This window comes from Microcoleus sp. Pol7_A1 (assembly GCF_036701085.1).
Taxonomy (GTDB): domain Bacteria; phylum Cyanobacteriota; class Cyanobacteriia; order Cyanobacteriales; family Microcoleaceae; genus Microcoleus; species Microcoleus asticus.
The window spans coordinates 14,118-71,788 of sequence record NZ_JAUBQD010000008.1; the positions used below are offsets into that span (position 1 = coordinate 14,118).

The 57,671-nt window shown below is 46.3% G+C and carries 45 protein-coding genes (1 of these 45 only partly in view); 23 read left to right on the forward strand and 22 right to left on the reverse strand.

The window, feature by feature from the left end:
- Positions 1–108 precede the first annotated feature (108 nt).
- The 4 genes from QUA20_RS07170 to hppD all read left to right on the forward strand — a co-directional run bounded on the left by QUA20_RS07170 (position 109) and on the right by hppD (position 5,050).
- On the forward strand, positions 109–1,380 hold the full coding sequence (locus QUA20_RS07170; protein ID WP_333187015.1) for an APC family permease: 1,272 nt from the start codon (positions 109–111) through the stop codon (positions 1,378–1,380).
- A gap of 42 nt (positions 1,381–1,422) precedes the next feature.
- Positions 1,423–2,832 (forward strand): NYN domain-containing protein, encoded by a 1,410-nt coding sequence (locus tag QUA20_RS07175; RefSeq protein ID WP_333187018.1) that lies wholly within the window; start codon positions 1,423–1,425, stop codon positions 2,830–2,832.
- Between the two features lie 83 nt (positions 2,833–2,915).
- Complete coding sequence (locus QUA20_RS07180; RefSeq protein WP_333187019.1) at positions 2,916–3,623, forward strand: SDR family oxidoreductase; 708 nt, start codon at positions 2,916–2,918, stop codon at positions 3,621–3,623.
- A gap of 365 nt (positions 3,624–3,988) precedes the next feature.
- A complete protein-coding gene (hppD, locus tag QUA20_RS07185) occupies positions 3,989–5,050 on the forward strand; it encodes a 4-hydroxyphenylpyruvate dioxygenase (RefSeq protein ID WP_333187021.1) in 1,062 nt (353 codons plus the stop codon).
- A 20-nt stretch (positions 5,051–5,070) separates the two neighbouring features.
- On the opposite strand, the gene QUA20_RS07190 is transcribed toward hppD, so the two are convergent.
- Both QUA20_RS07190 and QUA20_RS07195 read right to left on the reverse strand, forming a co-directional pair.
- Entirely contained in the window at positions 5,071–5,604 is a 534-nt protein-coding gene (locus QUA20_RS07190) for a GNAT family N-acetyltransferase (RefSeq protein WP_333187024.1), read from the reverse strand.
- A complete protein-coding gene (locus tag QUA20_RS07195; protein WP_333187026.1) occupies positions 5,585–7,636 on the reverse strand; it encodes a diguanylate cyclase domain-containing protein in 2,052 nt (683 codons plus the stop codon). The genes QUA20_RS07190 and QUA20_RS07195 overlap by 20 nt, the downstream gene beginning before the upstream one ends.
- Positions 7,637–8,214: 578 nt before the next feature.
- On the opposite strand from QUA20_RS07195, the gene QUA20_RS07200 reads away from it, so the two are divergent.
- A complete protein-coding gene (locus QUA20_RS07200; RefSeq protein ID WP_333187029.1) occupies positions 8,215–8,901 on the forward strand; it encodes an HAD family hydrolase in 687 nt (228 codons plus the stop codon).
- 154 nt (positions 8,902–9,055) lie between these two features.
- Here the strand turns inward: QUA20_RS07200 and QUA20_RS07205 are convergent, their stop codons facing one another.
- Complete coding sequence (locus QUA20_RS07205) at positions 9,056–9,667, reverse strand: CPP1-like family protein (RefSeq protein WP_172185851.1); 612 nt, start codon at positions 9,665–9,667, stop codon at positions 9,056–9,058.
- A gap of 243 nt (positions 9,668–9,910) precedes the next feature.
- A complete protein-coding gene (gene pgeF, locus QUA20_RS07210; protein WP_333187033.1) occupies positions 9,911–10,789 on the reverse strand; it encodes a peptidoglycan editing factor PgeF in 879 nt (292 codons plus the stop codon).
- A gap of 428 nt (positions 10,790–11,217) precedes the next feature.
- On the opposite strand from pgeF, the gene QUA20_RS07215 reads away from it, so the two are divergent.
- Together QUA20_RS07215 and QUA20_RS07220 are read left to right on the forward strand one after the other, a co-directional pair.
- Positions 11,218–13,005, forward strand: a complete 1,788-nt coding sequence (locus tag QUA20_RS07215; RefSeq protein WP_333187035.1) for a peptidoglycan DD-metalloendopeptidase family protein — start codon at positions 11,218–11,220, stop codon at positions 13,003–13,005.
- Positions 13,006–13,209: 204 nt separating this feature from the next.
- The gene (locus QUA20_RS07220; protein ID WP_333187038.1) at positions 13,210–15,510 is read left to right on the forward strand and encodes a hypothetical protein; all 2,301 of its coding nucleotides are present in this window, start codon (positions 13,210–13,212) and stop codon (positions 15,508–15,510) included.
- 567 nt (positions 15,511–16,077) lie between these two features.
- Here QUA20_RS07220 and QUA20_RS07225 read toward each other — a convergent pair.
- From QUA20_RS07225 to ribE, 8 genes are all read right to left on the reverse strand, one after another.
- The gene (locus QUA20_RS07225) at positions 16,078–17,409 is read right to left on the reverse strand and encodes a glycosyltransferase family 4 protein (protein ID WP_333187039.1); all 1,332 of its coding nucleotides are present in this window, start codon (positions 17,407–17,409) and stop codon (positions 16,078–16,080) included.
- 5 nt (positions 17,410–17,414) lie between these two features.
- Positions 17,415–18,185, reverse strand: a complete 771-nt coding sequence (locus QUA20_RS07230) for a class I SAM-dependent methyltransferase (protein WP_333187041.1) — start codon at positions 18,183–18,185, stop codon at positions 17,415–17,417.
- 22 nt (positions 18,186–18,207) lie between these two features.
- Positions 18,208–19,491: a glycosyltransferase gene (locus QUA20_RS07235; protein WP_333187043.1), complete on the reverse strand. Its 1,284-nt coding sequence runs from the start codon at positions 19,489–19,491 to the stop codon at positions 18,208–18,210.
- A 40-nt stretch (positions 19,492–19,531) separates the two neighbouring features.
- Positions 19,532–20,518: a glycosyltransferase gene (locus QUA20_RS07240; protein ID WP_333187045.1), complete on the reverse strand. Its 987-nt coding sequence runs from the start codon at positions 20,516–20,518 to the stop codon at positions 19,532–19,534.
- Positions 20,519–20,577: 59 nt separating this feature from the next.
- A complete protein-coding gene (locus QUA20_RS07245) occupies positions 20,578–21,801 on the reverse strand; it encodes a glycosyltransferase (RefSeq protein WP_333187048.1) in 1,224 nt (407 codons plus the stop codon).
- A gap of 21 nt (positions 21,802–21,822) precedes the next feature.
- Positions 21,823–23,619 (reverse strand): ABC transporter ATP-binding protein, encoded by a 1,797-nt coding sequence (locus tag QUA20_RS07250; RefSeq protein ID WP_333187050.1) that lies wholly within the window; start codon positions 23,617–23,619, stop codon positions 21,823–21,825.
- Complete coding sequence (locus QUA20_RS07255; protein ID WP_333187052.1) at positions 23,619–24,809, reverse strand: glycosyltransferase family A protein; 1,191 nt, start codon at positions 24,807–24,809, stop codon at positions 23,619–23,621. Before QUA20_RS07255 ends, QUA20_RS07250 begins: the two co-directional genes overlap by 1 nt.
- 1,465 nt (positions 24,810–26,274) lie before the next feature.
- Positions 26,275–26,988, reverse strand: a complete 714-nt coding sequence (gene ribE, locus QUA20_RS07260) for a riboflavin synthase (RefSeq protein WP_333187054.1) — start codon at positions 26,986–26,988, stop codon at positions 26,275–26,277.
- A 229-nt stretch (positions 26,989–27,217) separates the two neighbouring features.
- On the opposite strand from ribE, the gene QUA20_RS07265 reads away from it, so the two are divergent.
- The 5 genes from QUA20_RS07265 (at position 27,218) to QUA20_RS07285 (ending at position 34,495) form a co-directional block, all read left to right on the forward strand.
- Positions 27,218–27,724, forward strand: a complete 507-nt coding sequence (locus QUA20_RS07265; RefSeq protein ID WP_172185863.1) for a bifunctional nuclease family protein — start codon at positions 27,218–27,220, stop codon at positions 27,722–27,724.
- Positions 27,725–27,729: 5 nt separating this feature from the next.
- Positions 27,730–28,860, forward strand: a complete 1,131-nt coding sequence (locus QUA20_RS07270; RefSeq protein ID WP_333187057.1) for an aldo/keto reductase — start codon at positions 27,730–27,732, stop codon at positions 28,858–28,860.
- 636 nt (positions 28,861–29,496) lie between these two features.
- Positions 29,497–32,709 carry a PAS domain-containing protein gene (locus QUA20_RS07275; protein ID WP_333187060.1) on the forward strand — a complete coding sequence of 1,071 codons (3,213 nt, stop codon included), beginning with the start codon at positions 29,497–29,499 and terminating at the stop codon, positions 32,707–32,709.
- 233 nt (positions 32,710–32,942) lie between these two features.
- Positions 32,943–33,449: a hypothetical protein gene (locus QUA20_RS07280; protein WP_333187063.1), complete on the forward strand. Its 507-nt coding sequence runs from the start codon at positions 32,943–32,945 to the stop codon at positions 33,447–33,449.
- A 104-nt stretch (positions 33,450–33,553) separates the two neighbouring features.
- The gene (locus QUA20_RS07285; RefSeq protein WP_333187066.1) at positions 33,554–34,495 is read left to right on the forward strand and encodes a DUF1963 domain-containing protein; all 942 of its coding nucleotides are present in this window, start codon (positions 33,554–33,556) and stop codon (positions 34,493–34,495) included.
- Between the two features lie 252 nt (positions 34,496–34,747).
- On the opposite strand, the gene QUA20_RS07290 is transcribed toward QUA20_RS07285, so the two are convergent.
- Both QUA20_RS07290 and QUA20_RS07295 read right to left on the reverse strand, forming a co-directional pair.
- Positions 34,748–35,857, reverse strand: a complete 1,110-nt coding sequence (locus QUA20_RS07290) for an extracellular solute-binding protein (RefSeq protein WP_333187069.1) — start codon at positions 35,855–35,857, stop codon at positions 34,748–34,750.
- Positions 35,858–35,954: 97 nt separating this feature from the next.
- Entirely contained in the window at positions 35,955–36,134 is a 180-nt protein-coding gene (locus tag QUA20_RS07295; RefSeq protein ID WP_333187071.1) for a hypothetical protein, read from the reverse strand.
- A 656-nt stretch (positions 36,135–36,790) separates the two neighbouring features.
- Here QUA20_RS07295 and QUA20_RS07300 point away from each other — a divergent pair.
- Positions 36,791–37,189, forward strand: a complete 399-nt coding sequence (locus QUA20_RS07300) for a hypothetical protein (protein ID WP_333187074.1) — start codon at positions 36,791–36,793, stop codon at positions 37,187–37,189.
- 388 nt (positions 37,190–37,577) lie between these two features.
- Here QUA20_RS07300 and cobT read toward each other — a convergent pair whose 3' ends face one another.
- The 4 genes from cobT to QUA20_RS07320 all read right to left on the reverse strand — a co-directional run bounded on the left by cobT (position 37,578) and on the right by QUA20_RS07320 (position 41,174).
- Positions 37,578–38,684, reverse strand: a complete 1,107-nt coding sequence (gene cobT / locus QUA20_RS07305) for a nicotinate mononucleotide-dependent phosphoribosyltransferase CobT (RefSeq protein ID WP_333187077.1) — start codon at positions 38,682–38,684, stop codon at positions 37,578–37,580.
- 187 nt (positions 38,685–38,871) lie between these two features.
- Positions 38,872–39,627 carry a DUF2232 domain-containing protein gene (locus QUA20_RS07310; protein ID WP_333187081.1) on the reverse strand — a complete coding sequence of 252 codons (756 nt, stop codon included), beginning with the start codon at positions 39,625–39,627 and terminating at the stop codon, positions 38,872–38,874.
- A gap of 249 nt (positions 39,628–39,876) precedes the next feature.
- A complete protein-coding gene (locus QUA20_RS07315) occupies positions 39,877–40,374 on the reverse strand; it encodes a universal stress protein (RefSeq protein WP_333187092.1) in 498 nt (165 codons plus the stop codon).
- Positions 40,375–40,463: 89 nt separating this feature from the next.
- Positions 40,464–41,174 carry a Crp/Fnr family transcriptional regulator gene (locus QUA20_RS07320; RefSeq protein WP_333187095.1) on the reverse strand — a complete coding sequence of 237 codons (711 nt, stop codon included), beginning with the start codon at positions 41,172–41,174 and terminating at the stop codon, positions 40,464–40,466.
- Positions 41,175–41,469: 295 nt separating this feature from the next.
- Between QUA20_RS07320 and QUA20_RS07325 the strand changes: the two genes are divergently transcribed.
- The 8 genes from QUA20_RS07325 (at position 41,470) to QUA20_RS07360 (ending at position 50,718) form a co-directional block, all read left to right on the forward strand.
- Positions 41,470–41,679 carry a hypothetical protein gene (locus tag QUA20_RS07325; protein ID WP_333187098.1) on the forward strand — a complete coding sequence of 70 codons (210 nt, stop codon included), beginning with the start codon at positions 41,470–41,472 and terminating at the stop codon, positions 41,677–41,679.
- A gap of 190 nt (positions 41,680–41,869) precedes the next feature.
- The gene (locus QUA20_RS07330; RefSeq protein WP_333187100.1) at positions 41,870–42,049 is read left to right on the forward strand and encodes a hypothetical protein; all 180 of its coding nucleotides are present in this window, start codon (positions 41,870–41,872) and stop codon (positions 42,047–42,049) included.
- Positions 42,050–42,265: 216 nt separating this feature from the next.
- Entirely contained in the window at positions 42,266–44,575 is a 2,310-nt protein-coding gene (locus QUA20_RS07335; protein ID WP_333187102.1) for a hypothetical protein, read from the forward strand.
- A gap of 143 nt (positions 44,576–44,718) precedes the next feature.
- Positions 44,719–46,623: a hypothetical protein gene (locus tag QUA20_RS07340; protein ID WP_333187104.1), complete on the forward strand. Its 1,905-nt coding sequence runs from the start codon at positions 44,719–44,721 to the stop codon at positions 46,621–46,623.
- Positions 46,624–46,897: 274 nt separating this feature from the next.
- Positions 46,898–47,608, forward strand: coding sequence for a sugar transferase (locus tag QUA20_RS07345; protein WP_333187106.1), 711 nt, complete (start codon positions 46,898–46,900; stop codon positions 47,606–47,608).
- Between the two features lie 85 nt (positions 47,609–47,693).
- Positions 47,694–48,536: an ADP-ribosylglycohydrolase family protein gene (locus tag QUA20_RS07350; protein ID WP_333187107.1), complete on the forward strand. Its 843-nt coding sequence runs from the start codon at positions 47,694–47,696 to the stop codon at positions 48,534–48,536.
- Positions 48,537–48,696: 160 nt separating this feature from the next.
- Positions 48,697–49,221: a CDP-diacylglycerol--glycerol-3-phosphate 3-phosphatidyltransferase gene (gene pgsA, locus QUA20_RS07355; RefSeq protein ID WP_172185881.1), complete on the forward strand. Its 525-nt coding sequence runs from the start codon at positions 48,697–48,699 to the stop codon at positions 49,219–49,221.
- A gap of 45 nt (positions 49,222–49,266) precedes the next feature.
- Positions 49,267–50,718 (forward strand): methyl-accepting chemotaxis protein, encoded by a 1,452-nt coding sequence (locus QUA20_RS07360; RefSeq protein ID WP_333187111.1) that lies wholly within the window; start codon positions 49,267–49,269, stop codon positions 50,716–50,718.
- A 118-nt stretch (positions 50,719–50,836) separates the two neighbouring features.
- Here the strand turns inward: QUA20_RS07360 and QUA20_RS07365 are convergent, their stop codons facing one another.
- The 3 genes from QUA20_RS07365 to QUA20_RS07375 form a co-directional block, all read right to left on the reverse strand.
- Positions 50,837–52,582 (reverse strand): diflavin flavoprotein, encoded by a 1,746-nt coding sequence (locus QUA20_RS07365; RefSeq protein WP_333187113.1) that lies wholly within the window; start codon positions 52,580–52,582, stop codon positions 50,837–50,839.
- The gene (locus QUA20_RS07370; protein WP_333187114.1) at positions 52,575–53,204 is read right to left on the reverse strand and encodes a hypothetical protein; all 630 of its coding nucleotides are present in this window, start codon (positions 53,202–53,204) and stop codon (positions 52,575–52,577) included. The genes QUA20_RS07365 and QUA20_RS07370 overlap by 8 nt, the downstream gene beginning before the upstream one ends.
- A gap of 154 nt (positions 53,205–53,358) precedes the next feature.
- Positions 53,359–55,086, reverse strand: coding sequence for a diflavin flavoprotein (locus QUA20_RS07375; protein WP_333187116.1), 1,728 nt, complete (start codon positions 55,084–55,086; stop codon positions 53,359–53,361).
- 226 nt (positions 55,087–55,312) lie between these two features.
- Between QUA20_RS07375 and QUA20_RS07380 the strand changes: the two genes are divergently transcribed.
- Positions 55,313–55,438 carry a hypothetical protein gene (locus tag QUA20_RS07380; protein WP_333187119.1) on the forward strand — a complete coding sequence of 42 codons (126 nt, stop codon included), beginning with the start codon at positions 55,313–55,315 and terminating at the stop codon, positions 55,436–55,438.
- Between the two features lie 126 nt (positions 55,439–55,564).
- Complete coding sequence (locus QUA20_RS07385) at positions 55,565–56,158, forward strand: DUF4129 domain-containing protein (RefSeq protein ID WP_333187122.1); 594 nt, start codon at positions 55,565–55,567, stop codon at positions 56,156–56,158.
- 460 nt (positions 56,159–56,618) lie between these two features.
- Here the strand turns inward: QUA20_RS07385 and QUA20_RS07390 are convergent.
- On the reverse strand, positions 56,619–57,671 hold part of the coding region annotated (locus tag QUA20_RS07390) for a Calx-beta domain-containing protein (RefSeq protein ID WP_333187124.1) (this coding region is incomplete at its 5' end). The annotated region continues 143 nt past the right edge of the window; 1,053 of 1,196 annotated nt are visible.

Consider the following 57,671-nt stretch of genomic DNA (forward strand, 5'->3'; position numbering starts at 1 on the left):
CTTCAGCGCCGGCCGGCGCTGAAGCGCAACTACAAACCTGTTTCAACGTGACAAAAGCTTTAGTCCTGCTAATATCAGTATGGCACTGAACAGAAAACCGCTATATTTATGTCTTCACCACTTCTTAAGCGAGAGTTAGGTGTTTTCGGCGCAACTCTCATGGGCCTGGGATCAATCCTCGGTACCGGAGTATTTGTGAGTATCGGCATTGCTGCGGAAGTTGCTGGGCCGGGAGTGATTTTGGCTGTGGGTATTGCTGCTTTAGTTGCTGTTTGCAATGGCCTTAACAGCGCTCAATTAGCGGCAAATCATCCTGTTAGCGGCGGTACTTATGAATATGGCTACAAATATCTCAATCCTTGGCTGGGTTTCACTGCCGGCTGGATGTTTTTGTTGGCGAAAACGGCTTCTGCGGCTACTGCTGCTTTGGGTTTTGCGGGGTATTTTTTAAATGCAATTGGTGTAGCCGATCGCACTTACCTGATCGTAACAGCTTTAGTCGCCGTCGCCACCATCACTTTAATTGTATTGACGGGAATTAGGCGATCGAATATCGCCAATACTGCCATAATCTCAGTTACACTTTTATCCTTAGCGGTGTTTGTTGCTGTCGGTTTGCCAGAGGTAAGGTGGGAGATGGTCACCGTACAGAATGATAGCTCGATCGGCTCCATCTTCCAGGCTACCGCCCTGATGTTTGTCGCTTATAGCGGTTACGCCCGCATCACCACAATGAGCGAGGAAGTGCGGGAACCGAAGGAAACCATTCCCAAAGCCATAATTTTCACTTTGGTGCTGACAATGCTGCTTTACGTGGGGGTAGCAGTAGTTGTCGCGGGCGCGGGGGGAGCCGATAAATTGTCTTTACAAATAGGCGGTACGGCTGCACCTTTGGAAGTCATCGCCCGCAGTTTCCGAATTCCAGGAGTTTCTCAACTGCTAGCCGTCGGCGCAATTACCGCTATGTTGGGAGTCTTGCTGAACTTAATTTTAGGGCTGTCGCGCATCTGGCTGGCGATGGGGCGGCGCTTGGATATGCCGAGAGTCTTGGCGCGGCTGAATCCTTCGGGGACAACTCCCTACGTGGCTGTGGTGGTTGTCGAAGTTACGATCGCACTTTTAATCCTCGTCGGCGATGTCAAAACCACTTGGTCGTTCAGTGCTTTTAGCGTTTTGATATATTACGCTATCACCAACCTCGCCGCGCTGCAACTTTCCCCCGCCGAAAGGCTTTATCCGCAGTGGTTGGCTTGGGTGGGTTTGGGGAATTGTCTGTTTCTGGCTTTCTGGGTCCAGAGGGAAATTTGGCTGACAGGATTAGCATTAATTGCCGCCGGTTTAATTTGGCGGGCGATCGTCCGACTCCCAGCGAGAAAGTAGAATTGTGATAAATTGAAACAGCATCCCGCATTGTAGAGGGCCATGCCCGATCGAACTCCCGAGCTTGCGACTCAAGAATCTCCCGCATTCAGCGCCATCAGTCGCTATATCGCTCAAACACTAATTACCATTCAGGAACAGCATCCCGAATGGATAGCTGAAAAATACAGGAAAACCCCTTGGGCTAAACCTGATTTTCAGTCGGTTTTGATTGGAAAATTGACAAAAAGTTTCAGAGTAGCCAGCGATACAGATTCCCTGCTGCTGACTGCGAAAAAATACCTACAAATTCTGCTGGTTCCAGAATTCGTTAATTCACCTCAATTCAGCAAATTATCTGCCAAAATTCAGCAGCTAGCCCAATCTCAAACAGCACCAGCTAAATCACAAAACTCAGTTTTGTTAGAACATCCAACTCCAACAGCCAATCAACCAGCCTCCCCTCCTGTGGGCATTGCTATCTTGCTGTTAGATGTCGAAAACTTGCAACTCACCATCGAAACCGAAAAATTTCTAGAGGGAATTTGCCACTATCCCATCCAAATCAAAGTTGCCTTTGCCAACTGGCGCAGCATGGGCAAGAAAGATGCCGAATTTCACCAGCGCGGGTATCAACTAATTCACGTCCCCCCCGGCAAAGACAGCGCCGACTTAAAAATGGCTACAGTCGGCGCATCGATTTTTGTACATTATCCCACAGCCAAAGAGATTTTTGTCTGTTCGTCCGATCGCGCTCTCACTCACCTCAGCAATACACTGCAAGCCCACGGATTAATAGTATTTCAAGTCCGCAAACAAATAGATAAAATTATAGTTTTAAACAGCAAAACCGGACAAGTGGAAACCCATTCCCTCGTAACTACACCGGAAATTACACCCCTAGAACAATTAGTTATCCAGCTAAAAGAATTAATCAAAAAAGAGCAAAAACGCACCGCAACTCAGTGGATAAAACTTTCTACTGTTTCAGCTTTATTTAGGGAAAATTACGGCTTAGTCCTAAATCAAGTTGTTGCCCATCATTTGCTCGGTACTAAAACCCGGGATATCTTTCTTAAATATCCCACCGATTTTGTCCTCCACAAACCCTCAGAAACTTCTCAAACTTATGTGACTCTTTTTGAAGTAAGATTATCGCCCCCACCGCCAATACTTAGCCAAGAAATTCAGAATAATTACCAGGCAGCACCTGCAAGTTTGACAGATATTAATTCTCTGGAAGACTTGGAAAGAGCTCTTGTCAAAATCGTTGGCGACTTAACCGACAACTCTCCTGAAAATTATGTATTTCTCTCTAATGTAGGCAGCGAATTTCACAGACAATACGGCAAACAAATTACCCAAATAATTAAAGATTTTAATCTCGGTAGAAAGTTTACTAAATTTTTGCAATCCTGCGCTTCTCTCCAGCTAAAAAAAGCCGAAAAAGGCTGGCAAGTTTCCCTCAATTAATTAAAACTTAAAATATATAAGCATCCCCATTACTAGCAACTTGAGCTATCATACAAGCTGGAAGTAAAGAAATGTAAAGGGATATGCAGGACAAAGTTGTGGTTGTGGTGGGGGCGACTGGCGGCATCGGTTCAGCAGTGGCCCGCAAACTCGCTGATGCGGGTGCGAGGCTAGTGCTAGCCGCCAGAGACAGCAGCAAATTAGACGCTTTAGCTAGCGAAATTTCAGCAACAGAGGTACTGTGCGTACCCACAGATATCACCGATTTGCCGCAAGTCGAGACGCTGATGCAAAAAGCTGCGGGGCATTTCGGACAAATTGATGCCCTCGTAAACGCCGCCGGTGCCGGAATTCTCAAGCAGTGGAACAAGTTAGAACCCGCTGATTTAGATGCAATGCTTGACTTGAACTTAAAAGGCAGTTTTTACACGTCTCAAGCAGCGGCGAATGTGATGAAAGAGCGCAAATCCGGCCACATTTGCAATGTCATCGGGATTTTGGGCAAGCATTCAATGGCGATGGGAACGGCTTATTGCGCTTCAAAGTTTGGGGTAGTTGGTTTCAGCAAGTGCATGGCAGATGAGCTGCGACGCTACGGCATTAAGTTTACGCTATTCTATTTTGGCGGGGTGGATTCTCCGTTTTGGGATAATGTGAGTTTGAAGGTAGACAGGTCAAAAATGCTGAGTACCGAAACTGCTGCAAATGCGATTATGTTTGCTCTTTCGGCTCACCCGCAAGCTGTGCCGATGGAGATTAATATTCAGCCGGAAAGTCATTTGTTCTTTTAGCGATTGAGGAGTGATTTGAAGGCATTCGGGATTCGGCAGCCAAAGCTCAAAGGCAAAAAAATTATGACATCTTTAAGTTTGAGAACTTGCCCGTAACCTCTATATCTAGGGTGCTTATGGGTACACCTGACCGCTTGAGGCAGACCTCGCGACCGAATCCAAGTTATCGCAGACACCGGGTTTCTTTTAATTGCCGACCTATTTCTGCCTTCAGGGGGATTTAGGATATTCAATTTTTACGTTATTATTAAGCGCGCGCACTAAAAATACATGAAAAATATCCTTTTCTCAGTTCCTCCCTTGCAGTTTCCCACTGAAAATCAGCCGATTCTCGATTTTTCGCTTTCCATTTTCAATTATTGATTATGGAGTTCGATCGCATTCACTTTTACGTTGAAAATGCTAAAATATCCCGCGACTGGTTTGTCAGCCGCTTAGGCTTTCAATCAACAGCAGGTTATGCCAACAGCCACACTCAAACTGAAGTTGTCACCAGCGGCAATGTATGTTTTGTTTTATCTTCGCCCCTAACTTCCGCTAGTCCGGCTGCTAGTTGGTTGAAGTTTCATCCTCCCGGGATTGGCGATGTGGGTTTTCGGGTAAAAAATATCGAATTAGCGGTAGCTAGAGCGGCTGCCGAAGGCGCTAAAATCCTCGAACCGATTCAAGAAGACCTAAACGAAGGAGGCTATTTTAAGCGGGCAAAAATTGCTGGCTGGGGGGATTTAAGCCACACGCTCGTTGAGCGAATTGGTGGCCATTCACTGCTATCGGGTTTGGGTAAGCTGCCGCTGTTTACCTTGATTGACCACGTAGTGTTAAATGTTGAATCTGGCGATTTGTCAAGTGCTGTTAGTTGGTATCAAAAAATATTAGGTTTTCAACCGCAGCAAAATTTTGACATTCAGACTCAGAAATCGGCTTTGCGGAGCCAAGTTATGGTGCACGCTGAAGGTGGGGTGCAATTCCCGATTAATGAACCGGCATCAACTAATTCTCAAATTCAAGAGTTTTTGAGTGCAAATCGGGGGCCGGGAATTCAGCACATGGCTTTGCAAACTGATAATATTGTGGGGGTTGTTGCCGATTTGCGATCGCGCGGTTTGCCTTTTCTGCCTGTTCCTCCAACATACTACTCCGAATTGCAGCAGCGGCAAAACTATTTGCCCGCAGATTGGCAATCAATTGCAGCTTCTGAAGTTTTGGCAGATTGGCAAGAAGATACTCCCGCAGCGATGCTGCTGCAAATCTTTACCCAGCCAATTTTTGCAGAACCGACTTTCTTTTTCGAGGTGATTGAGCGCCGAGTTACTTTAGTTAACGGCAAACAGGTGCAAGCGGGAGGTTTTGGCGCAGGGAATTTTCGAGCTTTGTTTGAGGCAATTGAACGGGAACAAATGAAGAGGGGGAGTTTGATAAATGATTGATAAAATTTCCACTTTTTACGTCAGGCGGGCGTGTTAATCAGCACTGCGATATCCCTCCAACCGTAGGCAATTTCTTTTAGTGCAATTCCTGCTCTGCTTGTCTGTTGTTCCTCCACTTTTTCACCTCCTAAAAATTCATAAAACCTGCAAGCTGAATTGTCTGCCAGTACCCAAACCAGCATCGAATTCAAAGTGAATTCTGCCAATTTTGTTGCAACTGTTCTCACAAGTTGCTGTCCGATTCCTTGACGCTGATATTCCTCCAAAATATAGATGGCAAATAATTCTCCTTGATAAACATATTTGCCCGTTCGCTCGTAACCACCCGCAGCAAAACCCACAATTTTTCCCTCGTCATTCTCAGCTACACACACAAAATCTTCACTTTTTTCTGCCTTGACGAGGATTTCTTGCCAACGGCTTTCTCCTTTGTCATAGGATAACTGTGCGAGGTAATCTGCTGGTACAATTTCCCGGTAAGCTGTCCGCCAAGTATCTAGATTAACCCGTGCGATTGCAGGTGCGTCAGCGATTTTAGCTTCTCTCACAATCATCAGAAAATACTCCTTTCCCGCCCTGAAATTCTCTTTTCAAGTCTAGGCAAACTATACGATCGCGCCCTTCTAGTTTAGCTCGATAAAGCGCTCGATCGGCCTGTCCAATTAACCCCTCAATCGATAAACCAGCAGAAGGCACAGCACTAGCGATCCCGATACTGAGAGTTATAAACTTACTTACCTTGGAAGCAGCGTGAAAAATTGCCGCAGCTTTCAAATCGCTGCGAATTGATTCAGCTACCCGCATTGCTCCTTTCATATCAGTTCGCGACAAAATTACCGCAAATTCTTCGCCGCCGTAGCGGGCGGCTAAATCTCCCGGCCGCTGAGCGTTGCTAGCTAAAATCTGCGCCACTTGTTTTAAACATTCGTCGCCTCCTTGATGTCCGTAACGATCGTTGTAAAGTTTGAAAAAATCGATATCGCACAAAATCAAAGACAGCGACTCTTTTTCTCGCTCCATGCACTGCCATTCTAACTCCAATTTTTGGTCAAAACAGCGACGGTTGGGAATTTGAGTCAATCCGTCCATCGAAGCGAGGCGCTGCAATTCCATGTTAGCTGCTTCTAATTTTAATTTGGCTTGTTCTAAAGCTAAATTTTGCCGAGCTAATTCTTCACTTTGCCGTTTTTCTTGTTCGTACAAAAATCGGATTGAAGCTTCAGCTTTTTGCAATTCTTGCTCCGCAAATTTGCGCTTAACAAACTCGCCTAATTGAGAACCTAAACCACCTATTATCTGAAGTAACTCTTGATCCGGTGGCAGTTCTTCCCGACAAAAAAAAGTCATTACTCCTACAACTTGGCCCCTAGCGTGAATGGGAAAACCGAATCCCGATCGCAGTCCCGCTTCCTCGGCCAAGCGCGATCGCACGAAATAGCGATCGCCCGCAATATCAGTAATCCACTGCGGAGAACCGCTCCTGGAAACCGCTCCCGGCAAACCCTCACCCGCAGCCAAAGTAATCTGCGGGTCGTTTTCGGCAAACTTGCTAACTTCTTCCGCTGCCTGCCAAACTGCCACCCGCCGCCAACAAGGAGTTTCCTCGATCGGACTGCAAAGTGGCAGACACCAAAGCGACTGTTTTTCGGATTTTATTGTCGCACCCAATCTAGTTTCTTTCTCCCCCTCTGCGGGCGTCCACAGTTCGCCAAGATCCCACCCAAAACTTTGGCAAATACCTTGCAAAATTCTCGGAGTTGCGCTATCTAGAGAACTTGATTCTGACAGGATATGAGTAACAGCATACTGTGCTTCTTGACAATTTTTTATGCGCTCTTGCTTGGTAATGTCTTTGCCGATATAAACAAAATCTTGTAGAACCTCGCTATCTGGATACTTGCTTCCTATGCTTGTATTGAAAGTAGAGCATGAAAACGCGACAATCAGCTTTAAACCTATTTTCGTTTTGCAAGCTACTTTTACTTGAGGCCAATATTCGCTTTTAAGTGCAGGAGGTAGCTGGCTGATTTTGCGCAACAATTCTTCGTCCGTCGTAATCATGGATATGGATTTGCCGATAAATTCCGCTTCTGTATATCCAAATAATTGCTGTGCAGCTTGATTCACTTTTTTGATTTTTCCCGATGGTGCTGTTACTAACAAAACATCGCCTAGGGAATTAATAATTTTGTCAATATAATCGCCCGTCGCAGCTAAGTAATCGACTTTAATACTGTTTTCGTTGGCAGCCTGAACCATGCTTTGCTGAGCTACAATGCTATCTGTCACATCTTCGCATAAAATAATCAATCTATCAGCATTGGCTTGTTCCTTATAGCCAAAAATGTACAAATTTAAATACAAATAAGATCCATCTTTGAGAACTCGGGTAATTGATTTTAACTGAAAGTCTTGCTCTCGTTCTTCAATAATGCCTTCAAGGATTCCTTCAATTCCAATCAGTTCAGGAAAACAATCGCGCACGTCTTTTCCTTCGGCTACTTCCTCATGAATGTAGCCAAAATCTTGCACTTTCAAAGATATTTCTTTAATCTTAAGTTCCCGATCCACTGCGAGGTATTCCATCCTGCGTAAGGATAACAGCTTATAAAGAAGAATATTAATATTTCTCAGGCTGCTCTCTAGAGTTAATGTTGGAAGTATTTCGTTATTGTAGAGCATCACTATCCAAGGTTAGCAGGTAAAGTTAGTTGTTTTTTGGCTGCTATTTCTCATAGGAATTATTATACTGGCGGATGCCACTACCTGTTACCGCTGGCTAATTTATGGAAACAGTGCACTTTGGATTCTCCCAACAGTTTTTTGCTTATTTTTAAAATGGGCAAAATATTAATTTTACCAACTTTATTTTTGAGAAAGCGCAGTCAAAATCAGTCTCACTTGAGGTTGAGATTTATGAACAATACGTAGCGGTTTGCACTATTTGTGCAGCACATCTTAATTTTAAATTGCCCGATATGGGTTACAACCGCTAAAGTTGAGGAGCGGCACAGTTTAATTCAAATGTTTCCTTTAATTAACACCATTCCTATAGACCTCACCTCCCCTGAGTATTTGTGTCAATTTTTGTAAAGAAACTGTTACCTTTAAGTGATATTATAATATCGAACAATTTGTATAAAAACTTAAAAATATTCTGCTAAATGCTGAGACTTATTACCGACTTTGATGGCCCGATCATGGACGTGTCCGATCGCTACTACCGAGTTTACCAGCAGTGTCTCGCCGAGACCAAGCGTTCGGGCCAACCAGTGCGCGAACTCCTCAAAGCCGAGTTTTGGGACATGAAGCGCGCGCGGGTTCCGGAAACCGAAATTGGCATCCTCTCAGGATTAGACGCAGCCCAGGCCCGCGAATTTGCCCAGAAACGCCGTCAAACCGTCCACACCCTACCCTACATGATTTACGATCGACCAGTTCCCAGCGCTCTGGAAACCCTCGAAAAGGTGCAGCGCGCTGGAGTAGACTTAGCGGTGATGACCATGCGGCGCGTCAGGGAACTAGATGAAGCCTTCAACCGCTGTAATTTAGGGCAATTTTTCCCAGAAAACCGCCGCTATTGCCTCCCCAACGATTACGTCAAAACCGGGGATGTCAAAGATAAGCCCCTGCTGATGGCAAGAGCTCTCGCCGAACTGCCGCCGGCTTCTGACATTTGGATGGTTGGCGATACGGAGGCAGACATTATAGCAGCAAAAACGCACGGTGTTAAAGTAATTGGTGTTTTGTGCGGAATTCGCGATCGCACCCAACTAGAAATGCACCAACCGGATTTAATTGCTAACAATTTGAGTGAAGCATTTGAGATTATTTTAAGTCGCCAAAATTAGTCATTAGTCATTAGTCATTAGTTATGAGTTATTAATTGTTAGCTGATATTATTTGTCCGAGGTCTGGCATTTCACAGTTATTAGTTGTTGGCTGCTGACTGCTGACTAATGACTAATGACTGCTGACTAATAACTGCTGACTAATGACTCTTGACTATCGCAGAAAACCGCTGACCAGCCACAGAATTAAAAACGTAAACAAAGCGATAAATTTCTCTGTTGTTATAAATGCCGGACTGACAAAAGATCCCACAACGCCTCCCAGCAGCAAGCCTATAACCAAGCCAGCCACAGTCAGCAGCACGGCCCGACCAAATTTTTGTTCCTTGCGATTAACAAAATAAAGACAAGAGCCGACCCCAAGAGCCAGAGTCAACTGTAGTAAAGCATCATTAGCCGCCGGATAAATACTCAGTCCGCCTAACCCCACATACACCCCAGCCGGCCACAAAATGTCCGATCGACTAGGAGTATCGATTAGCCGCTGCAACCAAGCTGGGCTGCCACTGGGAGGAGAGGGAGTAAAGCTTGCGGGTGGGGGAGTCAGCCGCTCGGGAAAGCGGATGCGTTCGGGCACTTTAATTTTACCTTCCTGTCGCTGCCGCAGGCGATCCATGAGGATCGCGTCGTAGGCTGCTTCGATCGATTCCAAACGTTTCTTGTCACCACTGTACTGCTCAGCTAGGCGCGTGCGGGCCTCTTGCACTTCATCAAAGGAAGCATCTTCATCGACTTCAAGCAGTTGATAGGGAGTTGGCTCACTCATTGTAATAACCCGCTGAAGACTCTCGTTATAGAGCAATCTTAACAAGAGAGGAAAGCGGGGCGGGGGCTCTGCCGCTTTCCCAAAAGTTTTGCTGCTAGTTTTTAGTGCTTTAAAACAGGAACCAGCAAACCTTAGGAAGGTAGAAGATAGAAGGCATTTGGCATTGGGAAATACAAAATAATGAATCCAAAGATTTTTATTTTTATCTTTGCCGTCTAAAATTTTACCTTCTGCCAAATGCCCTCAGAAGGAACTTGTCCCGCCGGCGCTCACAATTCCCGACCACTGGACTTTTTTAAGTCGATCGCGGCGGTAGGAAAAAAAGCGAGCCGAGTCAGAATAAGTACAGAAAGGAGCGATCGCCACTTGAGAAAGCTCGATTCCCAACTGCTGCAATTGCAGAGCATTGCAGAGGCGAACATCCAAGCGTACTTTTCCCGGTTCTGGATCGGCTAAGACAGGCGTTTCCGGCAGTTGGTGCAAAAACTCTAGAATGCCGTCGGCTGTCGCACTAACGGCACTCTTAGGAGCAATGGTGGCTCCCAGTTCCGCTGCTACTTCCACAGATACCTGGTAAACCTCTCCAGCGATCGCCGGCCCCATAGCAATCTTCAGACTTTCTAGTTGACTGCCTTGTGCCACAAGTTGAGCGATCGCCTCTGGTAATATCTTAGCAGCAGTCCCGCGCCAACCCGCGTGAACTGCCGCAACCAGTCCCGTGCGTTCGTCAGCAATCAGCACCGGCACGCAGTCGGCCGAGCAAACCCACAGCGCCTCCAATTCTCCCTCAGCAACCAAGCCATCAGCCTCAGCATAGCTTGGGGCAGCGGTGGACGGGCCCGGAGCCACAACAGGGAGCAACTGACTGGTTTTGAGTACCGCATTGCCGTGTACCTGTTGGAGTCGGTAAACCTTAGCTCCAGGTTGCAGAACTTCCGTCAGATCGATCGGCCCCTGCGACGAGAAATCGCGCGTAAAAAAGCCGTGAGACCAGCGGGAAAGCAAGCTGCAAGTCAGATAGGGCAAGCCTTCAGAGTTCTGCCACTCCCAACTGATACCGTCTGGTTGTCCGGCGCACTCAGAGTCAGAAACATTTGTCAAGAGATCGCCAGCTACAGTCATGAAACCTATCCTTACCCAAGCGAATCATTTGCCTTGTATTCTAAACAATCAACAATTTTGCCGACTAAGTTTAAATAGACGATCGGCTTTAACCACAAAATCGCGATTCCTCAGCGGTTAACTCCGGCGGACGCCACCAAAATTTTGCATGACCCGAGAGCAAAATTTCGGTAACTAATTAACATATACGAACGCCAAAGCGCTATCATCAGTGTGACCGTCAGAGACGAGTTGTCAGTGCAATCAGGCTCGAAAAAACCAGGGTATCCATCGCGACTCTACCCAGCGGCATTCGACTTATTCGATGCGCCAAAAAAATTGCCTCAAGCCCGGTAAAATCATTTAGGGCTGTATAAAGACAAGGATTGCAATACATTCGATCCTGACTTCGATCTCCTTTTACCCCCTGTTGAGTTGGGAAAAAAATCGTGAAACCAGTTCCAGACAAGCAAATAACAGCCCATTTGAACACCAAACAGCAAAAAAAGAACCCTACAGGCGCCCGGACTCGATCGCGCCTTTTGTCCGAGCGCTCACTGCTGGTGGGACTGGGTTGCCTTGCCAGTCTGGGACTGCTCAGCAAAGGCATAGTGTGGGCCCAAGCCGAAACTCCGCCAGCAGAACAAGCCGTCCCAGGCGCAGCAGACCTCCAGCCATTATTTGAAGCTCCTGTCCCGCCCCCGGAACCCGAATACAGCCAAGGGTCGCCAGAACCATACCCTGAACCGCAGGCAGAAGTTCCGCCGTCCGAGCCTTTCGATGCCCAACCGCCGTCAGAGCCTGAGTACGCCAGCGAACCACCTCCGACCCAATATTATCTGCCGGAGCCCGCGCTGATTCCCCTGCCAGAAGCGACGGCCCAAGAGCCACCTTTTGAAGCGCCAGTTAACCCAGCCCACGCTGAAATCGACCAAACAGACTACAGCGTTGGCGCTACCAGCGAGTACCAAGAGTACGAAGCGCCAACAAGAATAGAGTTTGCAGAACGATCGAACGGCTGCGAAGGAGTTGGCGGTTTGTGTGCGCCTCCTCCTGTTTCCGAGCCGGTGACGGCAGATGCCGGAGAACCCAACTACAGCCCGGAAACTCCGATCGCAGACGACGGTTATATTGCAGCCCCTCCTCCTCGAAATCTGCCAGAAAGCATTCCAGACAATGTTCGGGAAACTGTGGCCGGAAATAGTAGCGGGAATCCTGTCAGTAAAATCGGTCAAGCCGTTCAACAAATAGGCAGCCAGGTTTGGGGGGGTTCAAACCCGCCGGAATCTGCTTACGCACCCCCCCGCTACTCAGCAGGCGCTGGCTACTCGGCAGACGCTGGATACTCAGCAGACGCTGGATACTCGGCAAACATCGGCTACTCCGCAGACGCTGGATACTCGGCAGACGCTGGATATTATGCCGGATCTGCATCTTACGGCGGCGGCCCTCCAGCGCCCAGCATGGGACTCGGGCCTGTTCAAGTCGGTGCGGTTAGTGTCAGCAGCGGCAGCAATACCGGTTTTGCTTACTACAATCTCACGCCTCGTCCCGCAGGCCTGCCCGGAAATGGCAACAAAAGCTTGCTGTTTCCGCTATCTATTGCTTCGGCAATTACTTCGCCGTTTGGGTGGCGGACTCATCCGGTTATGGGCTACGGCAGGTTTCACACTGGAACTGACTTGGGGGCCCCGCTGGGAACGCCGGTACTGGCCGCCTATGCGGGTCAAGTGGCGATCGCCGATTGGTTGGGCGGCTACGGTTTGACGGTGGTTCTCAACCACAACAAAAAGTCTCAGGAAACTCTCTACGGCCACCTTTCGGAACTGTTTGTGAAACCGGGAGAGTGGGTCAAACAGGGAGAGACGATCGGCCGCGTCGGCAGTACAGGAATGTCTACAGGGCCTCACCTGCACTTCGAGGTTCGGCAAATGACTGACCAGGGTTGGGTGGCGATCGACCCGGGTTCTCAGCTAGAATTCGCTCTGGCAAAAATGATGGGCACTTTGGAAACCGCCAAAGTACCGCAAATGCCGAAAATGGTGGAAATACAAACCGCTAACTCACTCAAGGATTTGGAAAACGATCTGCCGCAGCTTCCACCTCTGCCGCTGGGAATGGACATCGAAGTTCACAACCTCCAGCCGCCATTCCCGGAACTGTTAAAAGCTGACACTTCTAAGCCCAAAGATGCCGAAGCAGTCAAACCCAAAACTCAGAAGCAAGCTAGCAGGTAAAAATGGCGGCTTGGCTGGATTAATTTTTTTAGGGGCGGGCTATTCGCCCGCCCCCAAAAAAATTGATATTTTGTAGAACGGGCACTCCTAACCTGTTGTTGAGCAGGGTGCAAGATTTGTTGATATCAGATCTGATGGATTTCTCGTTACCAGAAAAAGCCTGGTAACGAGGAAAAACCGATAAAAATTGGTAACTTGCAGCTTATGCTAATTGCGCAGCATTTGTGGGAATTAATTTTATTTCTGATTATTGTAGTCGGGCCGGTTCCCTTAAGCTTGTCTCTTGCCTTCGAGAATCAGAAGGAAAACAGTAACTATTCATTTCCCCATTTTCTTCTCGTACTCCTGACGGGATGGAGTATTGCACAAGTTTGTATCGGCTTGATTTTAGGAAGTGCCGAGCGACTAAATATTTCTGCGGTCATTATAGTAGAAATTCTGATTTGTGCGATCGGCTTAATCCCGATTTATGCCAAAAACCACAGAAATTTTACCTTCTCGCAGCGGCTGATTCCTAAACTCAAGCAACCTCTGGGTTCATCCGAATACCTAATTATTGTTGCCGCCGCTGTTGCAGGATTTGTGCTGTGGGACACTCTAGCAACCAAACCCACAACCAATTATGACTCATTGTGGTTTCACCTGCCTGCGATCGCCCGATGGTATCAAACCCATTCATTTACATTATTAGATGCCGCCGGAAATTGGATTTTTGAACAAGAGCAAGCTAAAGTATACCCGTACAATTGGCACGTTTTATCTGTTTTATGCTTAATCCCATTCAAAGAAGATTTTCTCACAGCTTTTCCCCTGCTAATTGCATGGGTACTTGAGGGAATTGCCGTCTATCTATTGAGCGTAAAATTTGGAGCCACCCGAATTCACGGTATGGCAGCATCATCTTTAGTATTGACAGTACCGATGGTGCTCAACCAAGTTAACACCATTCACCCAGACTTACCCCTAGCTGCAATATTTACAGTGGGTTTGTATCTGGGTTTCTCCTATCATAGCAGCCGATCGCAATCCGAACTATCCCTATTTTTTGCAGCCGCAGGAATGCTAGCCGGCATAAAAATCACGGGAATAGTTTATGCTGCCTCACTTTTAGGAGGATTAGCAATATTAGAACTTAAAAGATTCGCGGTTAAGAAAAAAGCCACACCAGCTCATTTGAGAATTCGCCACTCTCTCAAACCAGTCTTGCTGTGCGGTATAGCTTGTTGCTTGTTTTTAGGAGGTTTTTGGTATGCGAGAAACTTGCTGCACGTCAATTATCCTGTCGGCGAGGCTGGCGATATTAAAGTTCCCTTACAGCCTTATTCCTTACCATCTCCCGTACCGCAGACAACACCGCCGGTACAGCAGCTACCACCTACCCTACCTGCGCCGCCCGCTTCGCCACTTCTAAAGATTTGGCAAAGCACTTTAGCAGCTCAATTTAATCCCAGCAATATTTCCCACTGGCAAACTCTCGGCTTGCAAATCCTCATTAGATTGCAACTGCCATTTCTGGCGATCGCCTTTCAGGTATTGGCAGCACCTCTGGCTTTGATCAAAGGTAAAACCAGAATAATCAATCAAAATAATGTTATTTTAATAATACTGCTTGCCAGCACAGGAATTCTGTATTTAATTACACCTTATACGTCCGGTACTGCGGGAGATTCAATTGGTAAAATAAGTCCTCTACTCGGTTTTAACCTCAGATACGGATTTCCATTTTTAAGCGTACTCGGCATCGCCGCAGCAGCTACAGCAACTCTCTTGAAAACTCCAAATAAAGTTGTTCTGGCAGTTGTTTTGATTAGTAGTTTTTGCGGAATTACTAGCAACACAATTTTTGATTATATTAAAAATGAGTCTTTTACCGGAGATAGTATTGTTTGGGGGAGTTTGTTAATTGACAATTTTAAGTCTAATCCAGTAGAAGCTCTCAATATTATCTGGAAAATTTTAGCCCCAAGTTGGCAATATATATTAAAATATCCCATATTTTACCTTGTGTCAATGACGCTGGCTTTGATATTGTTGAAAATAAATCCGGGCTTAGGATGGCTGGAGCGTCTACTTCCTACCCGTAAAAAATCGATTTACATAGTAATAATTGGTGTGTGTATAGGATTGATAGTAATTGGTAATTGGAGGGAAAAGCGAGATTTTGCACGTACAGAACTGTATCGCGGTATTTACGAATATATAGACAAAAATACAGTACCCGATGAAAGAATAGGATTCTTTTTAAGTTCGCGCAGCTACCTTTTTTACGGGAAAAACTTAGACAGACAAGTTTTATATGTGCCTTTTAGAGCCGATCGACTTTCTGCATGGAGCGAAAAACTCCGAAAAAATAAAATTAGGACTGTGGGATTCGGGCCCCTGACTGAGAAAGACGCAGCTACCAAAAAAGCTCTATCTTGGCTGACAAGTGCCGAGGGCCCGCTGCAACGAGTTTTCGGAAAAGATTTTAATACTGAGTCGGTGTTATATCGCTTAAAGAATTAAAATATATCAGTTATAATTAGGACTTACGAACGGGTGTTCAGAAACCGCGTTTTTCAACCCAAATACTTGCTTAGAACCCTCTATTTCGGTTAAAAAACCCGGTTTCTTTGTTCGGAGTGCGTCAGCCCTAATTATCAACAAAGCTAAAACTATATTTTAAATTATTCTTCCGACTTACAATCGCCCCGATAAGTTAGCTGGGTGTCTCCAGTCTTTTGTGTAACTGGAATATCCGCGCGATAAATTTCAAGTCAGTGGCAGTGGGTAAATTATCTGGAACAATATTTTGAATGTGTGCAATAGTTGATGAAGTTAGCTTGTAATAAACTTCGCTTTTGTCAACCCTGTTGACGGGTAGGAAACCAGATTTTGTCTAGTTCCTAGATATTCTTTCACCATCCGAGAATAAGTTGCTTAATAGAAAGAATGAATCGATTAAAAAAATCCGTAAAGTTAACTTTCTTATGTTTCCGATAATTGGCACAAAAAGTGAGAATAAAGCCAGAAAAATCAGGCATAGATACAATTTTATGGCTGGGATTTTTCAAACATTCCCAGTGCTGCGAGTCAGATCTGCGGAATGTGCGCTAAAGAGCGATCGCCCAAAAACTGTCGCAGTTGCACACCGATCGCCTCCAGAGAAAAATGAGTTTCCACCCGAATGCGAGCGCGCTTGCCCAACTCCCGCCCCCACGCCCGATCGTCTAAAACCCGACCGATCCCCCCTGCCAAAGCGGTTGCATCCTCACGGGACACAACGATCCCGCCGTCAGCTTCGCCCCCCTCGAAAATATCAGGCACTCCAGGCGCGTCAGCAGCCACAACGGGCAACCCGCAAGCCATCGCCTCCAGCGGTGCAACTGGAAACCCCTCATGCCGAGAAGGCAAAGTATAAACGTCAGCCGCCGAGAGGTACTGCCGCATCAAAGCGCGATCGCGCACATATTCATTCACCCAAATAATGCCCGAAAGCTGCATCTGAGCGATTCGCCGGCTCAATTCCTCCGCGTCGCTACCAGTCCCCACCAGCAACAGCCGCAAATCTCGGCCTGGGCGATCGCGGCAGATCCGTTCCCAAGCTTCCAGCAAAATATCTAACCCCTTGCGGCGAATCTCAATCCGCCCGTGACAGGCGACAATTTCAGCGTCACTGGGAAAACCCAGCAGTTGCCGAGCTTCGGCGCGATCCATTGGTTGCCACAGTTCCAAATCCAGCGGGTTAAAAATGCGGGCAATCTTGGCAGGAGGCACGCCATAGCGACTTTGCACGCGCTGTACCTCGGTTTGCGAAGCAATAATTAAACCGGCGCTCGCTTTGAGGGCGATCGGGCGCGACAAGCCTTCCCAAGGACTAACCTGAAAATCGCCCCCCTGAAATGTCGCAAAAACAGGCAGCCCCATCCGCCACCCCAACCAAGTGCAAGCGTCGAAGCGCGGGTACTCATATTCTTGGCAGAGAATCGCTTGGCAGTTTTCGCGTCGCAGTTCTCCCGCCAGCAACCCCAGCGGTGTAGCCAGGTAAGGAGTAACGCTTTTCACCCCTGCCAACATCAGACGGCGGATGCCTCGAACCTCCCCAAACATATCCTGAACTGTCCATCCTTGAGGGTTAACCATCTGACGGCGGACAGCTTGGTAGAGTTGAGGTGCCGGCAGGGTGCAGATTGTTGCTCCTGTCTCTTTGTGGGTGTAGTACACGGGTTCAGTTACGCTACCAGAGATGCAGAATAAAACTGTCCGCACCCCTGCCCGTCGCAGCGCCTCAATGTAGCCAAACATCCAGCCCCCCGTCATTTCGTTGCAAAAAGCTTCAAAGGAAACCCCGATGGTATCTAAAAAATCTTCGATTAAATCGCCCCAGTGCAGGAGGGCGATCGTTGGTTCTGGTTGGACATTCATAAATTTTATGGCTTCTGCCAAGCTGATGCTGTTTCCGTTCCCAGGGAATCAGGTTTGTGCCGCCAATAGCTCGTCCACGTTACAGGACTCAGGGCCGTACAGAATAATAGGCGCATGAGGCGGGGCAAGCGAGAGAAGGCAAAATCATGGCAGACTACTGTCAGGGGATTGATAAAAGTAGCAGAACTCTGGTAAGGGAAACCGATTAAATCCGTCAGTCGATCGATCGTATAGCCGCGCCGAACGTGGCCCCATTCTGCCATCACCTCTGCTTCAGGCGGGCAGATCGGTTTCATCACGCCGTAATAAGGAAACTGCCAATTCTCATTGGGGCTGCTCACTAATAAAAATCCCTTTGGTTTAAGCACGCGCAGCGCTTCTGATACCGCTTTTTGGTGGTCGGGAATGTGTTCGAGAACGTCGAACATCGTCACTGCATCAAAGGACTCATTTTCAAACGGTAAATTGGTCGCGTCGCCACAGATGAAGCGTACTTTTTCCTGCTGGTTGCAAGGAACATTTGCATATTTAGGATCGAGGTCAATGTTAGTAATTTGCGCTTGCGGATAAAGTAAAGACGTTAAGCCTCCTTGACCTCCTCCTACTTCTAAAATTTCTTTAAATGGCAGGTCTGGGGAAATGCGGTGAATTGCCCGCATCTTTTCTCTGTAAAAAAATCCCAGGGTCAAGGGCTGACCGAAAGGGTTGCGGGCTAAGAAATTGCCCAGCTTCTCTTTATGCGTTTCTGATTTCTTGGTTTCAACAACTGTTGCCATAATCTTCCTCTAATTGGAAAAACTATTGATCCTTATTTACACGATTTTTGAGGTAAAATCTGACTCCTGCAAAGCAACCTAATACCTCTGCCAATAGCGTTCTATTAATCCCTTTAAATCCGGTCAAAAGACCGATTAAAAATCGTTTTACATAGTAGAGAGGTAAAATGATGAATAAGCGAAGCAAGTTCCCCCAGTGCTTGTAACGCTCAAACTGAATCAAAAGGGCGACGATGTGGCCCCGCATATATTGGTACATCTGATGTTTCAAGCTATCGAGATCGTCCCGGTGATAGTGATAAACAACAGGGGTGGGATCGTAGTAGCAAATCCACCCTTCCGCCAGCACTCTGTACCATAGCTCTGAATCTTCACTGCACCCAGATGCCCCTGCACCTAAGCGTTCGTCAAAGTCTCCTAGTAACTCAAAAGCTTCACGCCGAAAAGCCATATTTGCTCCTGCGCCAATGCGCCAAACGGGAACGCCTAAGTGTTTAGTATCCTTAAAAAATTCAGGGTCAAAAGTCAGAGATCGGTATCCCCAACCAAAGCCACTCTCACCTTTTTGGAAAATTAATTGGGCTTCTGTTTCGAGTTCTGCTGGCAGGATCAGGCCGGTTACAGCGATGACTTTGGGTTCGCTGAAACTTTGTGCAATCCTGGCCACCCAGTCAGGGTGAACGATCACATCATCATCGGTAAAGGCAATAATGTCGCCTGTACAGTGGGGGATGCCAGTATTGCGGGCGACGCTTAAACCAGGGCGAGGTTCTAATACATATTTGACTCCAGGCATCTCGGCCACCAGTTGGCGGGTAGCATCTGAACTGGGAGCATTATCAATTACGATGAGCTCATGAGCAGGTTGGGATAAATTTTGCAGCGATCGCAAACACCGCGCCAATTGTTCTGGCCGATTTCGAGTGCAGATTATGACAGAAACAGATGCGCTGCTAGTCTGGGAAAAGCGATCCCGCAGCTTGGCAAGGGGTTGCTCTAAGGCTGTCAGGGCATGAAACTCAGGGGGCTGGTGCCACGCCTGATTTTTTTTGTAAACTTCTGGCAAAGGCGCTTTAAAACCTTGCTCTAGGAGGTGGCTGCCGACTGCAGGAGCGATCGCCAGCGCCGCTAGATTCGCTAGTTGTGAAGCCGAGATTGGCAACTGATCCTCTAAAATCTCCCGTTCCCCAAGGGGGATATTATGCCACCAAAACACTACATACACTCCGGCGTAGTTGGAAATCAAGGGCAATTCAGGAATCTTTTCGCTCAATTCGACATTGAGAACTTTCCAAGGCTTGCTCACAGAAATTACCTCAAGAAATATCGATCTATTTATGAGCTGGCTAAACGGCTAATTTTGCACGCCCCAATAGCAAGCTGCGTTCTTCTGGGCTCATGCCAACCACGCGCCTAATTCCGGCCCACTTACCGCGTACAAAACTCCTGTTTATCTCTACTTCCGCCGGATTCATCCGCCCCAAAGCCGCTCTTAAAGATTGAATCAGGACATTTTGGGAAGCTTTCACCGCATCGATAATAAATTTCAACAGCCAATCTCGATAAGAACCAGACCAGAGAAGAGAATCGCCCAAAACTTGAGAGGTTCCTAGACCATAGTTAATGTCGATCAAGTATTTTTGAGAAGTACGCCTAGCCGGAATAAAGTGCCTTAACTTACAGTCGGGAGTGTACCACAGGTCGTATCCTGCTCCGTAAATCCGCAAAGCGATTTCCACATCTCCCCCTGATATGAGCTTGGTTCCGATGCGATCCTGAAGTAACGGTTTATCGATCCAGCCAGTATGAGCGAGGGCTGCTCTATTCAGAACTAATCCTGCTCCCACTAAACAAGACTTTTTTTGAGGACTTGGGCCGTGTTCTTGTTGAGCAAAGGAGTACCCATAATTCAATACATATTTAGGCGGTAGAGTTTCCCAATCTAAAATCACTCTACCGCCAAAAGCGCCGCAGTCGGGATGAGCCGCTGCAAATTTAGCAGCTTGCTCCACCCAATTTTCTGCCAGGAAGCAATCGTCATCTACGAAAGCAATCCAATCAGCCCTTGTATTTTGAACGCCACAGTGGCGGGCATAGGTTAATCCTTGCTGTGTTTCTGATACTGTGGAAAGCTGGGGTATTTTTCCCACCAACACACGATAGTTTTCGACAACTTCCTGCGTGTTATCCGTGCAATTATTGTCAACTACTAAAACCCTCCAATCTAGCTCTGCTGGCACTTTTTGTTGGGAAAGAGCTGAGAGAGCTTTGTCTAAAAGGGCAGCATTATTATAAGTACAAATGACGATATCAATGGGCGGAAGCTTACTCATATTTAACTGTTGTTTCCTGCGCTCAAAGTGAAACAGATTTCTGAAGAGAATCTACTATTTTAGGCAAATTTCTGCCGCATTTTTTCAATGCGTTTTAAAGAGCGGGGGTATTCCCCAAACAGCCCCACTACACCACCCCACAACTCGGCTAGAATCATGGTGGGAGGTAATACATGGCATCCTCTGACACTTTTTTGCAACTGATTTAACTGATCGGCAAACCACCAGCCGACGAGCCAGCGCAATTTCGAGCGTTGGCTCGGATCGGTCTGATAAGATTTTACGACAAAAGCCATAAAACCTAAACCCCACGTCCAATACTGGTGGCGCAATTTTTCATATTCCCGGCGGTGTTGGTGAAACACCAGATAGCGAGGCTCATAGACGAGGAGATAGCCAGCGCGAACAACTCGATAAAAAATATCTAAATCGCCACCGCCGGGGAGGGGCGCACCTGTATCGAGTGCATCATCAAATCCCCCTAATTTCAGTAAAACATCTCGACGAAATGCCATATTGCAACCAGCTCCAAATATGCCAGCTCCACAGGGGTATAAAGGATTATACGGCAAGATTTGACCGTAGCGGATTTTCTCAAAGCCGCGTCGAAAGCCTCCCCTGCTTTCAAATAAAATTTGGGCTTCAGTCACTAACTCATAAGGCAGAACTAACCCTGTAAAACCTCCAGCATCAGGATTTTCTGCCCAAGCTTCCATCAAGCCGTTCAGCCATTGGCGATCGGGCGTGACATCATCGTCAAGAAAGGCTAATAGTTCGCCAGTTGCTTCCTGCAAGGCGCGATTGCGAGCGAAGTCTAAACCGGGTTTTGGTTCCCTGGCATAGCGAACTCCTGGTAGAGAGTCTACCAATTCCTTCGTTCTTTCATCAGAAGGTGCATTATCAATTACTAACACTTCAAAGCCAAGCTTTTCACCCGCAATAGGTGTTTGCAACTTGAGTAAATATTGCAGGCACCGCGCCAGGTTTTCCGGTCGATCTTTCGTACAAATTGCTACTGTCAGCGACGGAAAGCGATCGCCATTTTGGGCAGGAGTTAGCTCTTCTCTAATCGCTTCCTGAAGTAACTTAATGCCGACCTCCCGTTCAATCATTTTAGCTAAATCTTCAGGAGAAAGAAGGCTCTTGGGAGGAAGAGGCTGCATGATAAAACCAACAGCTTTATCTTTGCGCCGCACAACTAAAGCAATTCCTGTATCCTCCTCAGAAATTTTCAGATTTGGGAGGGGCTGTGTCACTTCAATGTCAAGGATGGGATAAGGCATAAGTAATTCACCAACTTACTCTTAGTTTTGTACGTTGCGGTGTTGCAAGTGATAAAGCTTGGCGAAGAGGCCGTCGAGTTTCAGCAAATACTGGAGGTTGCCTTGTTCGATCGCCCTGCCATTTTCCATCACAATAATTTGATCCGCATTTTCAATCGTCGATAAGCGGTGAGCGATGACAATAACGGTGCGGTTCTGGCTGAGCGTGTTGAGCGCTTCCTGAATCAAGTTTTCGGCAATACTATCCAGAGCATTCGTTGCTTCATCCAGAATTAGAATATCTGGGTTGCGGACAATGGCGCGAGCGAGGGCAATCCGCTGTCTTTGTCCGCCAGAAAGGCGAACGCCGCGATCGCCCACTTTCGTGTCATACCCTTCCGGCAGTTGGCTGATAAAATCGTGAGCATTGGCAAGTTTTGCCGCCTCAAAAATTTCTGCCTCGGTTGCTTCTAAACGCCCATAAGCGATATTATCCCTCACCGTCCCGCTAAAGATGTGGACATCTTGGCTGACAATCGCAATTCTTTTCCGCCAGTCCATTAAATTCAGTTCTTTTAAGGAGCAGTCGTCAACATAAATTGCGCCTGATGTTGGCTCGTAAAAGCGGCAGAGGAGGCTGATGAGCGTAGATTTTCCCGCACCCGACGGCCCCACTAAAGCAGTAGTTTGGCCGCGTTTGAACTCGACGGAGACATCCTCTATTGCCGGCCGATCTTCAGGATTGTAAGTTAAGGAAACTGACTCAAAATAGATCGCCTGCTTCAACTTGTCAAAGGGAACGGTACCAGAGCGGATGTAAGGTTTATCAGAAGTGTCTAAAAAAGACATCACCAGTTCTGCTGAACTGGCGGTAGAGACTAAACCTAGCCTCGCCACATCTAGCTGTTGCACCTGCGGTTGCAAGCGGTAGAGGATGAATAAAAAAGTCAGCAGCGTTGGCATAGCTGACTGGTTTTGCAGGAGGGCGATCGCCAAAATTGCTAACAGGAGGAGTGCGGAAAAAACTTCATAGAGCGGATTGATGAGCCCTCCCAGCATATCGAGTTGCAAAAAGGTGTTTCGCACCTGCAGGGAAGCGCGATCGAAGCGTTCTTGCTCGTAAGGTTCCCGTCCAAAAGAGCGGATGGTTCTCATACCCCCTAATCCCTCCCACATTCGGACAGCGAGCTGAGAATTGGCGTCTACGGCTTGCTGTGCCAGATGTTTGACTCGGCGCGTCACAAACTGGATGAACTGTGAGATGAGGAAGAGCGCTATACTGATAATTAAGGTGAGTCGCCAAGAGATGAGCAGTAACAGCGTCGCCAGGACAGTAATCGTACAAGCACACGTAATCAAGTTAACAAACAAACTCAAAGCTTTGCTAGTCTGCCAACTCTCTGTTGCCAAAATATTCATAATCTTTCCCGATTCGCTGCGCTCTAAGAAAGAGTAGCTAACGCTTAAAGTTTGGTTGAAAATTTTGCAGCGCAATCGGTTGCTAATTCGCGAGTTTAACCAAGCAAAAAGCAGAGAATTACTATAGACAATCAGGTTTTTGATCAGGATGCTGACTAAAATACAAAATGGGATGATTAAGACGCGGTAGCCAGCAGGAACACCAGCGAATATCTTGTTCAGAGAATCAATGAAAGAATTGCCAGTTACAGCCTGAGCTTGTTCTTGCTGTAAAGTTTGCAAAAAGGGAATGAATAAGCTAATGCCAAAGCCGTCGGAAAGGGAAGCAAGCATACCCAAGGAAATCATTGCCGGGATTGCCCAAGGGTAAAGCTTGAGGAGGGGTAGCAGAGTTCTAATAGCCTTAATCTCTTTTTTCATTAAGACAACTCTGCCTTTGTGGGGGGAGTGGCGCTAATGTTCGCTTGAGGGAGCGTGTCAATATTTGCTTGATTTCGCTTGACAAGGAAGGAAATAGAGCGGTGAAAAATGTTCCCTATCGTTACCATTAATTCGATCTTTTTGCGCCGGATCTCTACCAACACCTCCCGACCGATCGGTTGGTTCTCAGAGGATGGGGTATCTTCTACTCTCACAGGTGCATCTAGAGCATCCTGATGTTTCCCAGACTGGGATAATAGGTTTAAAAGGCTCTTTCCCAATACTATGTAAAAGCCAGAACGGAATAAGGGTGAGATGCACTCAGTTTTTAAAGCTTGGAATAACCAAAATAGCGCGGTGCGATCGCGGCCGTTGCGGCTGCTTTGGTTCGCTAAGTACAGCAAAAAATTACTCGTAGATAATCGGTGCAGGAAATCGGGAATTTCGGGATGCCGTTGCTTGGCAGCTTGCAGCATCAAAGATTGAGAATTCGCCATTGTCGTATAGTTGGTAGACATAGTGTTATACATCCTGCGATAGCCAATTGAAAATTCCGGCACGGCTCGAAATTGATAAAGCTCTGCTATCCGCAGGTACAAGTCCCAGTCTTCACAGCCTTGAGCATTCCTTTCCTTCAATGTCTTGTCATAAACCCCCACCTTTTCCAAACAACTGCGACGGATCATAGAAGCACTCGCGTTTCCTATAAAGTTGTGGCAAATTAGGGTCGCGTACACGTCACCTTCAATTCTAAAAGACCGGAATCCTCCTGTTAGCAATCCTTTTTCATCCAGATCCACTGTCCACGAATAGACCACCCCGACTTCTTCCCCTCCCTCCAACATACATTGAACTTGTTTTTCTATGTTTTCAGGATACCAAATATCATCGGCATCAATGGGGGCGATAAATTCTCCTTTCGACTTCTCAATTCCTAAGTTTCGAGCAACAGCGACTCCAGAATTTTGCTGTTTCAGAAGCTGAACGCGAGAATCTTTTTTGCCAATTTTTTCTACAATTTCAGGGGTTCGATCCTGGGAACCGTCATCGACGACTAAAACTTCAATTGCTGGATAAGTTTGAGCGAGAACAGATTTCAAAGTTTCTTCAATAAATGGCTCAGCGTTGTATGCAGGAATAATGACTGATACGAGAGGCAAAGAGAGGGATTTTTGAGAAGCTGGCTGCATTGGTTTTTAACAAAATTTTTCAAAATTTTTGTTGCTTTCTAGATTGGCAGCTCTCCCTTATACTCCTCGCAGTCAGGACTTACACAGTTGGTGGAAGAGACAGCCAATATCCGCTGAGAATAATTTTACCCCATTCTCTGTTCAATGTCAATGGTATATAGCACGTTTAAATGAGTTTTTACCATCAAAATAATGGTAATAGACTAAAACAAAAAGTCAGATTTTTATGGTTTAAAATATGTCAATTTATTAAATATATGAGAGTAAGAAAACTAGGTTAACAACAATTTGTTTGTAACCAAAAATCTGAAAATATGTCATATTTTTTTATGTTTTAGGGCAGAAGAATTAATCCTATAGCTGTGTTAAATATTAGCCTATTATTTACATTAATTAATGGTTGTATTGGCAAATGTCTCTGGTCTTAATAACTGTAATCATTTAATTTATTTCTAAATAAATTAAATGATTGACTAAATATTTCGATTATGGATACCTCCAAAAGATGTGAGTACAGTTCGCAAAAGAAACAGACGTGAGTAAAATTATTTAAGCTATCATCGCAGCAACAAGATTAGAACCAGAACTAAACCATCTGCCGCATTGTGCGACGTGGAAAAGTACACATATTTTATGTTATCCGAATCAAAATCTTCCGGTTGTTGTCGGTTAGGAATAAAAAATTAAGTTATTAATTTTTTATTCCTAATTCCACCCATCCCAATTTTTGAGCGTCAATGGCTTCATACCTTCTTTTGCCTTTTTACGATGGAGAGTTATAAAACCTCTTTATTTGTGACTTGATTGACCTAGAAGAAAACATGGATTTAAATGTAAAGTAGTGTAGTGGAGTAACAAAAATAGTGGGAACTTTCTATCAGTTTTGGTAAAAGGCGCAATCTAGTGCATTTCTTCATTATTAGATCTGACAATTCATCAAGTTATTGATTTTTCATTCCTAAGTCTACGCAAATTTGGGCAACAGCAATTTAATTATAGTAGAAGTGCTTTTTTGTTTCAGCAAATTATCTCCAAACTCGGGGCTAATGGGAAACTACAACATCGGTTATTTTATTGGAATTTGCTAACTTATCCATTTTTCGATGCAGCGGGAATTCAAAAGCTATTAATTGCTGCACTTTTTTCGTTCGCAGGTGATAATTGCTGCGGGATTGTTTGGGTATAAAAACATTTTTTTTGATTGAATAAGAGAGTTTTATTAATTAACCGCAGAGAGCGGAAAGAGAGAAGTAAGAGTTAGTAGGGTGCGTCTGCTTTGAGCCGTAAATTATTGAGAGAACAATTCGCTGCTGACGCATTCTACAACTCAAAAACAGGTAAGATGCCTGTGAAGCGAAGAGTGAGTTTTCTTTTGGGGTGAGCAGGAGAACCCGCCCGTAAAAGGCTTATTCAGAATGGTGCAATATCTCAGATATGAGCAAGGTGCGCGGTGCGCACCCGAAGATTAAATAAATCCGTGTTCAGCTAAAAATTCTGGGGTAATGCCTCCCAAATGGTTAATGGCCGGGGTTTCTTCCCAAGGTTCGGGATTAGATTTTGAGCCACTGCGGAGAAATTTGGCGACATATTTGCCGAGAATATCTGCTTCTAAATTAACTAAACTTCCTGGTTGCAAATAGCTGAGGTTTGTCTCACCAAAACTGTGGGGAATGACAGAAACTTCAAACCAATTACCGTCAGCATCGCAATCTGCCACGGTTAGGCTGATACCGTTGACGGCGATGCTGCCCTTGGAAACAATGTAAGGTGCGATTTGGCGTTGCCATCCCGAATTTGCTGCTGGTGGGGCAGTAAACCGCATCTCCCAAGCGTTGGCGGTTTGGGTTGATGTCGCTAAAGTGCCGATCGCATCTACGTGCCCCGTCACGAAATGTCCCCCCAATTTGCTACCGGCGCGCAGAGAGGTTTCTAAGTTGACCCAAGCATCGGGGAATGCTCCCAAAGTAGTACGGCGCAGGGTTTCCGGGGAAGCGACGGCGACAAAACCTTGCGGTAGAACTTCCACTACCGTCAAACAGACTCCATCCACGGCTACGCTGTCCCCAATGGCTAAATCTTGTAAAATCTGATAGGAGTTGCTGGAGGTGCAGGAAATTTGGAAATAATCGTTGCCTAGCGACTTCAGCTTTCCGAGAGATTGAATTAGTCCTGTAAACATAAGTATTTTTCCCTAGTCGATCGCTTATTTACATCAAACCACAGCCAAAAACCAGACGCAGGAGCTTTTGCCCTCCCCCTGTCCCCCCCGAGTCAATGTCCCATCTCTAATCGACAGTGCCCGATTCGTTGCAGATTCAGGCGAAGATCGAGTCATACTGGATTTAGGTAATCTTTATGTCCAAGTTCTCTACTGCCTTACAGTTTCTTAATTCTATGAGGCCGATCGAATGATTGAAATGAAAGTCGCTGGAATTGCCTTAGATGCAGCCACGCGCAGTCCTATAGTCCTATTGAGAGACGCTACTGAGCGACGCGCTTTGCCTATTTATATCGGTCAGGAGCAGGCAAAGGCTATTATTAGTTCTCTGGAAGGTCACAAGCCTCCTCGACCTTTAACTCACGATTTGATGGTCAATTTTCTAGAAGCCTGGAATCTTACCTTGGAGCGTATAGTTATTCACTCGCTGCAAGATAACACGTTCTATGCCGTGCTGATCGTCCGTCAGGGAGAAGTTAAAAAAGAGATCGATGCCCGACCTAGCGACGCGATCGCCCTAGCCCTGCGAACGAATAGCCCCATCTGGGTGATGGAAGAAGTCGTAGCCGATGCTTCCATACCGGTCGATCGAGATGCTGATGAAGCAGAACGCCGGGCCTTCCGGGAATTTATATCAAACCTCCGTCCAGAGGATTTGATCAAGAGAAGCGGCTTTAGCCCGGGCGAAACTTCCTAACATTTATGCGCTATCGACGGTTTGGCAAAACTAACTTGCACCTGTCCGTATTTTCCTTGGGAACCATGCGCTATTTGGCTTCTGAGGAAACTGCCTGTCAGACTGTACAAGAGGCTGTTTCTCAGGGAATCAATCACCTGGAAACAGCGGCTGGTTACGGTTGCAGCGAGGAATATCTCGGTGCGGCCATCTCGGCTGGTTTGTCTGTCGATCGATCGCGCTTCCACGTCACTACAAAAATTTCCCCGACGGAGGATGCTGCTGCAATGGAACGCTGCATCGACGCCTCCCTCAAACGCCTGAATTTAGACTATATCGACTGTCTGGCAATTCACGGTTTGAATACTTGGGAACATTTGGCTTGGGTGCGATCGCCCACAGGCTGCATGGAATCTGTACGCAAAGCCCTCGCCGATCGGCGCATTCGGCACGTCGGCTTTTCGACTCACGGGCCTCTGGATCTGATTTTGGCTGCAATCAATACAGATTTATTTGAGTTTGTCAATCTGCATTACTACTATTTTTTTCAGCGCAACGCCCCGGCAATTGAACTCGCCAAGCACAAAGATATGGGCGTTTTCATCATTTCCCCGGCTGATAAAGGAGGGCAACTCTACACGCCCCCGGAAACTCTCGCACAATTGTGCTCGCCTTTCTTGCCTTTAGAGTTGAACTATCGGTTTTTACTGAGCGATACTAGGATTGGGACTCTGAGTGTGGGGGCTGCAAATGCGACAGAATTAGAGAAACCCCTGAAATATTGCGATCGCGACTTTCCCCTCACCAACGCCGAAATCGCTGCGTTCGATCGGCTAGAATCGGCTATTGCAGCCAGTTTGAAAACCGACAAATGCAGCCAGTGCTATGCCTGTTTGCCTTGCCCGGAAAACATCAACATTCCCGAAGTATTGCGACTCCGCAATCTCGCCGTCGGGTGCGACATGACTGACTTTGGCAAATACCGCTACGCCATGTTTGAAAATGCCGGACACTGGTTTCCGGGCAGCAAAGGCAACCGCTGCACCGATTGCGGCGAATGTTTGCCCAGGTGTCCCGAAGAGTTAGACATCCCAACTTTGCTCAAAGATACTCACCAGCGACTGGGCGGTAAAGCAGGCAGGCGGTTGTGGGATTGAAAAAAAGGTGAAGCAGGGAAAAGGTCGATCGAGCGTATCTAAGTTTTGCAATAATTACGCTAAACTTTGGTTTAAGTAAATTTACTGTATAGTCGAGCAAAAAATTACTTAGTCTGGCGACTGTTTGCAAGAGCATCCCGATTTTGCAAAAAGCGTTTTCACAGGAGTGCCAGCATACTGCACAGCCAAGCCTACATCTAAGCCCGAGCACTCCTGTGAAAGCAATCATTGGGATGCTCCGAACAAACTTTTAATAGGAACCGACACTATATGTAAAAACAGCTAAATAAGATAATCTGATTAACACCTAGAAACTGATTTCTGTGAGCATACCCCAGTCATTTTCTTGCTTGGTTGGCGCCGGCGAGAGGCAACAATTTTATGATGATATCATGTGCGATCGATTAACAATAATATCCCGGTCGGGGCGGGTTTTTGAGATTGTCAATTATTGGCAGGTATTGTTGGTGAGGGGAACCCCTACAAAAATCGCTGTCGCTCGACCGGACATGATATGAGTAATTAACCGAATTCGATCTAAAATCTAAAATCCAAAATCTAAAATCTAAAATTGATTGATTGTTTTCCAGATTAATTTATCGCCTGTCATCTATAACCGATTCAGTATCTACTACTATGGCTCAAACTCAGTTAAACGACAGCAAGCCAAATTGTCTGCAGCCAACTGAAGTTGCGACTTCCGAAAGATTTAAAACAGCTTTCAAGCCGTCCGCTTACAACTTATCCGTTACCAGAAAACAGTTAATTGGACTGCTGGCGTTACAAACAATCTTGCCAGTCGGACTAACGGGAGCAGCACTTTGGCTAACATCGGCAGTTGGAAGCAACGAACTGCAAAATCAAGCTAAATCAGAACTGAGCCTTAGTGAAATTAACTACAATCTCAAACTCGATCGTTTTGCCGACCGTTTGCAAAACTCCTCTGACGGCAAAACGATCGCCCAAACAGCTTTAGCTTACAACAGCGACAAAAACATATCAAATTTGCGAAAATCTGTCAAGCAAATTCTGGAAAGTCATGTCAAAACAGGAGCAATACACAGTGCAGCTTTAGTGGGGAAAGATAGGAAGATAATTGTTAGCGTTAATCTCAACCAGGAAGGACAAAATTTTAATCCTCGCAACCTAGCCTATCAAGAATTAGCAAAAAAAGAGCCAATTACGGCTAGCAAAATTCTGGCTAAATCGGAAAATCAGAAACAATTGCCAGCTTTGCAACCGGGATTGAGCGAATATGTCCTTGTGAATTACGTAAAAATTCCGGTAAAAAATCCAAAAAATCAGACTATTATTGCTGCTTTATTTCTAGGAACAAATCTGAGCAAAATCCCGATGGTTGCCAGTAGCGAAACCGTCAATTCACTCCTCGGATTTTACGCTATTTATGCACCGCTTAATGAGGGCAAATATGTCTTGGTAAGCGGACAAAGTGTTACGAAAAATCAACTGTTGCCCAACTTACAGTGGATGGACAGATCGCTGCTGAGATCTGCACGCGCCGCCGATGGCAAACCAGTTGCCCAGCAAATACAAATAGGCAATCAAACTTATACAGTAGCAGCAAAATCCCTGAATAATCTAGCCGGAAAACCCGCTGTAATTTTAGTGCGGGGCATCCCCAAAACCTCGATCGAAACATGGTGGGGCAACAACTGGCTGCTGGCACTGTCTGCTGCTGCCGTTTTCCCCTTCGCCTTGGCAGTTGCCGTCACCCGCCGGATTGCCAAACCCGGTAACTCAGATTTATCAACAGCAGAGGGGAATTGGGCATTTAACTCCACCGCCGAACCGCAGCAGCGTTCCCGGAATTGGGATCTAATTTATGACAATTTAAATTTCGGCGAATTTCCCGATTTATTTCCCAATAAATCGAGTTTAAACAGTAAATTAGCGGTCGATTTTCGATATAAAAAAACTGCGGGTGATGGCCCGATCGCAAATCCCCAGATCCCGCTCGCTTTCCAACCCCTAGAATTGCCCGCAAACTCCGTTTCAAGTCAGTCGCGGCCGGCAAATACAGAACTAGAAAAAAGCGCGATCGCCTTAAATCAAGTCCAGGAAGCTTGGCAAGACTTAAATCGCCTCAACTTGGAATTGCAGCCAGAAATACTCGATCGCCAAAACACTCAAAAAGCCCTGCGAAAGAGCGAAGCACTGCTGCAAGCGATTTTAGACAACTCAACAGCAGTGATTTACATCAAAGATGTTGACGGAAAATACCTGCTCACCAACCGCCATTTTGACAATTTGTTCGACATCGCCAAAGAGCAAATAACAGGCAAAACCGACGGCGAGATTTTTCCCGAAGATAAAGCAGCAGCCTTGCGAGAAAATGACCTGAAAGTTATCGAATCCTCGTCGCCCCTAACCATCGAAGAAATCATCCCTCAAGACGACGGCCCGCACACTTATATTTCTCTGAAATTTCCCCTCTGCAACTCCGAAGGCAAAGCTTATGCAGTCGGTACAATTTCTACAGACGTGAGCGATCGCAAACTTGCCGAACTCACCCTAGAAAAAGCCAAAGCAGAACTAGAAAAAGAAGTCGAACAGCGCACCCTATACCTCCAACAAGCCAACGAACTTTTGCAGTTTGAACTCGCCGCCAAAGTCCGCGGCGCGATCGCCGTCAGACAAATGACTGCTCAGGTAGCCCGACACGCCAGAACAGTTGACGGGATTCTCGGCGCTTCTCTTGACCTAATTTTTCTAGTCGATCGATCGGGAAGATACACTTACGTCAGCCGCACCGCCGCTCAAGCTGCCGGCAAGAATCCCAGAGAAATGATTAGCAAAACCTGGCAGGAATTAGGCTGGTCGCCAACAATTATGCAGCGGGTTCACGAAGAATGCGACGCCATATTTGCCACAGCCGAGCCCAAGAAAGGCGAAGTAATTGTCCCCACGGCAAGCTGGGGAACCCGCGACTACGAGTACATTCTCAGCCCGCTTTGTGCGACTGACGGCAGCGTCGAAGCGGTAGTGGCCACGCTGCGAGATATCACCGAACGCAAAGACGCTGAGGAAGCGTGGCAGTTGGCCAAAGAAGCCGCAGAACTCGCCAACCGCGCCAAGAGTGCTTTTCTGGCAAACATGAGCCACGAGTTGCGGACTCCTCTGAACGCGATTATCGGCTACAGCGATATGCTGGTGGAAGATGCCGAAGAGTTAGGCAACTTAGAGATAGTCTCGGATTTAGACAAAATTCGCACTGCTGGCAAACACTTGCTGCGGCTCATTGAGGACATTCTCGACATTTCCAAAATTGAAGCTGACAAGATGGAGATTTACCTCGAAAGCTTCGATGTTGGAGGCTTAATCGAGGAGGTAGTAACAACTATCAAACCGCTAATGGATAAAAACGGCAATACTTTGCAAGTATTGAGTTCTGACAATATCGGCGCGATGCACGGCGATTTGATGAAAGTGCGGCAGGTAATGCTGAATTTGCTCAGCAATGCTGCTAAATTTTCTGCTAATGGGGCGATCGTGCTTACTGTCGAAAGAATTACCAGCGAAGAATTAAAAAATAAATATCAACCGAGAGTTGCTCAAATGTTAATTTTGGATTCAGACTTTTTAGTTTTCCGAGTGACGGACACGGGTATCGGCATGACACCAGAGCAGCAAGAGCGACTGTTCCAACCTTTTACTCAAGCCGACAATTCAACTACTCGCAAGTACGGCGGTACTGGTTTGGGACTGACTATCAGCCAGCGTTTTTGTCAGATGATGGGCGGCGATATTGAAGTTTATAGCGAGTTAAATTGCGGTTCTACTTTTACTGCTTGTCTGCCTGCTTCATTGTTTAGGCGATCGGAATTTTAACATGACTGTGGGGGCGGGTTTTACCAACAATAAAAGCCAAAAACAAACAATCTAATAAACCCGCCTCCACACCACACAAAATCGCAACGTACATCTTTTGCAGATAATAAAATGTAAGGTTGATGTAGGTTATCTGCTGTGCGGGGGCGGGTTTTATCGATAGCGAGTTTTCGAGATAAATTGTTGGTAAAACCCGCCCCTATGGGAAACATATAATCAAGAACACAATAATTATGAAATATGATGTTGATACCCGCAGGCATGGCATTTTGACAAAAAGTTTATTTTTGTTCCCGATCGCCTGTTCTGCGTGCCTCGGAGCCTTGCTGTGGGGACAATCTGCGACATTTTCCCAGCAGCCGGCTTGCCCGACTGGCAACGCTGCTAATTTACCGTCGCCCCCGCTTTCGCAAACCGAAAAAAGCGTGCCGAGTCTGTGGTTAGCTCAAAAACAGTTTGGCGGAAAATTGCTCGATCGCTGGTTTGTCGATCCCGGCAATACTTGGGTAATTATCATCGTCAACCGCCAACTTTGGAGTTTGCTCGATTATATGGAACGCTATCAGTTTGTCAACCGCTTCGGCACTGTCGCCAGCGAATACGGTTACAATGTGCGAGTTTGCAACCGTCAAGGCACCGCTTTGGCAGTTTATTCGTGCAAGGGCGATCGGCTTAGTTGTCGCATTGATTTAGAATCTCTCTCAAATCCGCGTCTTCGAGGAAGGCGGAAGGAATTTTAGTAGGGTGCGTCAGCAGCGAGCTATTTTCTGGATAATCGATAAATCAAGAGCTGACGCACCGTGCATTTGAGCTGATAGATGCGGTTTGTAATAAGTAGAAAAAAATGAAAACAAACCTTGAGCTTCCTGCTGAATTAGAACCTTTTCGCCAAGAAATTGAAAGTTCAGAAAAGCCTGTTATCAAAATCACTTACGAACGAAAGGCGACTGATTTCTGGTCAAGCAAATTTGGCGGAGTGCCTTACTTGCCGAAAGGTTACGATTTTCCCAAAGATAGTGATGGAAAATATATGCACCTTTTGGCACAACTCAATTTTGAGGAAATCTTTGCCCAAGTGCCATATTTAGCCCCTTTTCCCAAACAAGGAATTTTGCAATTTTATATTAGTAACAATCAAGGTTGGTATGGAATGGATATAGAGAAGTTGGACAATCAAAAAGATTTCAAAGTATTGTACTTTTTAGAAATTGACAGAAATAATTGTCAAACAGATTTTGCTTGTTTGTTGGATATCAATGAGAGCTATTCAACTTTAAACAATCAAAAACTTAGTGCCTTGCAATTTTTTGACGAAAATAATTGTCCGATTGATAATCCTTTTAGTGAGCATATTTGTGAACATGATTATTTTTTACCTTTAAATCACCAATATGTGAATAATTCTCAAGAATGTTTGGCTTTACAGTTTAGTCCTGACAATGAGTGGGTTTGCCCAGAAGACTATCAAATTAATAACATTTTTGAAAAACAAAAACTTGAACAATTCTTTGAGGTAATCAGTAGAGATAATTACAAAATATTTGATTGGTATTATGCTAATTTATACGAAATTCACCATAAAATAGGGGGATACGGCTACTTTACGCAAACTGATCCTCGTGAGTATAGTCCGCAATACAAAGACCATAAAGTTGTACTCTTACACATGATTAGTGATGATGAGATTTGTTGGGGTGATTGTGGAGTAGGGAACTTTTTGATTCGTGCTGAGGACTTAGAAAATTTAGATTTTTCTCAGGTGATTTATAATTACGATTGTTCTTAAAATTAAAATACCAACACTTCAACCCGTGCTATTTTTTTATTTTTCTAAGGTACGTTGTTGCGCTTCAGCGCTCTTTGGAAGCATCTCATTTTTGTAAAAAGTCTTTGTTCTTTGAATAATGTCCCGCTCGCCTATTGTACAATACGGGAGCGGGGACAGCACTATAAATGCAAAACTGCTCTTTGCTCCTTGCTCTTTCATAGATAAAAGAGCGCTGAAGCGCAACTACGTACCTCAAAACGTAGTAAAATTTTAGCCTTTCACTACTTGCCGAATTTCTTGCCAGAGCGATCGATACAGCGAGATCCCCGCATCCCCAAACGGCAGCAGAAACTCGCTAGCCGCAAGAATCTTAGCATCCGGCAACAACACAGAATTAGTGCGAACAGCTTCCGGCAAATCCTCGGGTTTCATGCCGACAATTATCGGGGAACTAGCCTTAGCCAGCAAAGATAATTGAGGAGCAATCCGAGGCTGCAAACAAAAATCAATCCATTTTTCCACTAACGAAACAGGATTCCCCGATGCTGGTTCTACCCACAAATCAGTCCAAAGTGCAGTTCCAGAAACCGGGATTACTAAAGCAATATCCTTTTCAGTTTGCAGCAGGGGCAGCAAGTCCCCTGAGGAACCTACTGCCAACCAAGTATCGCCTAAAGTTAATGGTTGCAGGTAAGCATCGGAACTATAAAGTTTAACTTGTTGGTGCAGATTTGCCAGTTCTTTTTTGAGATTTGGGACTTTATCTAATTGCTGCGTATTGTAAGATTTTCCGAGTTTTTTTAATGTTAAACCAATAACTTCTCTAGCACTGTCCGGCAAAGAAATTCGATCGCGCAATTCCGAGCGCCACAAGTCACTCCAATCTGTGGGAGTCCACCCCAAAGACTTGAATTTATCTGTTCGATAGGCAATTACTGTACTTCCCCAGCGGTAAGGTGCGCCCCAAATTTTACCTTTAGGATCTAATTGACCGTCATCGTTGCGCCTGACGAGTTTTTGCCATCTTTCGGGCAATTGTGCCCAATTAGCAAACTTAGCAGGATCGATCGGCTGAATCAATTTTTGCCGGATTGCCAAAGTCAGCCAGTAATCTCCCAACATCACCAAGTCAGCTTGATTTTTTGATTTGGGAACCTGTTTCCACTCCTGCAATAGGGCGAATAATTCTTTTAATTGTGGTTCTTGCGTTACCTGCAAAAGCGGAGACGGTTGTACATCGCGGCTAAATTTGCTTACCAGTTGGGCCGGAATACTGTTTTTGAGCGATCGAATTTTGAGAATGGGCTTGGAGTCGCACCCTGCCGCCAATTGACTTAAAGTTAGGGTGGCGGCCCCCAATAGCAAAGACCTTCGTTTCACCTGTGAATCCGCTTTTCTAAATATTGACCGATCGTTTTGTGTTCTGCAGCCCGGAAAATAATTGTTTGTCGAGTCCGGTAATTGGCGCCGATTTATCTTATTTCTTCCTCAAACACAGAGCCATTGTACTCGGTTCTGCTGCGCTGTGAGTCTGTTTGACTCTTGCCCTGATTTTACCTTCTACCTTGTCGATCGAGCTTTCCGATGCCGACAGCCCCGTCAACTTAACGCCTGATTTCTCCGCGAAAAGTTCTTTTGACCTCACATCTTGCACCATTCTCGATGGCCTTCTATGGGCGGGTTCTCCTGCCCACCCCACAAGAAAATGCACTTGTTCTGGAACAGGCCGGAAAGCCTGTTAAGCGAGAATGGTGCAGCATATGAGTTTGACCCAATTTTGCTCGCCCCCGTTGGCGATCGACTGCATCTGTGTTACATTTGTTAATATAACGAAACAAGGAGAGTGTTGCCCTCTGCCGCTGGATGACGCTTTTGACAAAACCGAGCGGTATTTCCCAAAGTCTGTCATGTCGAAAGTGAAAAATCCTTTTTAAATCCGCGACAGCTTAATAACTAAAAATCCACTATTGTCAATCCTGAAAGCACTGGCTAGAGCGAAGTCAATTTAATAGGACGCTGCCCGATCCGACTCTCAGAAACCTGATGTTTTAACTCTGATTGAAGGTTTGAACGAAGTATGGGGGTTAAAAAACTAGGTTCCTGCATCCAAGACTATCTAAAACCTAAAATCTCAAATCTCAAATCGACTCACGAATGGCGATCGATTATCTTCAGGCTGGCTTCCTAAATCTACCGTCTGGATTGGGAACACAACAATTACGTCAAAAATTAAATAATTTAGTGATAAATCGCAGTTATGTAAAGATTTACCTTATATGTAAAGATATAAGTTACGAGCCAAAGGATGATTGTATGGAACCGCTCCAGCAGCAAGTTACATTATTGACCCAACAAGTCGAGGCCCTTTACAAACTCATAGAAAACCTCAATGACAAGCTATTCGAGTCAGCCCAGGAGACGAAGCTGACCCAGCAGCAGAGAAACGCCAGCTCTGGAACGGTAGGAAATGACAAAACCTCGTCATATCAAAGCTACAGCCGTCTCGACGGGCTCCTCGAACACAAAGACATACTGTTAGATGACAGCTACTTCGACAAGAATTCTCAAAGCCTCGAAAAAGAGCTGAGCGCAGAAATTCAAATCCAGCGCCTAACTGCTCAGCTAACAGCAGCTTACAATCGAATTGCTGCTTTGGAAGAACAGTTGCTCGCCAAAAGAGTGCACTCGCAACAGGTAGGCGGATCTCATTAAATATTGCTAGCGGGGATCGGGCATTAATATCAAAAAAATACAAGTTGCGTTGATTTATGCTCGTCAACTTATAGAGTCATTGCATAGAGTTTTTTCTCTCGCGCAATTAGCAGGAAGAATACTGCATTAAAGCGAGATTTGGTGTAGAAACTTCTGTAAATATGAGAGCATTTATGCTCAATAAAATGAGATAATTATTCAGCCAAAATGAAGCTGGTTGAGCAGCAGAACCAGATTCGCTGCTCGATAGGCGCATATTAATTTTTAATGTTTAATTCCTCACAGCGCTGGACGCAAAGAAAACTAAAAACCCGGTTTTGGAGTGTATTCATCGCTGCAAAACCCCAATATTTGGAGTAAAAAACGGGTTTTTGGCATCCAGGACTATCTAATGTTTAATTTCACACCGCGAGGCTAAAGCTTCAACAGCTTGGAGGAGTTGAGTTGGAGTCCAATTTGCAGCCAAGCCACTGGCGATCGCACACGCTCCCGCACCCAAACCTTCCTTAACATAGCCGCGATCGTAAGCTTGCAGTTGCCCGTAGCGAGATCCAGCAAAACTTAGCTGCGCGGCCAACAAAGGCACACCGCCGATATCATTAGCGAGTCCTACAGTGTCTCCTGTAGGGTCTTCCGCCACCCAGCGAGTAGTCCCCACCGCAACTTGTTCGGGACACCATACCAGAGCATATTCACGGGCTAAGGCTTGCATCAAAGCGTACACTGCCAGCATTTGCGTGCCCCCGGCCAGGAGTACCCCGCAAGTCCGACTCGCGGCGATCGCCATTCCCGCCACCGCTATTTGCATCGGATCGCCCACCGCCGCCACCAATTCCAGGGGAGTGCTGTTTTGTCCGCCAATTTCCCACTCAGCATGATTGAGTCCCGCTGTCACCGCAGCCAATTTTTGAGCGTGATTGCAGCGAGGATGAGAACTGTTAACTTTGCCCGCCGCTGCAATACCCAAACCCATTAACACGCCCAAAGCAGTAGTCGTTCCCCCAACTACGCACTCCCCTAAAATTAAATAGCTGCCATTAGTTTGAGCGGCCAATTTAGCTCCCCAAATTAATCCTTGTTCGAGCAAATGTTTGACTGTTTCGAGTTCTAAAGCATTCCCAGAAATCACACACTTTGCCGGAGTGCCGCCCAAATCAATTGCAGGTACGGGAGGTGGGAGGGCCAAACCAGCATTAAATAGGTAAAGGGGAATTTCCAAAGCTTCGACTACTGCGCGAGATATCAGTACCGGCGAGGCACCAGCTTCTAGGGGCGGCAAAGGATATTGGGGCGACGGTTGGGGGCCGTTATACAAAAATTCTGCATCGGCCAAACAAGTAAATTGTCGATCGTGCGGGGTTGCTCCTGCTGCTGAAATGCCTGGAATTAAGCCTGTAGCGGTAAATCCTAACACGCAGGCAAATATCGGTTTTCGTCCCCGATAGCGATCGAGCCACCGCTGACCCTGTTCGATTTCTGTATAAATACCAATCATAAATTAGTTAGCAGTCATTAGTCATTAGTTAGCAGTCATTAGTCATTAGACCTCTCCAATAATTATTGTGGAACAGACATCCTGCCTGTTCAAGACTTGCTTTTCAGGAGAGGTCTATTAGTCATTAGTCATTAGTTATTTAGTAGCAATTAGCAATGCCCCATGCCCCATGCCCCATGCCCAATAACTACTCTTCATAATCGATCAAAAGTTGCACCCAGCGCGGCGGCCGCGGAATCGGATTTCCCAAACGATCTAACAGCAGCAAAGCTACTAAATGCACTACAAATAAATAGACAATATTGTTAACCAAAATCATCCCGGCGGCGATCGCCCCAATAGTGTTCAAACTCGGTACATTAAGCCAGCCCAGCTTCACAAAAACCCATTCCACCATCTCTGTTACCTGGGCTGTTACGTAAACCCAGAGGTCTTGACCCACCAAAGCTGACAGCAACCAAAACTTAAAAAAGAAGCCAAGAGTGCCAATTAACGCGCCCAAACTAATAGAAAAAGACCAACTCGCTTTGCGCTTCCAAAGTCCTCCCAGCGCAACTCCCATAATTCCAAAAGGAATCACGTATAAAATGCTGCGCGTCGGGCCCATGAGTACCGACAGCAGCAAACCCGATACCAAAGCTGCCATCCAAGAAGCGCGGTTCCCCCAGCGCAGGTAGACAAGGGCGATCGGTATCGGGAAAAAAACCCGCAGCAAAGGCCCCAGCGGAAAGTAATAATTTACCAGCCAAATCAAGCTAGCGGTACTTGCCAAAAATGCCGTTTCTACGAGCCTTAAAGGCGCTTCCCCTAATTCGCGCTTCCCCGGATCGGGATTTGTGCGATCGCCAGCCATTGCTGAAATATCGGCGGTTTGCGGCTCGTTATTTGTAGTGGGTGAACTGCCCGAATTAGACGCAGCATCTGCTGACAAAAAATCACTCATCCGATTTTAGATTTTAGATTTTAGATTTTAGATTTTAGATTTTACGGAACTTGGGCGCTATACGGCTGATTCCCGGTTTTCCGATTTTAGATTTTAGATTTTACGGAACTTGGGCGCTATACGGCTGATTCCCGGTTTCACTTTTTGGAGCTTCGCGGCCAAATTTAATCTTGCTCGCAGAAACCGGGTTTAGGTACGAACGCGACTCTTATTTTAGATAGACTTTCTCAGCAAAAATTTTCAGCAGCATCATTTTTCGGCTTTGACTTCCTGAATTACAAAAACCGAACAAGATGCGTGGTGAACGACATAATTGCTGACGCTGCCGAGGAAAGCTTCTGCCAACCCCGTGCGGCCGCGCCTCCCCAACACTATTAAATCTGCGCCCCAATTTTGGGCGGATTCACAGATAGAATACCCCGGAGCGCCCTCCATTTTGCAGTCAAATTCCACCTGCAATCCTTCTTTTGCTGCCGCGTCGCAGTATTTTTTCAGAAAACCCGAAGCCTGTTTTACCTCACTTTCCAGCCGCAAACGTTGAGCTTGATAAGCTTGATTCATTAACTCGACATTCATACCTAAATCTACCGGAATTGGCACGGCAGTCTCGCCCAGCGAGTTGACAGTAACGCAGTTAAATAGCATCACCTGGGCCCGATCGCTCACAGCTAATTCTAAAGCTTGATTGAAGACGCGGTGGCTAAGTTCAGAATCATCTAAGGCAACAAAAATTTTCTTAAAACTCATAGCTTTACCTCCGGCGGGGAATCATCAATATCAGTTAGTTAACAGAGAGTGCTTTTGAATTAGATTCAATTTAGCAATCTCTGATACTTCTAGACTAACAGACGCTCCAAGGCGTGCAGGTCGGGAATGCACAAAACGTCACGTTCGCGCTGAATAGTTCCTTTTTTTTCCAGCTTGCTCAGCACTCGCGTTACTGTTTCGCGAGCCAGCCCGCTGAGGCTGCTCAATTCTCTGTGTGGCAGGTTGGGAATTTCTGTACCTCCTGATAACATGATTTTCCCTTGCCCCTCTGCCAAAAATAATAGAATATCTGCTACTCGCGAGGTACTGTCAGATTCTCGCAAACGCAGGCGGCGGTTGACTTGTCGCAGGCGACGGGCCATCAGTTGAGCGAGGCGAATGCCTGCTAGCGGCTCGGTATGAATGAGCTGCACAAAATCCTGAGATGGCATATTGCCGATCAGTGTCGGCGCTAGGGTGATGACATCTGTCGATCGCGGTGCTTCTTCGATCGCGGCCATTTCCCCGAACAGTTCTCCTTTCCCTAAAATATTCAGTGTTACTTCTTTTCCGTCTAGGTTGTAGGTGCGAATTTTCACCCAACCATCCAATATAAAATACACTGATGTTCCCCAGTCATTTTCGAGTAAAATCACTTGATTTGACGGATGACTGCGGGTAACGATGTGGAGAGTTGCTCTCTCAATTACAGGCTCGGGCAAGCCTGCAAAAAAAGGAGTAGAAACTATCAATTGATTTATATTGGAATTCGGATCTCGGGTGTTAAAGCGGTCTTCCATGAGGCCATCATTTTAATTTATGCGCTTGAGCTGCGCTGGGCAGTTAGAAATAGCTTGCAGCCGAGTCATTCGATTTTAGATTCAAGATTTGACAAACAAGTATCTAAAATCGGCAATTTTACCTCTAAAGTTTTGCGGTCGTCAAAGGTCTAATATGGAAATTTATAGCCTTAAGCTCTGATTGCGAGCTAGAAACTAAAGAATATACCATAATTTTTTAGATACCTACCACGGAGCAAATTTTATTAACAAAATTTTAGCAACGTGGCAAGCGACTGAGCCGATCGAATTACCTTTGAAAGCACTTCGCTTAGAAAGCTTAACACTGCTGAGAGATTTGTTGTCAGTCTGGCCTGCTGTGGACGATCGGCAGAATCCGCGAGCACAAGCGTGCCAGCACCGCAGACAGCCACCAAATCCGACTGCAACTGCCTGGAACCTATCAAATTTCAGCACGATCGGCAAAATCCACAGGTATTGCGAGCCTAAGGGCGGGCCCTCTTAGCGAGCAAAACCGACGCAGTTCGCAGCAAACTTTTCTGCTACCCCGAGATTATTGTACCATTAGTATCTAGGCATGAATACAGATAAAAGGCTATTATGAAAGGTTACTAAAACCGAATGTACGGAGACAATCCCGCATCCCAGCATCCCAAATCGCAAATTGTTTGAGGTTTTTTTCAAGTCGGTGAAAGATGAAGAGACAGTGGGGCGCCGCCACGCTAGCCAAACTTGGGGTGACGGGTGTGCGGCAGGCCGTTAGAGCGGGTGAAGACCAAAGTTCGTGCGACGATCGCAGCTATCCCGAGCAGGAATCGACCTCCGGCCCGGCAAACAGAAAAGCAGACGCAGAATTTGGCAGCACTTGCAGTTGATAGAAGCGAGCATTTGGTGCGGAAGTACCGGCTAACCTATCATAGGCAATAGAAGTTATCCGAAGATAAAAGGTTAATTAACAGTTGTCAGAAAATATTAGTGAATTATTGACGGACTCGCATTCAGATTATTCTATGTATTGGCATCGCTGCCGCCTGACTTCAGTCTTTTTTCGGTAAAGTTTCTCCCAAGCCGCATTCCCAGAGGTTCCCCCCTTGAATTCTCAGAAGTACAAAATTCAATCACTGATTGCTGAGATTGACGAGGTACTCAGCAAGCCCGCACCCCGCTTGCCTTGGACGGGTTCGATCGATACTGTCCACCAGCGCCAACTTTTAGAGCGAGTTCGCGCTTATCTGGTTTCCTCAGACTCCAAGCTAACGGCCCCAAAGGCCCCCACCAGTACCAATGTCCGCCCGCAACCAGTTCCAGTGCCCAAAGTTCCGCTCAGGGCCCCTAGCCCCTCAGCCGCAGAGCAAATCATGCTTGCCGTAACCGGAGAAATCAGCCACCTGCGTTCAAGCCTGACGGGGCCGCTCCAAGAAGACATAGAAGCTCTGCGCCAAGAGCAGCAAGCTCTAATTCAAGAAATCAAACAGCTAGAAGCACAACGGCAGCAGCAACAATCCCTAGCTCAGCAACAAGCAAACCAACAGCAAATCATTTCAGAATTCTTGCAGGTACTGACTGCCCGTTTGGAAGAAACCTTGACTAGCGATTTCTCCCAAATTCTAAGTTCGCTAGAAAATCAGTTATTGCAAAGCAGCGCAGCACCTCACTCTTTGGGCAGTGCGCCTGATGAACAATCGGCTATTGACGTAACACTTAACCGACAAACCTCAGAAGAACACCCGCTGCTGACGCCGGATCAGAGGTTCGAGCAAATGCAACTGTTGCAATCTCGTGCTGACAGTCTGCTGATGAGTCTCGATTCTAGGATGGGTATCGTGTTCGAGGCTTTGCAAGCAAATCTGCAAAGCTATCAAGCTTCCTTGAGACAAGAACTCGACAATATGTACGGTTTGAGCCAGCAGAGCGAGGCGAGGTTCGCGGCTTTCGTCAACCACTTGGCCGGACAGTTGGGGCGAGAAGCCTCTTCCTACGTACAGCAGCCGATCGATTTAGCAAATCTCGAAACAGTCATCCCAAACGCAGCCGATCGGTCTGATGCCGCTCCAGCCCTCTCAAATACTGCGATCGAACAGTCAGCCCCCGACACTCAGAGTGCAGAGTTGGTGCAGTCCAATCGCACCGGCGAATTCGGAGAACAAGACAGATTGCCCTACGCCGGTACAGAAATTTCTCCGCAATTCGGACAGTTGAGGCGCGACCGCGACCGCATTCCATCCCCAATTTCGCTCCCTGACTTGGAAGAGAATTTGTTCGGTTCGGCACCCGAAAGACCTAGACCGACAATTGCCTTTTCCGGCGCTGAATCGGAAAATAAATTAGCAGAAACAGGCGAAGATATTGAGGATTTGTATGCAAGTTTGTTCGCGGGAGAAGCAGTCGCCGAAGTAGAATTAGAACTCGAAACTGTACTACCCCAAAATACTGAATTTGAAACCGCAAGTGAGGCTGTACAATATCAAGCGGCGTCGGATAATGAAACTGCCGACGCCCTAAATATGACCGAAGATTTGTTTGTAAATCTGCTGGATGAAGGCGAATCACTGGAAGAAAATATTTTAGTAAATCCAGATTCAAACTTCGTAATAGGTAATTCTGTAGAATCTCTAACTTTAGATAGTGCAGGTTTATTTGAACCGCAAGTGGCATCAGGACCTCAAGTTTCAGAACCGCCAGCCTCAACCGCCTCGCTGCAACTTGAGGCGGACGATCGAGAAAATCTAGAAACGGCTCAAAACCCAGGCGAGGAGTTCGACGCTGCGGTGCCTGAACCGCCACCTTTGCCGTTGAGAACGCCTGCTGAAATTAGCCGGAACCGCCCCAGTGCCGCGCCCGGTTTGTCGAGTATCGGTGAGTTTCAAACAGGCGAGTCCGGCACTTCGTCGCAGCGGCTTGATGATGGCTACATCCAAGCTTCGGCGGACGAGGATTTGCTGCCGGTCGAGGCATTAGAAGATGACCTCGATCGAGCTTTAAATTTGGACAACAATACTCTGCAACTGTTGGAGACAGACCTCTACAATCTGGAGGGATTGGGAAATACTAGCTTCGGGCGATCGAATTCCTCAACCGCTAACAGCTTGGATTTATCGGCGAGTTCCCCCGAAGTCGGTGCAAAAAATCCCTTTGCCGAGGTCGCAGAGGAAGAACTCGGCACGCTGGAGGATTTGTTCTCCGATGTGTTGGAACTCTCATCTGAGGATGAACCCTTTGTTTTGGAAAACGAACTTGAGGATGACTTGTTTGCTGAGGAAGACGAGTCGAACTTGACGCTAGACGAGATTTTGGCTAGTTTGACCGAGACCGATCGACCTTTGACTGATTCTCCCGATCCAGAAACTGCCGAAACTAACGAACTGCGATCGAGTCCTTCAGAAAATAAAAAAAAAACCTAATTTCGACAGAGAGTAAAGCAGGAGTTGTTGAGGGGAAAACCGATTTTAGCGAGTTTGCCGGGACACAGCAGCAAGACTCGGCTGGGCATTCTGCAGCAGGTGCGATCGCCCCATCCCGAGAACGCCGGAACTCTAGCTGGTATTTGGGCATTGATTTCGCCTCCAGCGGGCTGTCGGCGGCTTTGCTCGATCGCACCAGCGGCCAGTTGCACCCGATTTACTGGGAAGCACCGCAGGCTGAGGGTTTCGCTGCCGGCCCCAGCTTTCGGATTCCCTCGGCTGCGGTGCTTGCGGAAACAGCCTCAGGGAGCCCTGCACCCCAGGTGACAGTCAAGTCGGTGGGAATCCCACCCCTGGCTTTGCCTGCAGGAGAATTTTTACTGCAAAATTTTAAATTGCCTTTAAAGGTGGGCATTCCTTATCAGCGGGAAGCTGCTGGAATGTACGAACCGCTGTTGCAGTGGTCGCCCTTGCAGGCTGTTTCGATCGCCTTGCCGCTGCAAGGTGTGCGGGCGCTGCTGGCTACTTTGAATCCGAGGAAGCAGGGGCAAAAATTTGACGGATCGGGGGAAGTTTTGGATTCTGCACCGAGGATGAATTTTGCAGGATTGCCAGTTTCTAATTTAATTTGTAGGGCTTCGGGACTAACGCCAGAAACTCTCGATGCGGCGCTTTTAGAATTGCGGGGTGTAATTTTGGGGACTCCGGCAGGTTGGTCGGATGCTTATCGGTTTAATCTGCGGGAGGCTGTTTTGGGCGCGTCTCTGGTGGCTTCGGGTTCGCAAATTTTTGTGGTGGAAGATGCGATCGCCACTTTGCTTGCTGCTGTAACTCCTGTGAAAAATGCCACAGGATTGGAGTCCTCAGCCGTGGATTCTGCTAAGGACGGTGAAGAAGCTGCACCGCTGAGTGTGAATGCTTCGTCTTTTAGCGGGGGAACTTTGATTTTGAATGCGGGGGCGGCGACGGTGGAATTAGCTTTAGTTGAGTTGCCGTCCAATCTTCAAGATTTAACTCGTGCTGATTTTACTTGCCACAGTTTTGCTTTTGCTGGCGATGCTTTCGATCAAGATATTATCTGTCAGTTGTTGGCTAAAAACGAAACTTGGGGAATGTCGATCGATTTGCCACGTCCGGGACATTCAGATTTGCCGAACCGCTATCAATTGCAGCAGCGGTTACAAGGTTCTGCTTTTGGCCTGCAATTGTTAGAGGCGGCAAAGCAAATAAAAGTTATTTTGCAACATCAAAAAAGTTTTGCTTTGGATATTGACCAGCAGCATTGGGATGTGAAGCGCAAAGATTTGGAAAGTCTGGTTTTAGTGCCTTTTGTGCAGCAGTTGAACCGCGAATTGAATGCTTTGCTCAGCCGCGCGGGAATGTCGCCGGCGGGGATTAATCAGGCGATTTGTGCAGGGGGTATGGGTACTTGGCCTGCGATCGCCCGCTGGTTGCGGCAGAAGTTGCCGAATGCGATCGTTGTTCAAGACCAGGAATTGGAAGTCGATCCAGATATTTTGGAACTTGACAACTCTGTATTAAATTCTGTATCTCAAAGTACAAATTTTTCCGAAAAAATTGGTCGAGTTGCCTGCGGGTTGGCGAGTTTGGCTCTTTATCCTCAAATTTTGGATGTGTCGCAGCAGCAGTACAGCGACTTTTTTCTGCTGTGGGAATTAATGCAGGTTTTGGGTGAGGAAACTCTCAGCTTTCAGGAAATTTTGCAGTTGTTGGAACGCCAGGGCGTGAATACCCGCACCTGCGAGCCTCGGGTTCTGCGGATTTTGGAAGGAAATTTGCCGGCGGGACTTGTGCCTGCGGAGGAAGATTTCATGCTGCTGGGCGAGGAGTCGAGGCAAAATCCCGATTGGGAAGCAATTTTGGCGGAGCCGCTTTTCTTTGAAGATGTCTCACTGGGTTATCGCTTGAATCTCGAACAAGCCTCTGTTGTTCGCGATTATTTAGGCAAACTCGCTTCTAGCAGCCAGCAAAAATTGTTAGAACCGCTAACAATTACTTGGGATGTTCGCACGGATACTTATCGCTAAACGGCAAAAAACCCGGTTTCTCAGTGGAATCCTCCCTGTCGTTCCCCGAACATTCCTAGTAGAAACCGGGTTTTTTGTGGTCAAGAGTAACTTTTTTATGTGAATTTACTTAAAGTTACATAAAATTTATACTACCTTAGAGGAAATACACAGAAACTTTATAAAAATGTTGTTGCTTTTTAAAGATTTTGCAAAGCTCAGCATTTGAGGTTCTGCAGATTTGGGGTGGCGAATAAGATGGACGTAAGATCTCTTTAAAGTTGAGACTAATCAAATGAAATTTCCGATGGGTGCCTATATATCATCAGTATTATCAGGAATGCTGTCCTTATTTCTGCAAAAATTTACTTACCAAGTTTGTGTATCAAGACAGCAGGTTCACCGATCCGTAACTAGCAAGGTAAAACGGTCGATCGATATTTTGGGCTCGCTGCTGGGACTGGCAATTGCTGTTGCGGTGGCGGTGCCGGTGGCAGTGGCGATGCTGTTGGACAATCCTGGCCCGCTGCTTTACAGTCAAGTCCGCTGCAGCTTCAAAGGGCGACATTTCAGAATGTGGAAATTTCGATCGATGGTTGTCGGTGCAGAAAAGCTCAAGCATTTAGTTAACAACCAAGCCAAGGGTCACATTTTTAAGAATGAAAATGACCCGCGAGTTACCCGCGTCGGCCGCTTTTTGCGGAGGACGAGTTTGGACGAGTTGCCTCAATTCTGGAATGTGTTAGCGGGGGAAATGAGTTTGGTTGGGACTCGACCGCCTACTCCCGATGAAGTTGCTGCCTATGACAATTTTCACTGGCAGCGTTTGAATGTTAAGCCCGGTATGACTGGGGAGTGGCAAGTTAACGGGCGTTCAGGAGTTAAAGATTTTGACGAGATTGTGCTGATGGATCTCGACTATCAGCGCAAATGGTCTGTTTTTTACGACATTAGTTTGATGTACAAAACGATTTGGGTTGTGTTGAGTAAAAACGGCGCGTTTTAGATAGTCAGGCTGTTTTGGGTTGTGTGTTTATTTTAAAACTTGGGTAAAAATAGGGTATTAAATATTTGGAAATGGGATTAAATATATGTTGCTAGAGTTAGCGATCGGTGATGCTTACGGTGCGGGTTTTGAATTTGTTGACGGGCAGACGATCGAATTGTACAACAATCTCAACGGCTACATACAACATCCCCGTCACGACATCCAACCGGGATGCTACACAGACGATACGCAGATGAGTTTAGCCGTCGCAGAAGCTATAGTCAGCCGAGAACCTTGGACGCCGGAACTTTTAGCCACCAAATTTGTTGCAGCTTTTCACCGCGATCGGCGAGTAGGTTATGCTGGTAAATTTTACAATTTTTTGCTACAAGTTCAAGACGGCAAAGAATTCTTAGCAAAAATTCGCTCCGCTAGCGATAAAAGCGGATCGGCGATGCGAGCCGGGCCCATTGGCATTTTTCCTAGTATTGAAAAAGTCATCGAAAATGCCACCATTCAAGCTGCAATTACTCACAACACTCCCGATGGCATTAAAGCAGCTATAGCGGCCGCTTTGATGTCCCATTACTTTATTTATCAGTTAGGTTTAAAGAATAATTTGGGAAATTTTCTAGAAAGGCACGTTGCTGGTGAGTGGTCGATACCTTGGCAAGGAGAAGTCAGCACTAAAGGTTTGGTCTGTGTTAGAGCCGCTATTACTGCTGTCATGCGAAATGATAGTATGAGCAAACTGCTCCAAGATTGCATTGCCTTTTCGGGAGATGTCGATACAGTAGCAACTATTGCTTTAGCTGCTGGTTCCTGTAGCAGTGAAATTGCCCAAGACCTGCCAGAAAATCTGGTGCAAGGATTAGAAAATCAATCTTACGGCCTAGATTATATCATAGAACTGGATAAAAAATTGATGAACTGCATTGTTTACTAAAGTGACTGCAAAAAATGTTAAATTAAGGGCAATCTTCGCAGAGTTGCCCTTAATTTTTGATTTATAGCAACCGCGCCCGACAGTCAAGACGTTCTTAATCACTGAAACGATTGTCCCCAATTGCATTTTTACATCGCTCTTATTCCTTATTCCTTCTGCTATGAATTTGCCTAATTTGATTACTTTTTCTCGCTTGCTGGGAGTGCCTTTTCTGCTCTACGGTTTGTACGACCCAAGCGCGCAAAGCCGCTGGATTTGCACCGCGATTTTTGTGGTAGCTGCGGCTACTGATTGGCTGGACGGCTATTTGGCTAGGAAGCTGAATCAAATTACCGATTTGGGAAAGTTTCTAGACCCTTTGGTGGATAAATTGTTGGTGCTCGCGCCGCTTTTAGTGTTGATTGAGTTGGGGAAAGTGCCGGCTTGGGCAGTGTTTTTAATTTTAGGTCGGGAATTGACAATTGCGGGGTGGCGTGTTAATAAAACTACGATTTCTGGAGCTAATATTTGGGGCAAATTGAAGACGGTGAGTCAGATTGTGGCGATCGCACTTTTAATTGCTCCTCTATCTGAAGCATGGAATTTTCCCGCATTAATTGCTTTTTGGGTTTCTGTGGCTTTAACTTTGATTTCTGGCGCTATTTATCTGTGGCCGGAAAAGGCTGCTGAGCTTGACAAAGCCTAGTTCTTCCTTATTTTTTATTCTGTATAAGATAAAATCTAAAATCCAATGAACTTAGGAATTAGGGCTAAATTGTTGGCTAGCTTTGGAGCTTTGATAGCCTTACTCGCAGGTGTCGGGTTTGTTGGTTGGCGAAACACAGTTGAACTAGCACAAGATGCGGAGAAATTGTACGCATATCAAGTTAAGGGGACAGTTGCTCTAGCCAACTCCGAGTCGGCTTTGTGGAAGCTGCGTTACGGCTTCCCCCAATTTATAGTTCAACCAGAGAAGCGATCGGAAATTTTGGCCCAACAACCCAAGTTATACAAAATAATTGACGATAACCTGCGAGAATATGCTAAAGGTGAACTCACACCAGAAGAGCAAGTAGCTTTGAAAAAAGTGCAAGATGCTTATCAAAGGTATATCGCAGCCAGACCTAGGTGGTTTGAGTTGCAGCAAGCAGGCAAAATTAAGGAAGCTGCAGAGTATCGCGCAGCTACGACAACTCCTTTTGGTGCCCAAACAGTTGATGACTTTTCAGCACTAATCGAACTCCAGCGAAAAGTCGGCGAAAAAAGACACGATCGCATTGAAGCAAAGATTGGGCATTTGACCGTGCTGCTACTGCTTACTCTCGTCTTCGCTTTGTTGTCTGCTGCATTCCTGACTGCGATCGTCACCCGTGAGATTGTTAACCCAATAGTACAATCTGTGAGGAAAATTGTCTCTTCTTCAACGCAAATCACGGCCGCCGTGGCTCAGCAGGAATACACTGTGTCTCAACAAGCTAATGCTGTGAATCAAACGACTGCGACGATGAATGAGTTAGTTGTTGCTTCGGGACTTTCAGCCAAGCAAGCAGAAGCATCAGCAGTCTCGGCTCATCAAGCGCTAACACTAGCTGATGCCGGTAATCAATCCGTAGAAAATACCATGAAGGGGATAGTAACTCTTCAAGAAAAAGTAGGAGCTATTACTAAACAGATTACCTATTTGAGCGACAATGCTGTTAAAATTGGTGGAATTTCTGACCTAGTAGCCGATATCGCTAACCAAACAAATATGCTGGCTATCAATGCCACAGTCGAAGCAGTCCGTGCTGGCCAAAATGGTAAGGGTTTTGCTGTAGTTGCGACAGAAATTCGCCGACTAGCTGAGGAAAGCAAAAAATCAGCAGAGAAAATTAATGCTCTGGTGACAGAAATTCAAGTGGCGATCGACCACACGGTGATAGTAACGAATGAAGGAGCAAAAACAGCGGAGCAAGGTATTAAACAAGCTCAAGGGACAACAGAAATTTTTGCGGGTGTAGCAGATGCGATCGACAAAGTATTTTTGAACAACAAACAGATTTCTCTGAATGCTAACCAACAGGCGGTCGCAATTCAACAAGTGCTTGAGGCCATGAACAATGTTAACTTAGGAGTAACAGAAACTGAGAGTAGTCTTGCTCAATTTAAACTCAGTACGCAACTCCTAAACCAAACCGCAGAAGAACTTAAAAACTTATCTTAGCAGAAGGAATAATGCCCTTCGGCTGCGCGAGCGGTCAAGTCGCTCAGGGTAAAAAGAAATAAGAGCGGGTACGAGCGTCCCGCCCTACAAAAACAGGCTTCTGCGAGATTGTTTCGATTTAATAATGAGTACCAGATTTCCGGTAGTGCACCGCTGTCACGCCGTCATTTTTGAGCAAATGACCGTTGTCAATCGCCGCATAAACTACCCAGTGATCGCCGCATTCCATCCGACTTATCACTTTGCATTCCAGATAAGCTAGAGAATCAGTCAAAACGAGACAGCCGTTGCTAGCTTCCATTGTTTCGACTCCCGCAAATCTGTCTTCTCCCGGAGCAAAGTTTTTCATGAAATACTTCCGCAACTGTCGCCCTTCTGCTAAGATATTCAGCACAAATTTATCTCCGGCGTACATCAAAGATTCGATCGATCGATCTTTCGCCACCGCAATCGTCACGCCCGGTGGATTAAACGTTGCTTGCGACACCCAGGAAGCCAGCATCGCACTGGTGACATCCTCCCGCTTCGCCGAGACTACGCACAGCGAACCAACGAGTCTCCCTACTGCTTGTTCAGTGCGATCGCTCCCTGCTGCTAACTGCGGTTTCGGTGCCCGCAATTTTTGCGATCGAATCAAAGCTTGAGCAAAATCCGTTCCCGTTTCTGTACACTCGTGAATCGTCGCAGCAGTCGGCTTAAATTTAGCTCTAATCGGTTCAAATCCGATGCGATAGCCGGCATCTTTCAGCTTGTTTTCCACCAAGTCGATTGCCTCTCCACTCCAGCCAAAAGAACCGAATACCCCCGCTAATTTGCTCTTAGTTGCGGTAGATAAAACAATTCCCAAAGCAGTTTGAATTTGCGTCGGAGCGTGTCCTGCTAGCGTGGGAGTTCCGATGATAAATCCCGCACATTTTTCGATCGCCTCTTTAATTTCTCCCGGTTCGGCAAATTCGCAGTTGATACTTTCCACCGCAACCCCCGCCCTAGTAATTCCTTTGCCGATCGCCTGCGCTAAAGTAGCCGTATTTCCGTAAGCCGAAGCATAAATCAAAGCAACTGTCAAGTCTTTTGAATTTTGTTGCTGGCTCCATTCCCGATACAAATTGCTGAGTTCGTGGAGGCCGTAACGGACGATCGGGCCGTGACCGGGAGCATAAAATGCTGTAGGTAAATCGGCTAATTTATCCATTGCCGCCAGCACTTGTTTTGCCTGAGATGCGTGCAGGGAATCGTAATAATAGCGCCGGTCTTCGCTGTAAACGCTCCAGCCTTCATCGAATACTTGGTCGCCGCAAACGTGAGCTCCAAATAGTTTGTCAGTAAACACGATTCGAGTTTGCGGATCGTAGGTGCAAAGTTGATCGGGCCAGCGAGGAGTCGGAGTCGCGATGAATTTTAAGGCGTGACCTTTTCCTAAATTGAGAGTTTCTTCTCCCCGAACGATCATAATGTTTAACTCTTGTTCGGGAAATGCCGCTCGTAAATTAATCGCCGCTGGATTCGTGCAAACCAAAGCTACTTGAGGAGCTAAGTCTAACAGAGCTTTAATTGTTACTGACCTGTTAGCATTGAAATGCCCCAAAATTATGTAATCCAGCTTTGTCAAGTCCACCCGTTGCTGCAAATATTCCAGGTAATTTTGAGTAAAAGATTCCCCCGGTGGGTCGAACAAAGCAGTTTTGTCAGCTTGAATAATATAGCTATTTGCTGTCGTACCCTTTTGCAGCGAATACTCGACTTCAAATTTTAGTCTGTCCCAAGTGCGCGATCGCACAATAAAAGTATCGAGTGCGATCGGGATAAACTGCACGTCGCGGGGTTTAGCATCAGATCCGAGCCTAAGAGTCAAAGTGTTAGTCATTAATTGCACCTATGAGAAACTGAACTACAGAACTTCTTTTGATTTCGTGCCAAAACTTGGTATCTACAATGTCAAACCTTGCACCTCGACCCTGTAAATTTGTATCCAGGTCAATCAGAAATTCCCTGGTTTTCAAATCGTCCCCAATTTGGATAAAGCTGACTCCAATTTCTTCATCTTTATCTATTTTATTTGCCGCACTTATCAGAATTTCGGCGACAGCAGCGGTCTTTTCTGGTTTTTGATCTAGGACTGCAACAATTATTGCTCCTTTCTTCCCTGCGGCATTTGTTTTGCTTCCGAAATAATCGCTGAAAGTTTCTTTCAGAGCTTCTTCCAAATTAATTGCAGTCGGGTTTGCTGAATCCAGTTCCGTATTTTGTCGCTGCAAAATTTCAGCTAACCGAGCAACATTGGAATTTTTATACTTCCACATAGGAGTAGAAGCTTCGTAAAGGGTGATGCCGTCGCTGTCAAATTCCTGACATTTTTTTGCTAAGTCGATCAGAGATGCCTGTGCTTCTACCCATTCCTCGTACCAAGGATGTTGGGGGTCTTTGCTGGCATCGCTTCTGGCAATAATAATTGTGTAATCTCGGTCTTCTAAAAGATTGGCAGGCATTGGCAATTCCTAAGAGTGAAAATGCAGAAACAAAAGGTAAGAAGATGCTGATGGCGCACCCTACGTTTAGAGCTCGGTAAGGTTCGCCATCAGCACCCTACGTTGAAAGTTTTTGCGTAGGTAAGGTGCGCCATCAGCACCCGAACTTCCTTTCTTAATAGTGATTTCCCACTTTGCGGTGGTGAACTGCCGGCAGTGCATCGGGATTGGATACGCGGCCGTTATCGACGATCGCATATACGATATGATGATCCGAAAGTTCCATCCGGCTGACTACTGCGCACTCCATGTACGCCAAAGCATCTGTCAAAATCGGAGAACCGTTGGTAGCAGGTTGAGTTTTAACTCCGGCAAATCGATCGGCACCTGGAGGAAAACGCTTTAAAAAGTGCCTCATCAAGGTTTGATAATTGCCTTCTTCGAGCACGTTGAGAACAAATTTATCTCCCGCGTGCATCATCGATTCGATCGCCCGATCCTTCGCAACTGCTATTGTTAAACCCAGCGGTTTAAAACTTGCCTGCATTACCCAAGAAGCCAGCATCGCACCGCTAACCTCGCCTTTTTGAGCGGTAATGATGTACAGTCCGCCGCTGATTCTTCCTAAGGCTTTATCGAGGTCGCTGTCGAGAGATTTCATCTGTTTGACAGCCTTGTCCCGCGTCAGCCACTGTCCCAAGTCAGTGCCGGCTTCGTCGCAAAGTTGATAAATCGGTTCTGTGGGCGTTTCTTTAATTACAATGTTGGGAAATGCTTCTTTTAAACCCAATTCTTTGAACTTGTTTCCCAGCGGGTAAATAGATACGTCATCGCCGCCGCCGGATTCGCACAAACCGAAAGATTGTTTGTTGTTAGCTGCAACTAAAATTGTGTTGATGGCAGCTTCGGCATTCGCAGCAGCATTACCCCCACTCGGCGGCGAACAAATTACGATGCCGGCAGCATTACCGACAAGTTCTGCAACTTCTTGCAAGTCGGCGGTTTTCAAATCCATCATTTCCACAGCGACACCAGTTTTGGTGATACCGTGGGCGATCGCCTGACTGAGCCGATCGCTAAATCCGTAATCGGAAGTGTAAAATACCGCTACAGTGGTTTCTGCCTTGGCTTGCTCTTGACTCCACTTTTTGTAGCGCCCGGTGAGTTCAACTACGTTGTGCCGCAGCAGCGGGCCGTGACCGGTCGCAACTGTACCGATTTCTCCCAATTCTGCCATCCGCTTCATCGCAGCGAGTACCGATCGAGCGTTGGGAGCCATCAAGCACTCATAATAAAAGTGGTAATCTTCCTCAACTGCTGCTAAATCGTCATCGAAGGTGCTGTCGGTACAGTAGTGCATCCCGAAAGCGTCGCAGGTAAACAGCACTTGAGTTTTGCTGTCGTAGCTGAAAATAGTATCGGGCCAGTGCAAGTTCGGCGCCGATACGAATTCGATAATGTGACCGTTTCCTAAATCTAGTTTGTCCCCATTTTTGACTACCAATCGTTCAAATGGTTGGTGTACAAGATTTTCTAAAAATTGAATTGCTACTTTTGCTCCCACGACAATCGCTTGGGGTGCCAGCGCCAACACGTCTTTGACTAAACCGCTGTGGTCTGGTTCGGTGTGGCTGATAATTAGATAGTCAATCTCTTTGGGGTCAATTTCGCCCGTCAGAGTTTCCATGTACTGCTGGCGAAATTTCTCGTGCGAGGTATCGACGAGGGCTGTTTTTTCACCGCGAATGATGAATGAGTTGTAAGTTGTACCGTTTTTGAGTCCGAATTCGATGTCAAAGCGGTCTCTATCCCAGTCCAGGCATCGAATTGCCGTTGTGTCAGGGGCAATTTCGACTTTTTCCACCGTCAATCTGCGTTGGACTCGTTCAGTCAGCGCTACCATCAGTGCCTCCTTGTCTGTTACCCATTACCTTATTGACTTCATTCTGACACGTTTTTTTTGTAAATCTTTATAAAATTTCTTATGAGGCTGTTAAGTATCCCAAAATTTATGGCATAAGGCAGTTCGGCAACGCGCACTGAATCGGGATGTAACGGATTTGAGGAAGAAGGAAAATTCAATAAAATCAATTTTTAGTCGATCGATAGTTGACAAAAAACTTATCTCTGTGGTATTAAAAATGAGTTTGAGCGGTTGGGCGATCGCCCCTTTAGAAGACTATCAGTCAAATGCGATGCTCGATCGCGCGGCGATTTGGATTAGCGACAATAACTCGGCATTTAAGTCAACCTAATCAAAAGTAAAACGCGATCGCGCTATCTTATCTCCGATTTCTTTAATCAGTCGGGGATTTGGGGATAATGATAGAAGAAAAAAAATTCCAATCCGCAATCAAAAATCTACTCATTAATGCAAAGCTATGTCTGAAAGTTCCTTTGAGAAAACTAATTTGAGTTGGCAATTAGGACAGTTACAACAGCGAGTAGAGGAGTGGTGGGAACTAAAAACTGCCCAAAATATACCGAATGTGAAATTGCCATCTTGGTTTGATTCCCCGATCTTGTGGGCGATCGCTAAAGCAGCCTTTTGGTTAATCTTAGCATTGCTCGCAGTCTGGGCGAGTTGGCAGATTTGGCAACTGTCGCGTTTTTATATTCATAATTTTAAAAAGAGGAATCAAACAACTGATGGCAGTGCGAAACAAACAATTAAAGATTTGTCGGTAGCAGAGTGGTTTTTGCGATCGCAAAAATTGCAGCAACAAGGGAAATACCGCCAAGCTTGCCGCTGTCTTTACATGGCGGCGTTGCAGCGGTTAAATGATACCGGAACTGCGATCGATCAACCCAGCCGCACTGATGGCGAATATTTGCAATTAATCGAGCAATTACCCCAGCCAGCGCCTTACGAAACTTTGATAAAAATACATCAGCAACTATATTTTGGGAATAGGGAAGCTTCCGTCTCAACCTTTGAAGAGTGTCAGCAAGCTTATCAACAAATTAAGGATTAAATAGGTAAACACAAAAAAACAAATAATATCCAATCGATAATTAGAGGGGCAGCTTTTACCAAAAATTATTGCCAAAAACCGACAATCTCAAAAACCCCCAGCCAATGGCAAATCGCAATCTAATTCTTTGCATATACAAAGGTTCAAGGTCGTACTCGAATAACGCGCGTAGCATCTAAGAGTACGACCTTGAAATGGTTCTATCAGACCGAAGTAGCAAATGGGTTGAAAGCCACGAAACTAGCACCAGCAATGGGATTAGGGTCGATGTCGCCCACAATCAGCGCTGTAGGTGAATCCCATTAGTTGTCGGTGCCAGCGACTGTCACACAGCGAAGATTTTACCTGCGTACCTCGCTTTCTTGAAAAAAGCTGTAGTGAGGAGCCAGACTGATAAAAAGCATTTAACTACTTGCGGGACATATTAGTAGAGCAATGATTCCTCGCCCTACTAACAGCCTTAAAGCAAAGTAATTTGAGTCGATGGCGGATTGGCGATATTCGCACCTGGGCCAAAGCCTAAACTCACCCCCCCACCAGTCAAACCAGGAAGATTGTTAATCATCAGACTAACGCTAGTTGCACCGGGATTAAAGTTAACCGTGCCTCCAGTAAAATTCCCCGATGGACTAATGTTGTAGTCTATGGTGTTCGTAGGTTGACCAGTACCAGGAGGAACAATCAAATAGTCGACCGAAGCCGAAACCGAAGTATTGCCAGTCCGATTAATTGTAAAAGTTCCAGAAGTACCATCAGCAACAGAACCAGGAGACGGACCGTAATAGAAGGAAGTCGGAGCCACAGCAGTAGGATCAATAATGCTCAAAACAGCCAGTGACGGACTAGCCACACTGCCACCACTCAAGAACAAACCCACCGTTTCATTATTAAACTCCGTGAGAGTGTCAAATAAAGTTTGAACCGGAACTTGTACGCTAGTTTGTCCGGCTGCAAAATTGATCGCTTGAGCCACACTGACGTAATCCGCTTGAGAACCCGTAGACTGAGCACTACCGTCAGCCGTGCTGAACAAAATTGCACTCGCTGCCGTAACGTTGCCACTGCGATTGATGGTAATCGACGCACTGCTGCCCTCGTTGACGCTGTAATTAGCCGCACTGAAGAAATAGTTTGGAACGGCCGTTGGCGCCGGAGTTGTCCCCGGAGTTGGCGTCGGAGTCGGCGTCGGAGTTGGCGTCGTCCCAGTTGACGCCACATCATTAATCGTCAAAATTGACGGACTACTGCCGACATTGCCACCGAAGAGCACCAAATTCACCGTTTCCGGCGATTCCAAAATCAAATCACTCAAAGCCGTCACGGTGAAACTAGCGGTGGTTTGCCCCGCAGCAAAATTCAACACCCCCGCCGACGTTCCAGTGTAATCCGGTGCACTGCCTGTTGAACTTGCCGAACCGTCAAGAGTAGCGTAGTTAATCGATCCAGCCGCCGTGCCACCGGTGCGAGTAACGTTAATCGTCGCCACGCCGCCTTCAGCCACCGTGTAATTTGG

Coding starts and splice junctions, on each gene's coding strand:
- QUA20_RS07170 (WP_333187015.1), top strand. CDS start 109: ATGTCTTCACCACTTCTTAAGCGAGAGTTAGGTGTTTTCGGCGCAACT.
- QUA20_RS07175 (WP_333187018.1), top strand. CDS start 1,423: ATGCCCGATCGAACTCCCGAGCTTGCGACTCAAGAATCTCCCGCATTC.
- QUA20_RS07180 (WP_333187019.1), top strand. CDS start 2,916: ATGCAGGACAAAGTTGTGGTTGTGGTGGGGGCGACTGGCGGCATCGGT.
- hppD (WP_333187021.1), top strand. CDS start 3,989: ATGGAGTTCGATCGCATTCACTTTTACGTTGAAAATGCTAAAATATCC.
- QUA20_RS07190 (WP_333187024.1), bottom strand. CDS start 5,604: ATGATTGTGAGAGAAGCTAAAATCGCTGACGCACCTGCAATCGCACGG.
- QUA20_RS07195 (WP_333187026.1), bottom strand. CDS start 7,636: ATGGAATACCTCGCAGTGGATCGGGAACTTAAGATTAAAGAAATATCT.
- QUA20_RS07200 (WP_333187029.1), top strand. CDS start 8,215: ATGCTGAGACTTATTACCGACTTTGATGGCCCGATCATGGACGTGTCC.
- QUA20_RS07205 (WP_172185851.1), bottom strand. CDS start 9,667: ATGAGTGAGCCAACTCCCTATCAACTGCTTGAAGTCGATGAAGATGCT.
- pgeF (WP_333187033.1), bottom strand. CDS start 10,789: ATGACTGTAGCTGGCGATCTCTTGACAAATGTTTCTGACTCTGAGTGC.
- QUA20_RS07220 (WP_333187038.1), top strand. CDS start 13,210: ATGCTAATTGCGCAGCATTTGTGGGAATTAATTTTATTTCTGATTATT.
- QUA20_RS07225 (WP_333187039.1), bottom strand. CDS start 17,409: ATGAATGTCCAACCAGAACCAACGATCGCCCTCCTGCACTGGGGCGAT.
- QUA20_RS07230 (WP_333187041.1), bottom strand. CDS start 18,185: ATGGCAACAGTTGTTGAAACCAAGAAATCAGAAACGCATAAAGAGAAG.
- QUA20_RS07240 (WP_333187045.1), bottom strand. CDS start 20,518: ATGAGTAAGCTTCCGCCCATTGATATCGTCATTTGTACTTATAATAAT.
- QUA20_RS07245 (WP_333187048.1), bottom strand. CDS start 21,801: ATGCCTTATCCCATCCTTGACATTGAAGTGACACAGCCCCTCCCAAAT.
- QUA20_RS07250 (WP_333187050.1), bottom strand. CDS start 23,619: ATGAAAAAAGAGATTAAGGCTATTAGAACTCTGCTACCCCTCCTCAAG.
- QUA20_RS07255 (WP_333187052.1), bottom strand. CDS start 24,809: ATGCAGCCAGCTTCTCAAAAATCCCTCTCTTTGCCTCTCGTATCAGTC.
- ribE (WP_333187054.1), bottom strand. CDS start 26,988: ATGTTTACAGGACTAATTCAATCTCTCGGAAAGCTGAAGTCGCTAGGC.
- QUA20_RS07265 (WP_172185863.1), top strand. CDS start 27,218: ATGATTGAAATGAAAGTCGCTGGAATTGCCTTAGATGCAGCCACGCGC.
- QUA20_RS07270 (WP_333187057.1), top strand. CDS start 27,730: ATGCGCTATCGACGGTTTGGCAAAACTAACTTGCACCTGTCCGTATTT.
- QUA20_RS07275 (WP_333187060.1), top strand. CDS start 29,497: ATGGCTCAAACTCAGTTAAACGACAGCAAGCCAAATTGTCTGCAGCCA.
- QUA20_RS07280 (WP_333187063.1), top strand. CDS start 32,943: ATGAAATATGATGTTGATACCCGCAGGCATGGCATTTTGACAAAAAGT.
- QUA20_RS07285 (WP_333187066.1), top strand. CDS start 33,554: ATGAAAACAAACCTTGAGCTTCCTGCTGAATTAGAACCTTTTCGCCAA.
- QUA20_RS07295 (WP_333187071.1), bottom strand. CDS start 36,134: ATGGTGCAAGATGTGAGGTCAAAAGAACTTTTCGCGGAGAAATCAGGC.
- QUA20_RS07300 (WP_333187074.1), top strand. CDS start 36,791: ATGGAACCGCTCCAGCAGCAAGTTACATTATTGACCCAACAAGTCGAG.
- cobT (WP_333187077.1), bottom strand. CDS start 38,684: ATGATTGGTATTTATACAGAAATCGAACAGGGTCAGCGGTGGCTCGAT.
- QUA20_RS07310 (WP_333187081.1), bottom strand. CDS start 39,627: ATGAGTGATTTTTTGTCAGCAGATGCTGCGTCTAATTCGGGCAGTTCA.
- QUA20_RS07315 (WP_333187092.1), bottom strand. CDS start 40,374: ATGAGTTTTAAGAAAATTTTTGTTGCCTTAGATGATTCTGAACTTAGC.
- QUA20_RS07320 (WP_333187095.1), bottom strand. CDS start 41,174: ATGGAAGACCGCTTTAACACCCGAGATCCGAATTCCAATATAAATCAA.
- QUA20_RS07330 (WP_333187100.1), top strand. CDS start 41,870: ATGAAGAGACAGTGGGGCGCCGCCACGCTAGCCAAACTTGGGGTGACG.
- QUA20_RS07345 (WP_333187106.1), top strand. CDS start 46,898: ATGAAATTTCCGATGGGTGCCTATATATCATCAGTATTATCAGGAATG.
- QUA20_RS07350 (WP_333187107.1), top strand. CDS start 47,694: ATGTTGCTAGAGTTAGCGATCGGTGATGCTTACGGTGCGGGTTTTGAA.
- pgsA (WP_172185881.1), top strand. CDS start 48,697: ATGAATTTGCCTAATTTGATTACTTTTTCTCGCTTGCTGGGAGTGCCT.
- QUA20_RS07360 (WP_333187111.1), top strand. CDS start 49,267: ATGAACTTAGGAATTAGGGCTAAATTGTTGGCTAGCTTTGGAGCTTTG.
- QUA20_RS07365 (WP_333187113.1), bottom strand. CDS start 52,582: ATGACTAACACTTTGACTCTTAGGCTCGGATCTGATGCTAAACCCCGC.
- QUA20_RS07370 (WP_333187114.1), bottom strand. CDS start 53,204: ATGCCTGCCAATCTTTTAGAAGACCGAGATTACACAATTATTATTGCC.
- QUA20_RS07375 (WP_333187116.1), bottom strand. CDS start 55,086: ATGGTAGCGCTGACTGAACGAGTCCAACGCAGATTGACGGTGGAAAAA.
- QUA20_RS07385 (WP_333187122.1), top strand. CDS start 55,565: ATGTCTGAAAGTTCCTTTGAGAAAACTAATTTGAGTTGGCAATTAGGA.